This is a genomic window from Dickeya sp. NCPPB 3274, assembly GCF_000406205.1.
Classification (GTDB): Bacteria; Pseudomonadota; Gammaproteobacteria; order Enterobacterales; family Enterobacteriaceae; genus Dickeya; species Dickeya fangzhongdai.
Map to the genome: position 1 here is coordinate 3,792,492 of NZ_CM001979.1, position 57,671 is coordinate 3,850,162.

Below are 57,671 nucleotides of genomic sequence, written 5' to 3' on the forward strand. Positions count from 1 at the left end.
GCCTGCCGCCAGCGTTCAATCTGAGCCATGATCAAACTCTTCAATTTAAAGTTTGATGTGTTTTCCGAAGAAAACGGTGCTCAAAGAATTTACTGTTAGTTCGTATGAATTAACTGTTGTCACTCTTCAAGACTTTTCACAAATATTTTAGTGAAGCGTCCTGCGAGTGCCCACACAGATTGTCTGATTGATTGTTAAAGAGCAGTGCGACCGGCTTACAGCCTGCTGTCGCGAGGTGGCGTATACTACGCTTTCCTCATTCAGAGTCAACGACTTTTTTCCCGTTTTCTCCGCCTCACACCGCGCCGGCTCATCGCCGTTGCCGTGTCAGTGGAGGCGCATTATAGGGAGTTCTTCTGGCCTGACAAGGCTAATTTTCAAAAAAAAGCTCAACCGCTCACATTTTAAACCAAAACCCCAATTAATGACGATTTACTACCCCATTAGGCGATAAAGAAAGCAAAAGCCCGGCATTAGCCGGGCTTCATCGTAAGAATAACGATTATTGGCGAATCACAATCGCCTCGTCATCCGCATCCAGGGTAACCGGTTTGCCGGGCACTAAAGCCCCTGACAATATCTGTTGCGCCAGCGGATTCTCAATCATCTGCTGGATGGCGCGTTTCAATGGCCGGGCGCCGTACACCGGGTCAAAACCTGAATTGCCGAGCAATTCCAGCGCCGCATCGGATATTGTGACGGTATAGCCGCGCTCCTCCATCCGTTTATAGAGACGTTGCAACTGAATCTGCGCAATTGAAGTAATATGGTTTTTACCCAGCGGGTGAAATACCACAACTTCATCGATACGGTTGATGAACTCCGGACGGAAATGATGGCTGACGACACTCAACACCATGTCACGCATCTGGTTGTAATTCATCTCACCGAACCGTTCCTGAATCAGATCCGAGCCCAGGTTGGAAGTCATGATAACCACCGCATTGCGGAAATCCACCGTGCGGCCTTGTCCGTCAGTCAGACGCCCGTCATCTAACACCTGCAACAGAATGTTGAACACGTCGGGGTGTGCTTTTTCCACTTCATCCAGCAGAATGACGGAGTAAGGACGGCGGCGTACCGCTTCAGTCAGATACCCACCTTCTTCATAACCGACATATCCCGGAGGCGCGCCCACCAGACGGGAAACCGAATGCTTCTCCATGAATTCGGACATATCAATACGGACCATCGCGTCATCGCTATCGAACAGGAACGACGCCAGCGTCTTGCACAATTCGGTTTTACCCACGCCGGTCGGCCCGAGGAACAGAAACGAGCCGATAGGACGGTTGGGATCCGACAATCCGGCGCGGCTGCGGCGAATAGAATTGGCGACGGCTTCCACCGCTTCGTTCTGTCCAATCACCCGCTGGTGCAATTCCTGCTCCATGCGCAACAGTTTTTCCCGCTCGCTTTCCAGCATCCGTGAAACCGGAATACCGGTCCAGCGGGCAAGCACTTCGGCAATCTCGGCATCCGTTACCCGATTACGCAGCAAGCGCATGGTTTTGCCTTCAACCTTTGTGGCGGCAGCCAGCTGTTTTTCCAGTTCAGGAATTTTGCCGTACTGCAATTCCGACATCTGGCCTAAATCCCCCTGGCGTCTTGCCTGTTCCAGAGAAATTTTTGCCTGCTCCAGCGCCGCCTTAATATTTTGTGTGCCCGTCAGCGATGCTTTCTCGGCTTTCCACTCTTCTTCCAGTTTTGAGTATTCGCGCTCTTTCTGCTCCAGCTCGGCATTCAGAATCTCCAGACGTTTCAGGCTGGCTTCATCAGACTCTTTCTTCAGCGCCTGTTGTTCCAGTTTCAACTGGATAATTCGGCGATCAAGGCGATCCAGCGGCTCCGGTTTGGAATCGATCTGCATACGGATACTGGATGCGGCTTCATCAATAAGATCGATCGCTTTATCCGGCAATTTCCGATCAGAAATGTACCGATGCGATAACATCGCCGCCGCGACAATCGCCGGATCGGTGATTTGCACGTGATGATGCAGCTCATAGCGCTCTTTCAGGCCACGCAGAATGGCGATGGTGTCTTCAACGGTCGGTTCGGCGACAAACACTTTCTGGAAACGACGCTCAAGGGCGGCGTCTTTTTCAATGTATTGCCGGTATTCATCCAGCGTCGTCGCCCCGACACAATGCAACTCGCCGCGCGCCAGCGCAGGCTTGAGCATGTTGCCGGCGTCCATCGCGCCGTCAGCCTTGCCGGCACCGACCATGGTGTGCAGTTCGTCGATAAAGAGAATGACGTTCCCTTCCTGTTTGGACAGGTCGTTCAGCACGCCTTTCAAACGTTCCTCGAACTCACCGCGATATTTGGCTCCCGCCACCAGCGCCCCCATATCAAGCGCCAGCACGCGTTTATTCTTCAGCCCCTCAGGGACTTCGCCATTGACGATACGTTGCGCCAGCCCTTCGACAATGGCGGTTTTCCCGACGCCAGGCTCACCGATCAAAACCGGGTTGTTTTTGGTTCTGCGCTGCAACACCTGGATAGTGCGTCGAATTTCCTCATCACGGCCAATCACCGGGTCCAGCTTGCCTTGTTCGGCACGCTCCGTGAGATCAATCGTGAATTTTTTCAGTGCCTGACGCTGGTCTTCGGCGCTTTGCTCGTTGACCTGCTGCCCGCCGCGAACCTGCTCGATAGCCTGAGTGACATTCTGTTGAGTGGCGCCTGCATTTTTTAGCAGATCACCCAATGCGCTGCGCGATTCAAACACCGCCAGCACGAATAATTCTGAAGAAATGAATGTGTCGCCCTTTTTCTGCGCCAGCTTGTCGCAGATATTGAGCGTCCGTACCAGCTCGCTGGACGGTTGAACATCGCCACCGGTGCCTTCCACCTGTGGTAATCGGCTGATTGCCTGTTCAATTTCACTTTTAAGACGGCTCACATTTGCCCCAGCTGCTGTCAATAACGGGCCGACGGTGCCCCCTTCCTGATTCAGAAGGGCACTCATCAAATGCAGCGGCTCAATGAATTGATGATCTCGTCCGAGGGCGAGAGATTGGGCATCAGCGAGGGCAAGCTGGAACTTGTTGGTAAGACGATCCAGACGCATAACTCCTCCCATACATACTGGTCAAAATTGCTACTGGAGATTAAGTGAGGTCATCCCTCAAAAATTCAAGATGATTTTGCCAGTAATAATAGAAGGAAAAACGTTAATCCTCCGGATCGTCTTAATTCAATAGGTTATATCAGCCAAATCAAAGTTGCCATACGTCCGGTTGTTCCATCGCGTCGATAGGAGAAAAACCGGCCGGCGTCGCTGACCGTACAGTCGTCGCCGCCAAACACCTGGCTGACGCCAGCGGCCTGTAAACGTAAACGGGCCAGCAGGTAAATATCGGCGAGGAATTTACCATTGCGGGGGATAAAAGCGCAATCGGCGGCGGGGTCGCCCTGTACAAAAGCCTCGCGGACCTCGCCCCCGACTTCAAATTGCTGCGGACCGATCGCCGGCCCCATCCATGCCAGAATGTCGGCCGGGCGAGCACGAAAATGACGCAGCGTCTGCTCCAGCACGCCAGCCTGCAAGCCGCGCCAGCCGGCATGCGCCGCCGCCACTTCGCTGCCATCGGCGGAGCAGAACAGGACCGGCAGACAATCGGCGGTCATTACCGCGCATACCCGATCCTTGCGGGTGGTATAAGCGGCATCGCCCGTCAGTGAAGCAGGCGATGTCTGATCAAGGTTAATCACCTGTGTGCCATGCACCTGTTCCAACCAGTGCGGCATGACCGGCAATCCGGCCGCGACGACCAAACGTTGCCGGTTGTCCTGCACATGCAGCGGATCGTCTCCCACATGATTACCCAGATTGAGCGAGTCATACGGCGCGCCGCTGACACCGCCAAGACGAGTGGTGCTACAGGCCCGCACCGTCGCCGGAGCAGGCCAGTCGGGTGTTAACATCATGTTGCCAGACGCCATGCCATCACCAGTCAAGTTGATCTTTAAACGCATCGGTATCCGCTTTCAACGCGGCAATCAGATCCACCATATCCTGCGGCAAGGGAGCATGCCACTCCATCTCGATACCGCTGATAGGATGATAAAGGCGCAACATGGTGGCATGCAGCGCCTGACGATCAAACTTGCGCAGCGTCTCGATAAATGCCTCGGAAGCCCCTTTGGGCAGACGCGGACGACCGCCATACAACGGGTCGCCCACCAACGAATGGTTGATATGCGCCATGTGGACGCGAATCTGATGGGTTCGTCCCGTTTCCAGCCGCAAACGCAGCCGGGTGTGCGCACGGAAATGCTCCATGATGCGATAGTGCGTCACGGCCGGTTTTCCCATCGGATGTACCGCCATATGCGTGCGTTTGGTGGAGTGACGGGCAATCGGCTCCTCTACCGTGCCGCCCGCCGTCATCGTGCCGATCGCCACCGCTTCATATTCGCGGGTGATTTCACGCGCCTGTAGCGATTCCACCAGCCGGGTCTGGGCCGGCACAGTCTTGGCCACCACCATCAGACCGGTGGTGTCCTTATCCAGACGATGGACAATCCCCGCACGCGGCACATCGACAATCTCAGGATAGTGATGCAGCAATGCGTTCAGCACGGTGCCGTCAGGATTACCGGCGCCAGGGTGCACCACCAGATCGCGCGGTTTATTGATCACCAGAATGTCTTCGTCTTCATAGACGATATCCAGCGAGATCGGCTGCGCTTCCCAGCGGGCGTCTTCCTCGATCAAAGCATCAATAGCGACAGATTCCCCGCCAAGCACTTTCTCTTTTGGTTTATCCACCGTCTTGCCGTTAATCTGTACCCGCTGTTCCAGAATCCACGTTTTTATGCGGGAACGTGAATAATCAGGGAACAATTCGGCCAAAGCCTGATCTAAACGTTGTCCAAGTTGAGATTCGGCCACCGTCGCGGTGAGTTGTACTTGTTGGGACATAGTATGCTGCTTCTTATTAACGTTGGGTTTTAACGGCGATGCCGTTTAAAATAATGTACCATTGTAGCTGGTCTTAATCGGGAGCTTAACGGACAGTTTCCCGGAAAAACACTCTGAGGATAATCAAATCGTCATGACGCGTATGAAATACCTGGTGGCTGCTGCCACGTTGAGCCTGACGCTGGCTGGTTGCTCCAATTCCAAAGATGCGGTTCCCGACCGTCCACCTTCAGAACTGTATGCCACCGCCCAGGAGAAACTGCAGGACGGCAACTTTAAAGCCGCCATCACGCAGTTGGAAGCGCTGGATAACCGTTATCCATTCGGCCCTTACTCCCAGCAGGTCCAGCTGGACCTGATTTACGCCTATTACAAATCCGCCGAGTTGCCGTTGGCTCAGGCGTCGATTGATCGCTTCATCCGCCTGAACCCGACGCACCCGAACGTGGACTATGTCCTCTATATGCGCGGGCTGACCAACATGGCGCAGGATGACAGCATGTTGCAAGGCTTTTTCGGCGTCGACCGTTCAGACCGCGATCCTCAGTATGCTCGTTCAGCGTTTAAAGCTTTCAGCCAGTTGCTTCAGGGCTACCCGAACAGCCAATACGCCACAGACGCCAGCAAGCGCCTGGCATTCCTGAAAGAGCGTCTGGCCAAGTATGAACTTTCTGTCGCACAGTATTACACGAAACGCGGCGCTTATGTCGCAGTGGTTAACCGCGTAGAGCAAATGCTGAAGGACTATCCGGATACGCAGGCAACGCGCACCGCGCTGCCGCTGATGGAAAATGCCTATCGGGAACTGCAATTGACTGCGCAGGCCGACAAGGTGGCTAAAATCATCGCCGCCAACCCTTCTGCCTGAAGAGACGCCTGAAATCCTATTACCACGGCAACTTCGGTTGCCGTTTTTTTTGCTCTGTTTTCCTGATCTATAGCCGGTCATCCTGAATGTAACCGGATAATCCCGCCAATACATCCAATAGATAATGGCACAGCCCTGACAAGGCGACAAGCGCGCCGCGCCGGTTCCCCAAAGCCGCTCACAAATCAATTCATATGACGGAAAAGTGACCAGAAAAGGTGATCAAAATCACCCACTTTGCATCGACTAGGGGTATGCTGAAATCACCCAAGACGGAAAAGGCAGAGAGGTAAGTTTTTATGACTATCAACATTACCAGCAAGCAGATGGATATTACTCCCGCAATACGTCAGCATGTCGAAGACCGTCTCAGCAAACTGGATAAATGGCAGACTCACCTGATTAATCCGCACATTATCCTGTCTAAAGAGCCACAGGGTTTTGTGGTCGACGCCACCATCAGTACGCCCAATGGCCCGTTGGTGGCCAGCGCCAAACACGAAGATATGTATACCGCTGTCAATGAACTCATCACAAAACTGGAACGACAGCTGAACAAGGTCCAGCACAAAGGCGAAGCCCGCCGTGCGGACAGTTGCATCAAAGATGTCAATCAGCAGGCTTCGGCAGAATAGTAGGACCAGATGCCGCCATCAATGCGTCTCCATTTTTAATGACAGATTCTGTCCGTTGCCTGAAACGCGCCGCAAGGCGCGTTTTTTACGGTTCAAGTTTCCCCTCCCCTGATGGACCAACGCTACGCGAGCGCATCGCTCCCGGCGATTTTGTATTGACAGGATGAAAAGGCAACAGTTACCTTAATCGACATTCCCAACAAGGATTTGGTGACATGACGCCACAACCGTTCTTCTTCGTATTCTTCTTTACTCTCCCCAATGCGGGGGGGCGATTTGTCGTGTGAGTAAGAATACGAAGACGAACAAAAAAAGCCTCCTGAATCAGGAGGCTTTTTTATTGGACAGCAAACAGGTACACACCATGACCGATAATCCATTACTGGCGCTGCGCGAGCGCATTACCGCGCTGGATATGCAACTGCTCGAACTGTTGGCGCAACGAAGGGAACTGGCGCTGGATGTAGCGCGAGCCAAACAGCACTCCCATCGCCCCATTCGCGATAAAGAGCGTGAGCGGGATTTACTGTCCCGGCTGGCAGAAGAAGGTAAAAAGCGGCAGCTTGACGGTCACTATATTACCCGTCTGTTCCAGTTGATTATTGAAGATTCGGTACTGACCCAGCAGGCGCTGCTGCAACAGCACCTCAACTCTGGCGCGTCGCATTCCGCCCGCGTCGCTTTTCTCGGCCCCAAAGGCTCTTACTCTCATTTAGCCGCCCGTCAGTATGCCGCGCGCCATTTTGACCAGATTATTGAATGCGGCTGCCAGCGTTTTCAGGACATCATCAACCTGGTGGAAACCGGCCAGGCCGATTACGCCGTGCTGCCGATAGAAAACACCAGCTCCGGTTCAATCAACGATGTCTACGACCTACTGCAGCACACCGGGTTATCCATCGTCGGTGAGCTGACCACGCCTATCGACCATTGCGTGCTGGTCGCGGTGGAGACGCAACTGGACCAGATCCAGACCGTTTACAGCCACCCGCAGCCTTTCCAGCAGTGCAGCCATTTCATCAACCGTTTTCCGCACTGGAAAATCGAGTACTGCGAAAGCACCGCCGCTGCGATGGCGAAAGTCGCCGAGCTCAATTCCCCACATGCCGCCGCGCTGGGCAGCGAAGCCGGTGGAATGCTTTATCAGTTACAGGCGCTGGAGCAGAATCTGGCCAATCAGGTGCAGAACATCACCCGGTTCATCGTACTGGCCCGCAAGCCGATCGACGTCACCGAACAAGTGCCGGCTAAAACCACCTTAATCATGGCTACCGGACAGCAATCCGGCGCACTGGTGGAAGCACTGCTGGTGCTGCGCGAGCACGGTATCGTGATGACAAAACTGGAGTCGCGGCCGATAAACGGCAATCCGTGGGAAGAGATGTTTTACATCGATGTGCAGGCCAATCTGCGCAACGACAACACCCGTAAAGCGCTGCAGGGGCTGGCCGCGATTACCCGCTCGCTCAAGGTTCTGGGCTGCTACCCCAGCGAAAATGTGGTGCCGGTGGAACCGGCATAAGCCATGTCGCATCAGGCCCTGCCAGGAGGTATGGTCTGTACCCGGCAATAAAAAACCACCCTATCAAAGAGGGTGGTTTTTCAGGAAACCATCAAGGTCCACTCAGCGCTACTGGCGGATATCGTTCGCCTGACGCAGCAGGGTTCGGCTTTCCGCCATGAATCGCCGCGAATAATCACCGAACCAGTGTTCGACTTTCTTGAAGCTACTGACAAACGCCGCTTTATCTCCTGCTTCCAGCAATGAAATCGCCTCGCCAAAACGCTGGTAGTAACGTTTGATCAAGGCCAGATTGTTGCCGGAAGACATGATAATGTCGGCGTAGAGTTGCGGGTCCTGTGCGAACAACCGCCCCACCATCGCCAGTTCAAGCCGGTATATCGGCGAAGAAAGCGCCAGCAATTGCTCCAGTTGCACATTTTCTTCCGCCAGATGCACGCCATAGGCAAACGTCGCGAAATGGCGCAACGCCTGAATGAACGCCATGTTTTGGTCGTGTTCCACCGCACTGGTGCGATGAAGCCGGGCGCCCCACACCTGGATCTGCTCCAGCAACCACTGGTAGGCCTCCGGCTGGCGCCCGTCACAATACACGACGACCTGTTTGGCCAGGCTGCCGATATCCGGGCCGAACATCGGGTGCAACCCCAGCACCGGCCCCTGATGCGCCGCCAGCATCGCCTGCAGCGGACCATTCTTGACCGACGCCAAATCCACCAAAATACAGTCATCCGGCAGCCTGGGCAGACGGGCAATAACCTGTTCGGTGACATGGATTGGCACACTGACGATCACCATGCCGGCATCCGCCAGCAGCGTCTCCGCTTGAGGCCAATCCTCCTGCTCCAGGATACGTACCTGATAGCCGGACAGCGTCAGCATTCTGTCAAACAGGCGCCCCATCTGACCACGCCCTCCCACGATCACGATCGGGCGCAGCGACGGAGAGAGCGTTTTAAACCCTTTGTCATTCTCGCTGGCGTAGGACTCCCGCATCACCCGACGCAGAACATCCTCAATCAAATCCGGGGGAACGCCCAGCGTTTCCGCTTCCTTACGTCGTGAACTCAGCATCGCTGCTTCCCGATCAGGCGCATAAATTGGCAAACCATAACGGCTCTTTACCTCGCCGACTTCCGCCACCAGACGCAGCCGACGCGACAATAACGCCAATAATGCTTTATCTACCTCATCTATCTGATCACGCAATGCGGTCAGTTCAGCGACCATCTGTTCTTCTCCTTACTGATTGGCGCTTCGCGCACTCAGCTCTTTATGAACCGAGCGCAGCAATGTCTCTGTACTTTCCCAACTGATGCAGGCATCCGTCACCGATACCCCGTAACGCATGTCGGCGCGCGGTTGCTCGGAAGACTGATTACCTTCGTGGATATGGCTCTCCAGCATCAGCCCGATAATAGAACGGTTACCGGATTTGATCTGCTCGATCACCGACTCCACCACCAGCGGCTGCCGACGGTAGTCTTTGCTGGAGTTACCGTGGCTACAATCTATCATCAGCGCCGGATTCAGTCCTGCATCGCGCATCTGTTTTTCACACTCAGCCACGTCTTCCGCGCTGTAATTCGGCTTTTTGCCGCCACGCAGGATCACATGTCCATCCGGATTTCCCTGCGTCTGCAATAAGCAAACCTGACCGCTCTGATTGATACCGACAAAACGATGCGGCATAGATGCGGCTTTCATGGCATTAATGGCGGTGCCGAGACTACCGTCTGTGCCGTTCTTGAAACCCACCGGCATTGATAACCCGGAAGCCATCTCGCGGTGAGTCTGGGATTCGGTGGTTCTGGCGCCAATCGCCGACCAGCTGAACAAATCCCCCAGGTATTGCGGGCTATTCGGATCCAGCGCTTCGGTCGCCAGCGGCAACCCCATGTTTACCAGCTTAAGCAGCAAATCGCGGGCGATATGCAGCCCCGCTTCCATATCAAAGGAACCATCCATGTAGGGATCATTGATCAACCCTTTCCAGCCGACAGTGGTACGGGGTTTCTCAAAATAGACACGCATGACGATATACAGCCGATCGCTCAATTCGGCTGACAGGGATTGCAGACGACGCGCGTAATCCAGCGCGGCATCCGTATCATGAATGGAACAGGGACCACACACCACCAGCAGACGTTTGTCGTTGCCATGAATAATGTCAGCAATGGTTTTACGCGACAGAGCAATCGCCTGCTGCTCCGGCTCATTGAGCGGGAATTTGGCTTTCAGTTCGTCGGGAGTAATAAGAACCTGTTCGGCGCTGATATTAATATTATTGAGCGTGTCTTTTTGCATGGTGATGATCCTGTGTGTTCCTTTGGTATGAAGGGAGCGATTTCGTCATTGTCAGTAACAGGTTCACACCTTAACACACAGGCCGTAAATTTTTCAAGCCATAGGTGTAAAGTTAAAATTACTCCCGTAAAACCGGTTAGAAATCACAAAACCGGCGAGCGCCTATCGGGCGAACCCCACCACCGAATACAGTAACTCATTGAAAGTGCCGGGTGTTATCAACTTGCCACCATTTCCCAGGTATTCAGCAGCAGAGAATCCGCAGATCTAAAATGATTTCGAAGCTTGATGATGTTACTGGTGATATTTGACGAATGCTGATTACGGGACTTCGCAGAACAGACGCTGACTACTTGTTTAACCTGTGCTAAACCACGTGACTGACGAAAACGCCGACCACCGGCAACGCCAATCCGTAAACAAAAATATACACCCTATGATTCAGTATCATGACCACGCTTCCCAGCATCGGCTATCACCGTATGTTGTTGGGGGCGGGAAAGCGGAACAGATATCGACGCCGAATTGAGTAAAGAGCTCCAGGCAGGCACAACGCGCTGAAATCATTAAAGGAAAAACAGGAAATTGCGTAATATTAGGCCGTATATCTCCATTCAGATGCTGTCAAAACAGGTTCGATCATGAGAAACGGTATAGTGTTGATAGGGTTGTTGCTCCTCGCCGGGTGCCAGTCCATTCCGTCGGTATCGCCGACTAAAGGCGAGTCCAATTTCTGGTATGACGCGGGATATAAAGACGCCACCAGCGGTATGGTTGTCAGAGATAACGAAACACTGTCGGAATGGTTTGGCAATCCGGATGTTGATCGTCATGCCTATCTGAATGGGTATCGGGCCGGGCAGACGGAATGGTGCCATCCCGATAATGTCGCCGCCTGGGGTCGGGCAGGAAGCCCTTTCCCGGCTGGCTGCGACGGCGTCAATGATGCGGAAAAGTTGAAAAAAGTGTGGCAACACGCGGTGGATGAATCGACCAACCATAACAGGTCAGCCTACTGACTTTCGCCACTCTTTGCCCCGCCTCCGCCAAATAACCCCTATTAAGTTCCTGGGTAGATCTGTATGAACCGGCCAGCGTGTCGCTGGCAAGGGCATCCAGTCATACCCACGTTCACCCGCCATTTCAGGCGCGCTTATCAGCAGTCTGCCTGTATCCTGCCGATTTTGTTACCTGCTGAGAAGGCTTTCGGATAAATCATCTACCGCTGGTGATAAATTAAACTTATAATAACCAAACTAAATTATAACAACAAGTAACCAACCACTGACACCAAATGGAATTGAACGCACGCATTGGTTTTGTATTGCCATCATTGCCCTGGTCGGACATTCACCGCTTCTATTCACGCAATAAGCTGGCAAACAGGACTTCATTATGAAAAGTACGTCATCGCATTCCGGACAAGGACAGCTACTGTCCCATCACTTAAGTGCACCTGATGATCATTACGCTGCTCTCGATGCCGTCAGATCAAGGATTCGCCAAGCTGGCGACCTCCCCGGCGCAACGGTGGAAGAGCAAATCGCGATTGCCGAAGAACTGGCGACATTCGACCTTGGGCAATTTCTTCTGGTACATCGAGGGTTGAATGCCTACTGGACCCACCATCTGGTCACCTATCCTTCCGCTTTCGCGACACGGGCACCCTACAGTGATCTGGAAAAATTGATCTACGAGCGGTTACCTGCCGTACTTGCCACCCGTGAGCGGTTCGGTATTTTCCGCCAACAGTTACAGTCACGGCTGCATGACGGAATGGTATTTGCTTCTGTTCCCTGCGGGCTGATGGGAGATTTGCTGTTGCTGGATTACTCGCATCATCAGGATGTGCGATTAATCGGCGTAGACCTAGATCCGCAGGCGCTGGAGGCCGCGAATTCACTGGCTAAACAACAGTATTGCGACGATCGCATCACGTTGTTGCAGTGCGATGCCTGGTCATTACAATTGCCTGAACCCGTGGATGTTCTGACCAGTAATGGACTCAACGTTTATGAACCCGATGATGAAAAAGTGACGGACCTCTATCGGGCATTCAATCAGGCACTAAAACCCGGGGGCACGCTGATCACCAGTTTTCTGACGCCGCCCCCGGTGTTATCAGCAGAATCGACCTGGCAGGTCACCGAAGAAGAGCAGCGCTTACTCCCCTTACAGCACTTACTGTTTTCACGTATTCTGGAAGCCAGATGGACCGCATTCCGCACCTACGCCCAGACACAGCGCCAGTTGGAGCAAGCGGGATTGCAGTTGCCATACCGCAAGTTGTTTTGATGACTCGCATGGGGTTTTTCTCTCCGCGTGATCGCTCGGAAGCTTTACGGAACCCGCCGCCTAGCTGGGGGTTTTCTATAGACAAAGAAAAAGGGGTGGCAAATGCCACCCCTTATCGCTTTCGGATGTTGCGAAAGCGTATGCTTAGTTAAGACGCTCTTTGATACGAGCAGACTTACCAGCACGCTCACGCAGGTAGTACAGTTTGGCTTTACGCACAGCACCACGGCGCTTAACGGTAATGCTGTCCACTACCGGAGAGTGCGTCTGGAATACGCGCTCTACGCCTTCGCCGTTGGAAATCTTGCGAACAGTGAATGCAGAGTGCAGACCGCGGTTACGAATTGCGATAACCACGCCCTCGAATGCCTGCAGACGTTTTTTGGAACCTTCAACGACCCATACCTTAACTTCCACGGTGTCACCCGGACGGAACGCAGGTACGTCTTGCTTCATCTGCTCTTGTTCAAGCTGCTTGATAATATTGCTCATAGTATGTCTCTTACCCTAGGTAAACTGATATATGGGTTCGTCCGGCACTGCCGCAACGGCCCCCTAATACTCATGTTGTTCAGACTGATATTCCTGTTGGAATTCAGTCAACAACGTTGCTTGCTCGTCAGTCAGAGCTAGGCTTTTCAGAAGTTCAGGTCTTCTAAGCCAGGTTCGGCCCAGCGACTGCTTCAAACGCCAGCGGCGTATTTCCGCATGGTTGCCCGACAGCAATACCGCCGGCACATCCATACCTTCCAACACTTCAGGCCGGGTATAGTGAGGACAATCCAGCAACCCATCGGCAAAAGAATCTTCCTGTGCCGAAGCTTCATGACCCAGTACGCCGGGAATAAACCGGGCGACAGAATCAATCAGCGTCATTGCTGGTAGTTCGCCACCACTGAGAACGTAATCGCCGATTGACCATTCTTCGTCAATTTCGGTTTGGATCACTCGTTCATCAATGCCCTCGTACCTTCCGCAAACCAGAATCATCTTCTGATGTGCGGCGAGTTGACGTACGCCTTGCTGATCCAGTTTGCGACCCTGCGGTGACAGATAGATCACCCGAGCCCCTTCGCCTGCCGCTGCTTTTGCTGCATGGATAGCATCCCGCAAGGGTTGCACCATCATCAGCATACCGGGGCCGCCGCCGTAAGGGCGATCGTCCACCGTGCGATGCCGATCGTAAGTGAAGTCGCGAGGACTCCAGTACTGTACGCTCAGCAGGCCATTTTTAACTGCCCGGCCTGTGACTCCATAATCAGTAATGGCGCGGAACATCTCAGGAAACAGGCTAATCACCCCAATCCACATAGCGCCGTTCCACTCATTGACTGCAGACTCTACAGAGTTCAAAAACCAGGATCCCAGTCTACTTCAATACGATGAGTAGACAGGTCAACGTGCTTGATAACCTGTTCAGTCAGAAACGGAATCAACCGTTCCTTGACTCCGTAAGCATCTTTCAGGTTAGCTCTTACCACCATAACGTCATTAGAACCGGTTTCCATCATGTCGATGACTTTCCCCAGTTCATAGCCACCTACGGTGACGACATCGCAGCCAATAAGATCTTTCCAGTAATAATCACCCTCATCCAGCTCAGGCAGTTGGGCCGAATCCACGACAATTTCGCAATTGGTCAGTAAATTCGCCGCATCCCGATCGTCAATATCTTTGATCTTGATGACCAGGTCCTGATTATGGTGCCGCCAGCTCTCGATCTCGATCGGTTGCCACAGCCCTTTATTCCGGATGAACCAAGGTTGATAATCAAAAATGCTTTCGGCGTCTTCGGTGGATGAAAATACCCTGAGCCAACCTTTGATGCCGTACGTCGATCCCATTTTCCCCAATGTAATCGGGTTGACCGGGGCTTTCGGGCTGAGTTGCTTGCTCATTACCACCACCGCAACAGATTACGCTGCTTTTTTCGCGTCTTTGATCAGCGCGGAAACGCGATCAGAAACGGTAGCGCCCTGACCAACCCAGTGCTCGATACGGTCAAGATCCAGGCGCAGGCCTTCAGCTTTACCAGTAGCGATCGGGTTGAAGAAGCCTACGCGCTCAATGAAACGACCGTCGCGCGCATTGCGGCTATCGGTCACAACGACTTGATAGAACGGGCGTTTTTTAGCGCCGCCACGTGCCAAACGAATTGTTACCATAACATCCTCTTTAGTTAATAAAACAACCGGGCCCCATCGAGGAACGGGGCCCAGTGTCATATAAAAAGCCCGAAGATTTTACTCATTTTGGTGCAAAAAGCAATCTAAAACCATGCATTCACACCACCGACTTTTCTGTAGGGGTCACATTTCCCCGACTTAACGGCCCGGAAAACCCGGCGGCATCATCCCTTTCATGCCGCGCATCATCTTGGCCAGGCCACCATTTTTCATCTTTTTCATCATGCGCTGCATATCATCAAACTGTTTCAGCAGTCGGTTGACATCCTGCACCTGCATGCCGGACCCCATCGCGATGCGTCGCTTACGCGAACCTTTGATGATCTCCGGCTTGGCGCGCTCCTGCTGCGTCATGGAATTGATGATCGCTTCCATTCGCACCAATACCTTGTCATCCATCTGCGATTTCACGTTATCCGGAATCTGCCCCATGCCCGGCAGCTTGCTCATCATGCTGGCCATACCGCCCATGTTGCGCATCTGCTTTAGCTGATCCAGGAAATCGGTCAGATCAAACCCATCGCCTTTCTTCAGCTTTTTAGCCAGTTTCTCGGCCTGAGAACGGTCGACCTTGCTTTCCAGTTCCTCAATCAGCGAGAGCACATCGCCCATACCAAGAATGCGCGAAGCGATACGATCCGGGTAGAACGGCTCCAGCGCGTCGGTCTTTTCGCCGACGCCCAGGAATTTGATCGGTTTACCGGTAATATGGCGGATAGACAGCGCCGCACCGCCACGGGCATCACCATCAATCTTGGTCAGAATCACCCCGGTCAACGGCAGCGCCTCGTTAAAGGCTTTGGCCGTATTCGCCGCATCCTGACCGGTCATGGCGTCAACCACAAACAGCGTTTCCACCGGATTGATCGACGCGTGCACCTGCTTGATTTCGTCCATCATGGCGTCATCGACATGCAGACGACCGGCGGTATCCACCAGCAGAACATCGTAGAATTTCAGTTTAGCGTGCTGCAGCGCACGGTTAACGATGTCGATAGGTTTTTCATGCGCTTCCGAGGGGAAGAAATCGACGCCGACGGTCTGCGCCAGCGTTTCCAACTGTTTGATCGCCGCCGGGCGATATACGTCCGCCGACACCACCAGCACTTTCTTCTTCTGTTTTTCGCGCAGGAATTTGCCCAGCTTACCGACGCTGGTGGTTTTACCCGCCCCCTGCAGACCCGCCATCAGCACCACCGCCGGCGGCTGAGCAGCCAGATTGAGCGCCTGGTTGACCTCGCCCATAGCTGTCACCAGCTCGTTCTGAACAATCTTGACGAACTCTTGTCCCGGCGTCAGGCTCTTGTTGACTTCGTGACCAACCGCCTGCTCTTTTACACGGTTGATGAAGTCACGTACCACCGGCAGCGCCACGTCCGCTTCCAGCAGCGCCATACGGACTTCACGCAGCGTATCCTTGATATTGTCTTCCGTCAGCCGCCCACGGCCGCTGATATTGCGCAAAGTGCGCGATAGTCGATCGGTTAAATTTTCAAACATATCTCATGCTCAATGTGAAACTGGCCGCTACCGCGACGCGAACAGCGAGGAGTATAACACGAAAGCCAGACCAATCTGCGTGCGCCGGCACGGATAACTGGTTGGTGGCGGTGACGACTAAGGCTATACTGACCCTTCATTTTACTCAGTTGATATTGAATAACCTATCGCTATGTCTGTCTTCGCCATTGTAGCTTTAGCGGCCTATTTCCTCAGTCTGGGGCTGATTATTCCCAGTCTGGTGCGAAAAAACGGAACCTACCGCCGTCTGGCGGTGGTATCCGCTACGATCGCCCTGGTCTGCCATGCAGTGGCCTTGTATCAGCGTATTTTCGATGTCCAGGTCGGGCAAAACCTGAGTCTGTTGAACATCGGGTCCCTCATCAGCCTGATTATCTGCACGGTGATGACTGTTGTGGCGTCGCGCAATCGCGGCTGGTTCCTGCTGCCCATCGTCTATACCTTTGCGTTCATTAATCTGGCGTTCGCCAGTTTCATGCCGGGTGAGTTTATTACCCACCTCGAAGCGATGCCCGGTCTGATGGTGCACATTGGTCTGGCGCTGTTTGCCTACGCCACGCTGATGATTGCCGCATTGTATGCGCTGCAACTGGCATTGCTGGACTACATGCTGAAAACCAAGAAACTGGGATTTGCCGCCGACATGCCGCCGTTGCTGGGCATCGAGCGCAAGATGTTCCACATTACCCAGATTGGCGTCATTCTGCTGACGCTGACGTTATGCACCGGTCTTATCTACATGACCGATTTGCTCAGCAACAAAGAGAACCTGCATAAGGCGCTGTTCTCCCTGCTGGCATGGTTTGTCTACATTCTGCTGCTCTGGGGACACTATCACGAAGGCTGGCGCGGACGCCGAGTGGTGTGGTTCAACCTTATCGGCGCACTGTTGTTGACGCTCTCCTACTTCGGCAGCCGGGTAATCCAGAATTTCCTGGCGCATTGACTGCTTGTGCGACTGACACTTTTATCCGGCGCATAAAAAAGAGAGCCGCGGCTCTCTTTTTTACTGCATACGCTTAACGTCAATCAGATGTGCAATTCCGCCAGTTTGTCTTTCGGCAGCGCCAGATCGTCGTTTTTGTTGACGAGAACGTCGTGATCCAGAATGTGGCGTGCAATGTCCTGCGCTTCGGTCAGGGAATGCATTTCATAGGTGCCGCACTGATATTCGTTCAGTTCCGGAATCTTACGCTGATCGGTAACCTTAAGCACATCCGCCATGGCCGCTTTCCAGGCGTCAGCCACGCGTTGCTCTTCCGGCGTACCAATCAGGCTCATGTAGAAGCCGGTACGGCAACCCATAGGAGAGATATCGATGATTTCCACGCCGTCACCGTTAAGGTGGTCGCGCATGAAACCAGCGAACAAGTGCTCCAGAGTATGGATACCGCGCTCCGGCATGATCTCCTGGTTAGGACGACAGAAACGCAGATCAAACACGGTAATCGTATCACCATGAGGGGTTGTCATGGTTTTGGCCACCCGAACGGCCGGTGCAGCCATACGAGTATGATCGACGGTAAAACTATCCAGTAATGGCATGTTGCCACCTCCTCATGAAAAATTTATTTCTCGTTTCCAGGAAACTTTTCTTACCGGTACCGGTCATAACAAATGAAAGACGCGCATTTATTATCATCATCCCTATTATCAGAGATGTTTCTTTGGCCACCCGATGACAATCGAGTGGCCTTTTCTTTTACCGGCTACCGGCGTTACTGTCTGGACAGATATGCGTCAAAGCTCAGCGTATCTTCCGACTCCAGTTGACGCTGGTGCTGCCATGAACGCTCGCACTCCGAAGTAAACTGGTTTTCAGAAAGAATCTCCAGCGGCTCCTGCAACAGTTGCTCGCGGTATTGCCCGGCTAGTTGAAGACCAACGCCGCCGCTGCCATTTTCCAGCATCATCGCCAGAATCCGGGCGGAGAACGTTTTGTCCGGGTCGTCGAACCCTTCCACCAGTTGGTCGCAGACCTGTCGATAGTACGGCTTAGCTTGTCCTTGATCCAACAATTCCGCAACACGCCGCAGATCCGCAAACAACGAGCGCCCGACCTCAGCAATCGTCTGACGCGTCGTATCGCAGCCCATGCCTACCGTCTGCCCCGGCTTACGGCCTTCCAGAATCACCTGATTCCAGTTTTTACGTGTGCAGAGCAGTTCCGCTTCGCTCATTTCCGGCGCATCCGCCAGCGCGCACCAAATCAGGAACAGATCGAGGAATCGTGCCTGTTCGGCGCTGACGCCGGTTGCCGAGAACGGATTGATGTCCAGCGAACGCACTTCGATATACTCGATCCCGCCGCGCAGCAGCGCATCGGAAGGCGACTCGCCCGGACGGGTGACGCGTTTAGGCCGGATCGGCGCATACAATTCGTTTTCGATCTGCAACACATTGGTATTCAGTTGCAGATAACGGCCATCTTTTTTGAGACCAATCCCCGCATACTCTTCAGAAGGCGTGTGAATCGCCCTTTTCAGCGCCGAAACATAGGTTTCCAGGCTGTTGAAGGTAATGCCAAGGTTGCTCTGCGATTTGTTGGTATAGCCCAAATCACTTAAACGCAACGATGTAGCGTACGGCAGATAGAGCATTCCTTTTTCCGAACGCTCAAACGGCAGGTGGGTTTCTTTGCCCTGCAGGAAAGAGGAGCAAATCGCCGGCGATGCGCCAAACAGATACGGAATTACCCAGCCGAAACGGTAGTAATTGCGAATCAGTTGAAAATACCCGGCGGAAATCGCTTCCTTGCCGCTGATGGCGTCGGTAATACCATCACGAGCCTGCCAGAATGCCAACGGCAGCGAAAAATTATAATGCACGCCGGAAATGGTCTGCATCAACGCGCCATACCGGTTTTTCAGGCCCTCACGATATAGCGTTTTAAAACGACCAATATTCGAGGAACCATACTGCGCCAGTTCGATATCCTGCCCCGCTTCGATAAAGCAAGGCATACTTAACGGCCACATGCGCTCATCACCCAGATGACGCGCCACATAACGATGAATATCACGCAAAAAGGTGAGAAGGTGATCAATATCCTTGTCAACCGGCGTAATGAATTCCAGCAATGCTTCAGCAAAATCCGTGGTAATCCAGGGGTGGGTCAGCGCCGCCCCCAGCTTCTCCGGATGTCCTGTTTTCGCCAGATGTCCATTTGCCATCACGCGCAGTGTTTCACGCTCAATACCACGCTGGATCCCTTTTATCGACTGAGGATGTTTTTCCAGCCAGGACAGCGCTTTTGATACGTCCGGGATCAAATTGACCTCCCGCTATGAAGATTTAGTCATGTTAATAAGAATAATGGATGGTATATGGGGACAACAATCGTGATTGCAACTCACCCGGTTCCCATCGTCCATTTCAGCGCCACGCCAGCCACTACCAGATAGCGCAACGTTTTTCCGATAAAAATACATATTACGGAACTTGCCCAGGGCATCCTTAGCCAACCCGACAATAAGCACAATATATCGCCGACTACCGGCACCCAGCTAAATAATAATGCTGCGGTACCGTAACGCTGCAACCAGCGTCGGGCGGTATTCAATCCTTTTTGCGGCTTAAGTTCGGGTACCAGACGCCCGATAACAATATTGGTGATCCCGCCCAATGTATTACCAATGGAAGCGATAACAATCAGCAGCAATGGGCTGGTGCTGTGAGTTAACAACAACGAGACCAGTACGACCTCCGAACTGCCCGGCAACAGCGTCGCACTCAGGAAGCTGCTCCAGAACAGTGAAAAGACCGCCCAGAACTCACTCACAGCGTTCTTACGTCAACCACATCCATACCTGCACTGGCGGCTGCCTGAAGACCAAAATCGGCATCTTCAAACACGACGCAGTGCTCAGGGGCAACCTGGATTAATGTTGCGCAACGCAGGAAGGTATCCGGGAAAGGTTTATGCCGCTGCACATCATCGGCACCGACCAGCGCAGAAAAATAATCACGCAGGCCAAGATGGCGCAGCAGACGATCGGCCAAACCATGCGTACTCCCGGTGCCAACCGCCATCGGGCGGCGGCCATGATACGCTTTGACGACTTCAATCAGTGGCAATGGTTGTACGGTGTCCATCAGCATGGTTTCGGTCAGGGACGCTTTCTCCGCCGCCAGACGATGCGGATCGAGATCCGACTGATGCTGGTTGATAATCACCTCGGCAATACGCCAGGTCGGCGCGCCGTTCAGCGCCGTCATGGCATCGTTGTCATAGCTCATACCATACTTTGCCAATACCTGTTGCCATGCCCGGCAATGGGTTGGCTCCGTATCGAGGATGGTGCCATCCATGTCAAAGATGAGGCCCTGATAGCGATCGTACATCATGACTCCGTACCCACCGAAAAGAGACGATTACTTTAACGCAAAGTCAAAACATTGTCGCTTACTCAATAACCTTAGTAAAAACAGTGAAATAGATATATCAGACAGGAGAAATACCAGGATTTACGACAAAAGAAAGGTGATGACGTTGGGAATAAGCTTGGATGGTTTTGAAGAAGATGGTGCATCCGGGAGGATTCGAACCTCCGACCGCTCGGTTCGTAGCCGAGTACTCTATCCAGCTGAGCTACGGATGCATTTTAGAAATCTTTCAGACTATGATTTTACAACAAGAGGAAACAGCATCAGGAGAATGGTGCATCCGGGAGGATTCGAACCTCCGACCGCTCGGTTCGTAGCCGAGTACTCTATCCAGCTGAGCTACGGATGCATTTCAAGACTTACTGCAGACTTCTCTTAAATTGTATAACTGACAGTGCTCTTGTCAGATAACGCTATCCATTAAATGGTGCATCCGGGAGGATTCGAACCTCCGACCGCTCGGTTCGTAGCCGAGTACTCTATCCAGCTGAGCTACGGATGCATTTTAATGGCGGTGAGGGAGGGATTCGAACCCTCGATGCAGCTTTTGACCGCATACTCCCTTAGCAGGGGAGCGCCTTCAGCCTCTCGGCCACCTCACCGTACCGACCAGTAATCGCTGAATTTCGTTTTCATTCAGCGCTCACCTGTCTGCGTGGCGCACATATTACTTTCCCGGACTTATAAGTCAAACAATTTTTCCGATATCAGTTCCGTTTGAACACTTCGCACCCAACAAGAACAGATTAACGACAAAAAGCATGCTTTATCGCCAATAAAACAACCAGTTATTTGCACTCACAACAGCAAATGCCCGGGAGGCTATCATTGGCAAAAAAGGAAAATACAGGGAGCAAACAGAAACACTTGAACAACAGCGCCTCGCCAACACGAGACGCTATTCAATCAATAGGAGGTAGGCTGAGACTTCTCTGCCTGAATACGCTGGTAAATCTCTTCACGGTGTACAGAAACTTCTTTCGGCGCGTTAACACCGATACGAACCTGATTGCCCTTTACTCCTAGTACGGTAACCGTAACCTCATCGCCGATCATGAGGGTTTCGCCAACTCGACGAGTTAAAATAAGCATTCTTTGCTCCTTGAAAGATTATAAAGAGTCAGGTCTCTCCGTTCTCCCGTCATTATCCATCATGGTTGGGGAAAACGTAAACCTGGATGACGAAAATGTCTCATCATCTCACTCATTGTCTGTTACTAATGTTCAGTTTAGTCGATATAAGACAGCTTGCGCTTTTTGTTATCACAACCAGACTTCACCTCATAAGCCGTCTCTGGAGCCCCACAGACGACCCATGAACAGTCTTGTTTACGGCCATCCTTACCGCAAGCTAAAAACGCCAAAACCACTCATAGTCATGGCGTTTTTGCCGGGATAACACGTATTTAATATTTATAGCTTATCAACCACCCAGGCTTCAATGCTGGTCAACGCCGATGGCAACGCATCGACATCATTTCCGCCTGCTTGCGCCATATCCGGACGACCGCCACCCTTGCCGCCGACCTGGTTTGCCACAAAGCCAATCAACTCGCCCGCTTTGACGCGATCGGTCAATTCCTTGGTCACGCCGGCGATCAGGCTGACTTTGCCATCCGCCACCGTCGACAGCACAATCACCGCAGAACCCAGTTGGTTCTTCAGATCATCCACCATCGTCCGCAACAGTTTGGGCTCAACATTGCTTAACTGCGTCACCAGCAGCTTCACACCGTTGATATCTTTCGCCTTGCTGGACAGCGAAGAGCTCTCCTGCGCGGCTTGCTGCTCTTTCAACTGCTGCAACTCTTTTTCCAGCCCGCGGGTACGTTCCAGCAAAGAACGCACTTTGTCTGCCAAATTGTTGCTGTCGCCTTTCACCAGTTGCGTTACTTCATGCAGCAAATCATTCTGATGGTGCAGAACGACAATTGCATTCTCGCCAGTAACCGCTTCAATACGGCGAATACCCGCAGCCGTACCCGATTCAGATACGATCCGAAACAGGCCGATATCACCGGTGCGGCGAGCATGGGTACCACCACACAGTTCGATGGAAAAATCCCCCATCGACAGCACGCGGACATTCTCTTCGTACTTTTCACCAAAGAGCGCCATCGCGCCTTTCGCTCTGGCCGCATCCAGCGCCATCACGTCCGTTTCTACCGGCAGATTGCGACGAATCTGGGTATTGACGATATCTTCCACCTGACGAATCTGCTCTGGTTTCATCGCTTCCGGATGAGAGAAGTCAAAACGCAGGTAGCTGTCATTGACCAGCGAACCTTTCTGCGCCACATGTTCGCCCAAGACCTGACGCAAGGCCGCATGCAGCAAGTGAGTCGCTGAGTGGTTCAGACGAATACGGTCGCGGCGGACATGATCCACCACGGCATCCACCTTGTCGTTTACCCGCAGAGAGCCCTGAGTCAGTTTGCCGATATGGCCGATAGCCTGACCATATTTCTGGGCATCAGCGACAGAGAAACGGGCCGTCGTCGACGTCAATTCGCCCTGATCGCCGACCTGGCCGCCGGATTCGCCGTAGAACGGGGTTTCGCTCAGGACCACGACCGCCTCGTCGCCCGCCTGAATTTCCTGCACGGACTCGCCCTGACGATAAATCGCCACAACCGTCGACTGCTGCTCGGTACGTTCGTAACCGCAGAACGTTGTAGACTCATCCACACGGATCAGGCTGTTGTAATCGGCGCCGAAGCCGCTGGCGTCACGTGCGCGCTGACGTTGCGCTTCCATCGCTCGCTCAAAACCCGCTTCATCCACTTTCAGATTACGCTCACGGCAAACATCCGCGGTTAAATCGACCGGGAAGCCATAAGTGTCATAAAGACGGAACGCCGCTTCGCCGCTCAGGGTATCGCCCTTAAGCTGTTTGATTTCTTCATCCAGCAACAGCAACCCGCGCTCCAGCGTACGGGCAAACTGCTCTTCTTCATTCTTAAGCGCCTGCTCCACCAGGCTCTGCTGGCGTTTAAGCTCTTCAGCAGCCGGCCCCATCACCTTGATCAGGGTACCAACCAGCTTATAGAAGAAGGTCTCTTTCGCACCCAGCATATTACCGTGGCGGATAGCACGACGAATGATTCGACGCAGCACATAGCCGCGGTTTTCATTCGACGGCATTACGCCATCGGCAATCAGGAATGCACAGGAACGAATGTGGTCGGCAATAACGCGCAGCGACTTGTTGTTCAGATCATCAGTTCCCACCACGCTGGCGGCTTCCGCGATCAGTGTTTTGAACAGATCGATCTCGTAGTTGGAATTCACATGCTGCAGGACGGCGGAAACACGCTCCAGCCCCATACCGGTATCAACCGATGGTTTCGGCAGCGGCAGCATGGTGCCATCAGCCTGTCGGTTGAACTGCATGAATACCAGGTTCCAGATCTCGATATAGCGATCGCCATCTTCTTCCGGGCTTCCCGGCGGTCCACCCCAGATGTGATCGCCATGATCGTAGAAAATTTCAGAACAAGGGCCGCAAGGACCGGTATCGCCCATCTGCCAGAAGTTATCCGACGCGTACGGCGCGCCTTTGTTGTCGCCGATGCGGATAATGCGCTCGCGAGGTACGCCTACCTCATTCGCCCAAATGTCATAGGCTTCATCATCAGTGGCGTAAACCGTAACCCACAGTTTTTCCTTGGGCAGACCAAACCACTGCGGGCTGGTCAACAGTTCCCAGGCGTAAGTGATGGCGTCGCGTTTGAAATAATCACCGAAGCTGAAGTTACCCAGCATTTCGAAGAAGGTATGGTGGCGCGCAGTGTAACCCACGTTTTCCAGATCGTTATGCTTGCCGCCGGCGCGCACGCAACGCTGAGAGGTTGTGGCTCGCACATAATTACGTTTGTCCAGCCCCAGGAAAACATCCTTGAACTGGTTCATCCCGGCATTGGTAAACAGCAACGTAGGATCATTGTTTGGCACCAGAGAACTACTGGCGACAATCTGATGTCCTTTACTATGGAAAAAGTCGAGAAACGCTTGACGGATCTCAGCGGTGCTCTTGCTCATAATTGTCCTGAAATCAAGCTAAAAGAACAGTCGCGGGCAAGGTAGATGCAGCATGCTGATGTGACCAAGCCAAACGCGAACAAAAAAGTGGGAATAAGATAAATTTTCTTAGGGGGGAAGTAAAATCCCGTATGCGTTCAATCGGAAAAATTCATATATACCGACTGAATTTCGTCGTGGGAAAAACCGCGGTAAAGCAAGTAACGCTGAACTTTGGCGCGTTCCTGCCAGTTCATTGGCAACGGTGAGCCGAATTTACGGGTCGCCACTGCTTTCGCCTGTAGATACCAGTCAATTTCGCAAGACTGTAGCGCCATGCGCTGAGTAGACTTGTCGATACCCCGCTGGCTGAGCTCGGCACAAATACGCTGAGTACCGTACCCTTTACGGCAGCGACTACTAATATAACGCAGGGCATAGCGTGCATCATCCAGCCAGCCCTGCTGCCGACAACTGTCCACCGCCTGCTCGATTTGGGTATTGAGCTCGGACAACGCAGAGCAGTCGTCTGCGTTGTCGCATTCGCGGTTTGTCTGTAAATACGCCGCAATTTTGCGGCGCAATTCCATCTCGCTATGATCTCGCACAGCCAGCACATTCATCGCATAACGGAGTACTTTCGACATACCTGTCATCCCGAGAATGTGCTGCTCATGCTACGACGTTCCATTAAAAATCGTCGTTGAGTTCGCCAGCGGCTTCTTCATTGTACTCGGCGCTTTCACCACTAACATTTGGCACGACTTCATTATCCTTGTGCAGCAACATTTCGCGCAGTTTCTTGTCGAGTTCAGCGGAGATAGCCGGATTTTCCTTCAGGAAATTGCAAGCGTTAGCCTTGCCTTGACCGATTTTGTCGCCATTGTAACTGTACCAGGCGCCGGCTTTCTCAATCAGCTTGTATTTCACGCCCAGATCAACCAGTTCACCGTAGGTGTTGATCCCTTCGCCATACAGAATCTGGAATTCGGCCTGTTTGAACGGTGCGGCAACCTTGTTCTTCACAACTTTGACGCGGGTTTCGCTCCCAACAACTTCCTCGCCTTCCTTAATCGAGCCGATGCGGCGGATATCCAGACGGACGGAAGCATAGAATTTCAGCGCGTTACCACCGGTCGTGGTTTCCGGGTTACCGAACATAACGCCAATCTTCATACGGATCTGGTTGATAAAGATCAGCAGCGTATTGGATTGTTTCAGGTTACCGGCCAGTTTGCGCATGGCCTGGCTCATCATGCGCGCCGCCAGCCCCATATGCGAATCGCCGATTTCCCCTTCGATCTCCGCTTTCGGCGTCAACGCCGCCACGGAGTCAACGATAATCACATCTACCGCGCCGGAGCGAGCCAGCGCGTCACAGATTTCCAGCGCCTGCTCACCGGTATCCGGCTGGGAACACAGCAGATTATCGATATCAACACCCAGTTTCTTTGCGTAGATCGGGTCCAGCGCGTGCTCAGCATCGATGAACGCACAGGTTTTTCCTCCACGCTGCGCGGCCGCAATAACCTGCAGCGTCAGCGTAGTTTTACCAGAGGATTCAGGACCGTAGATTTCGACAATACGCCCCATCGGCAAACCACCAACACCCAGTGCGATATCGAGCGACAGGGAGCCCGTGGAGATCGTTTCAACATCCATTGAGCGATCTTCGCCCAAACGCATGATAGAACCTTTACCGAATTGCTTTTCGATCTGACCCAGCGCCGCCGCCAGTGCCTTTTGTTTGTTCTCATCAATAGCCATTTCTGCTCCTGTCGCGCAGCCTGCCGCTGCCTCTACGCTGTTGCTTATTCATGATTCACCGAACCGATGGCCGCATTATACTGTATACTCATACAGCATCAAGCCTATTTTATAAAAATCTCTCCAGCAGCGTCTGCAGGGCAAACGCCACCGCCTGCAAGCGAACATCATGGCGATCGCCGTCAAACTGCATTCTTTGGGCCACGCTGTCGCCGTTTTTATCGCTAAAACCAAACCATACGGTTCCCACCGGTTTATCTGGCGTTCCGCCGTCCGGCCCGGCAATACCGCTGATCGATACGGCGATATCCGCACCGGAGCGGTTCAGCGCCCCAGCCGCCATTTCGTTCACGACGTCGCGGCTGACCGCGCCAAACTGCGCCAGTGTATTCTCCTGCACGCCGATCAGCGCCTGCTTGGCCTGATTACTGTAAGTCACAAAACCGTAGTCAAACCATGCCGAACTACCGGGCACATCCGTAATCGCCTTGGCCAGCCATCCGCCGGTACAGGACTCAGCACAGGTCATTTTCGCCTGACGCGCCTTCAGACGTTCTCCCACCAGCGCGCTCAGTCGCAAGATTTCAGTTTCTGTCATCGCAGCACCCTGTTTTATCCATCGCGGCTCAATAGTAATGAACACATTCTCCCTCAGGGTAGCACTTTTCCTCGTGCCACCCCGTTGCTTAACAGGAATGCGAGACGGCACGCAACATGGCGCAGCGCTTTGTCTTATTATTGTCACCCTGTCTATATATGATTGACAGACACACAATAATAACGGCGATAGCGTTTTTACGACATGCATGCCCCGCCTCGGGGCTTTTTTTATTGGCATAACGAGACACGGCCGATGAATCCCGGCTGACGTGGTTTCTGGACCTGAAATAATGCTGGCCTGCCAGTTGACAGGCCAGTTGGGTAGGAAAACCCAGAAAGGAGTGACGCCGTGTTGCGAAATACCACTGGCTACATGGTGGATTAACACATCAGGCGAATCGACTTCACGATATACCTGGTATCTTTCAAGCTGCTGACGCATTGGCTGCTTTGTCTCCCAGTCACTGTTTGCTAAGCGACTGAGGGGGCAGTTTTTTGCCTGCGTCCTGCAAACTTAAAATCCCTTGGGTATAAAAGCCTTGTTATCGGTGTTTCATCCCTGGCGGGTAATTAGCGCGACACTCTCCCCTTTAGTTTTCGCATCTTGTTCTGCTTTAAGTTCGTTTTGCAACGATATCTTATTTTCTGGAGTGTTCTTCTTCTCTTTTATTTATCGGCGAGGGAATCGATAACCTTACCCCGGAAAGAAAATATTTTTATTTTCCGGTATGATTATCCCCTGCTGAACTATTGTCATATTAAAACACGGCGACGGCTGACAGACATAAAAAAAAGCCCACCGAAAGGTGGGCAAAGCTATTGGGTTTTTCAACAGCAAAGATTTGGTAGTACTGGCACGACAGTTATCCACTGTCTGAAAATAAATTTACCAGCCATTCCTTAAAATAACCTTAGTTTTATCTCATTCTCACACAAGTGTTGATAAAAAGCCGAAGTAGCCATCAAAATAAAAATAACCCACTGTACTGAAAGCAAAAAAAAGCCCACCAACCGGTGGGCGAAAATGACACTATTCTCTGGCATGAAGCATCCTGAAGACACAGGTTGGCAGCGTTCCGCCGCCTGATAAGAATTCTATGATATGAATATTAAGCCAACATTAGGAAAAACAAAAAAACAGTTTTTAACGCACCAGCTCACTAAAAAATGAAAGAAGACAAAAAAACAAAGCCCACCGAAAGGTGGGCGAATACTATCTAATAATTATAAAAAAACCTGGTGTTTTGGCGCGGTAAAATCATTACCTGCTGATAAAATTACACCAGAGAGATTAAACCAACCTTAAAAAAATAATTTATCTCATTTATTTTCGTGACCATTACTACAGAAAAAAAACAGAAAACCAACACACGAAAATAATCCACACCGTCATTATCATCAGAAAACAAAAAGCCCATCAAAAGATGGGCCAAATAAAAAATGAAAATCGAAAAACAATTCCTTACTCTATAACATGGCACGGCAGTCAATTAACACTAAGTAAAAGTGTAACAGAAATCCGCCAACCTGCTCTGGCAGCAGTCATTATTCTTCTATTTTTGTGAGAATGCGCATCCTCCCCAGCCCGATATCGGTAACGGCGACCTGGCACTCTGCCAGAACAGGTTTTTATTTCCTGCAAGTTTGCAGGTTTCCCCAGGCATCACGTACACTCGCCAGAAGACACGACTACGCCCGGGACAAGACAGGGTTCGCTCGCCTATTTCGAGCGGTGATGACAATAAGTGGTTATGACAATAAGTGGTTATGACAATCGCAGAACAGAGTCTGTCTCAGGCAAATCAGGAGGGGAAAACAACGTGCCACCCACATTCTTACGTCGATCTGGCATAACGGATAATCACGCCGATCGACTCAGTAGTTCATTGGTCATTTGCCGCCCGGCGGATGTGCTGTTCGATTTGTGGCGCGACCCCAAAACGCTACCGGTACTGATGAACCATGTCGCCCACATAGAGATCATCAACAGCACGGATTCTCTGTGGCGGATGAAAGCGCCGCTCGGCCAGTATATCGAATGGCAGGCGCGTATCGTGGATGAGCAACCCGGCCAGTTTATTCACTGGCGCTCGCTGCCGGGCGCCAGAATCCCGAATGAAGGGCGCCTCTCGTTTCGTCCCGCCCCGCACAATAACGGCACCGAAGTGACCCTCAGCATTCGTTTCGATCCTCCGGGCGGTTTCTTGGGGCGCACCCTCAGCCAGGTGTTTCAACTGCTGCCTAAAGAGATGTTGCACAAAACGCTGTTGCGCTTCAAACAGATGGCGGAACAGCCCGGCGCGCCATGCCGCCTGATGGGCATTGAGCCTCGCGTTTATTATCCAGACATTCATAAAAAAACAGACGGCGGGAAAACCCGCCGTCTGTCGTATTAACCACCATCAGGATTATTTCTTGTCTGGCATCATCCGCAGCAACGTATCGTCGCGCACCACATAGTGATGATACAGGGCAGCTACCGCATGGAGCCCCACCAGGAAATACCCGGCGTTGGCAATCAGTTCGTGAATGTTAAACAACGTCTGCTTGATATCTTCATCCGATTCGGCAGCGAACGGCATCGCAATCCCGAACACCGACCAGTCGGCGCCGCGATAGTACATACCCAGCACGCCCAGCACCGGCAACGCCAGAAACATCAGATAAATAAACCCATGCACCGCATGGGACGCAATCACCAGCAACCCGGCTGTGGGGTGATAGGCGGAGTTGGATAACGAAAGCGTTGCACAACCCGCAGGATCATCAGCACCCACACGGACACGCCGCAGCTGTAATGGATAGTCGACATCAGCGCTCGCGCACTGCTCCCGCGCGGAGCAAAACCACGCAGCTCCATAGCGGCATAAGTGACTATCACCAGCAGCAATACCAGCCAGTGCAACACAATCTGAGACGAATGATACTTGGTCTTCATGGAATTCCTTCTCTGTATGAGCATACAATCTGTGTGAATATAAAACGCATACAGCCTAGCTTCACTCTATTAAGCTAGCATTAGTTTTTAGCTGACAGCAGCGAAACGTTCTTTTGGGCAAAAAAAATCCCGCCTTAATGGGAAGGCGGGAAAATGACTACTCTCTGACAGGGATGAATAACACAACATCAACAAGGGTTGAGACAAACATTACCAGTTGCAGTGTATAGAACTGTCATCTGTCGGTAATGTTGGTTGGCAGGATGTAAGTCGAATTTGACAGGGATAACGAAACGATAAACAGCTCGCCTGGAACACTGAGCAGGCGGCCAGCGCTGGCCGCCCACGCACGTATCAACGCCGGCTATCCACCAGCATTCTTACCGCCAGCCCGGCCAACACCGTTCCCATCAGCCAGCGCTGCACGCGTTGCCACAACGGTCGCTCCGCCAGAAAGGCGGCAATGAACCCCGCCGCCATCACCAGAGACGCATTGACCGTCATGCTGATAGCTATCTGGGTGATGCCCAGCGTCAGCGACTGCCCCAGCACGCTCCCCTGCTCCGGGCGAATAAATTGCGGCAGCAGCGAAAGATAAAGTATTGCGGCTTTAGGATTCAGCAGGTTAGTGACAAGCCCCATGACAAACAGGCGACGATTGCTGTCCGGCTTCAGTTCGCGCAGTTGAAAAGGCGATGCGCCGCCGCGCACAGCCTGCCAGGCCAGCCACAGCAAATAACACGCGCCGGCGATTCGCAGCACATCGTAGGCCAGCGGCACGGCCATCATGATAGCGGTAATACCGAGCGCCGCAGCGCTCATATAAATCAAGAACCCCAACGCAACGCCAGACAACGACACCAGGCCGGCTCGCCGCCCCTGACAGACGGTACGCGAGAGCAGGTAAATCATATTCGGACCGGGCGTCAACACCAGCCCTAACGCAATGGCAGCAAACGGTAACAACTGGGACGAACTGACCATCATCAAACCTCGGCAAACAGCAGACAATCCTCAGATGTAACTGTTTTTGGCAACCGCCTCAATCTCATTTCGTGCCGCCCGTCATTACGCATCACCAGCGCCGCCGATTACTCTTCCGGCGGATAGCGGTAATCCCAGCGGAAAAAACCGTGGTCCTGAAATGAGCCAGACAGTAACGACTGCTTTCGTGTTTTGACATAGTTTGGCGGCGGACAGGTGACATTGCACATCCAGTAACCGGGAAACCAGCTTCCCATGCCGGGCAACCGCGCTATTTTCGCATCGAGCGGGTTAAGCTCCGGCAACGAGTAATAAACGAATTCGCCGATAGAGTGCTCAACCCACTCCTCGGCGACGCCCAGTTCCGATAACGGGTTGGGATGCAGCGGCGAGCGAGCCAGATCGACAAACTCCTTAACATGGTTCATCGACCAGCCGCAAAACTCCAGCGAGCGCTGCCGCTCCGCCATTTCGTACAACCGATCGACCGAGATTGCCGGCAGCGGGTCGGGCTGTTCGGGAAAAAATTCATTGTGTTTTTGCAGACACAGCAACAGATAAGATGCCACCAGCGCCCCCAACTGGTGGATGACCAGCGCCGGATGCTCGCCTGCGCCGCCACCGATAATCAGATTGTCTGGCGTACAGGAAAAATCATCCGCTCCCCAGGGCGAATCCGTCACCTCTTCAAGCGGATGATAGATTGGCAATCCATTAAGGAAACCAACCAGTTCGTGTTTGATGGTATCGATGTAGCTCATGGTTACCGGCTTTTAAACAGTCATCAAGACAGATATCGGCGGGACATGACCCGGATGATGTTCTTCGCAGGGTACACTGTGTGCCCCGCCTTCTCCAGACCAATCTTTTCCAGACCACGCTTTACCGCGCGAGACAAATCATTCCCTCAGCTTCCGGCTCATCGCTCAGAATAAAGCCGCATAAAGACCAACAGGTAATAGTGGTAATTAACAGGTTTATTTTCAAATAAAAAAAGTTAATCCATTAAAATGATAGTTTTCGATATTTACTATAAGTTTTCATTCCTGTTATCGCGCGCTAGCCTGCCTGCAGTGGCTATTCTTTCATTCACAACACAGGAAAAGACCATGAAACAGAAAGTCGCATTGGTCACTGGCGCAGGCCAGGGAATCGGTAAGGCCATCGCTCTTCGTCTGGCGAAAGACGGTTTTGCCGTAGCGGTCGTGGACTATAACAGCGATACCGCAGGTCAGGTGGCGCAGGAAATCAGACACCACGGCGGGAACGCCATCGCGCTTACCGCGGATGTCTCAAACCGCGATCAGGTGTTCGATGCGGTTCGCACCGCGCACAAACAGCTGGGCGGTTTCCACGTCATCGTCAATAACGCCGGTATCGCCCCCACCACACTGATTGAAGATATCACGCCGGAAATCGTCGATAAGGTTTACAACATCAACGTAAAAGGCGTCATCTGGGGAATCCAGGCCGCGGTGGAAGCCTTCAAGGCTCAGGGTCAGGGCGGTAAGATCATCAATGCCGCGTCTCAGGCCGGTCACGTCGGCAACCCGGAACTGGCGGTTTACAGCTCCAGCAAATTCGCCGTGCGTGGCCTGACCCAGACCGCCGCCCGCGATTTAGCGCCGCTGGGCATTACCGTCAACGCCTATTGCCCCGGCATCGTCAAAACCCCGATGTGGGCAGAGATTGACCGTCAGATTTCCGAAGCCGCCGGCAAACCGCTCGGCTACGGCACGGCGGAGTTCGCCAAACGCATCACGCTGGGCCGCCTGTCCGAACCGGAAGACGTCGCCGCCTGCGTTTCCTATCTCGCCGGCCCGGATTCCGACTACATGACCGGTCAGGCCCTGCTGATCGACGGCGGTATGGTATTCAACTGATATGGTATTTAACTGATATCGTATTTAACTGATATCGTATTCAGCTGAATCTGCACGATTACGCGACCTGTCTTCTGTTACATGTCGCGCCCTCTGACATCCTCACGCGTTTTACCGTGCGCTGAGGATGTTCCCTGTCTGAATCCTGTTCCGATACACAGAAGAAAAATTAACCAGAGTTGTGATATGGTGGCAGCCCGGTTGGCAGGCTATGACCAGAGCGTCGCCTCATGCTGGCAGCGCCATGCACGACGCCACATGTATCTATGCCCCTGAATATCCAGATCACCCCGAATAAGAACGCATGGCATCGTGCGCACAGGGACATTGATGTTGGCTGACGGTCGCCGTCATACAGTCTCCATCATGCAGCCGCCGTCATACAAAGGAGTCAGGATGATGCAAGACGATGAAATCAACACCGACGATTTGTGGGAACGCCCCGGTTTCCTTATTCGTCGCCTAAACCAGATTCACCATACGGTATTCTTTGAAGCGCTCAGGGGCGACATCACCCCGCTGCAATACGGCCTGCTGACGGTGGTCGGCGCCCGCGGCGGCCTGGACCAGACCACGCTCGGTGCCGAACTGGGGACCGACCGCACCACGCTGGCCGGCACGATTGAACAACTGGAACTCAAGGGTTATGTCCGGCGCGAAACCCACTATTCCGATCGCCGTCGCAAAACGGTGGAAATCACGCTCAGAGGTAAAAAAATTCTGAACAAAACCGCCGCCGATATGCATCAGGCGCAGATGAAATTGCTGGCGCCGTTACCGCCGGCGTCAAGAAAGACCTTTATTCAGATGATGAAAACGCTGGTTGAAGGCAACAACCATCGTGGCAGCGTGCCGATCAAGCGCTTCAGTTCGCAGACCGAATCCTTCGACTGAACCACCGTACCGGAAAGCCCGTTTCCAACAGCACCGCGGGCTTTCCGGTATGACGCTTTACTCACGACCTTCATCCCCGCGCGTTATTCCCTTTCCAGTCTTGTCCGTGGCTGTCTTCACCGTTTTTCCTATTCCCTATTCAGGGCATGCCTATTAATTCGATAGAAACAACTGCCGTTATCCGTTGTGTCAAAAACGGTAAAGTACCTGCTGTTGCTGTGGGCCTTTGCGACTCTCCAGTAACACCGGTGGTAACCACACCGCCGCCCATAAGCGAAAAACCGTTGCCGGTCATGACGACAGGTAAACCACATTCACCACCTTGTTATCCGCATTCCTGATGGTGAATTTCTCTGCTTATAGCTTCGAGCAGTGCAATGGACTCACAGCAATAACCAAACCCTATTGTTGATAATAATCATACGGAAGATGAGGAAAGTTATGAGCAATCACACCGCCACACACCGTGTCCCCGGCTGGAAAAAGCCGCTGGTGATCGTGTCTTCACTGTTAATGACCTATCCGGCGATAGCCGATACCCTGACCCGCGACAACGGCGCGCCGGTCGGCGACAACCAGAACTCACAGGTCGCCGGTCCCAACGGTCCGGTTCTGTTGCAGGATGTTCAACTGCTGCAAAAGCTACAACGTTTTGATCGTGAACGCATTCCGGAACGCGTGGTACACGCGCGCGGCACCGGCGCACACGGGGAGTTCACCGCTACCGAAGATATTTCGGACCTGACCATCGCCGACGTGTTCAAAAAAGGCAGCGAAACGCCGGTATTCGTGCGTTTCTCCAGCGTAGTACACGGCAACCATTCTCCGGAAACGCTGCGCGACCCGCGCGGTTTCGCCACCAAGTTCTATACCACGCAAGGCAACTGGGATCTGGTCGGCAACAACTTCCCTACCTTCTTCATCCGCGACGCCATCAAATTCCCGGATATGGTGCATGCGTTCAAACCCGACCCTCGCACCAATCAGGATAATGACGGGCGCCGGTTCGATTTCTTCTCTCACGTTCCGGAATCCATCCGTACCCTGACCCTGCTCTACTCCAACGAAGGCACGCCGGCAAGCTATCGCAACATGGACGGCAACGGCGTCCATGCCTACAAGCTGGTCAACGCCAAAGGCGAAGTGCATTACGTCAAATTCCACTGGAAGACCCTGCAGGGCGTGAAAAATCTCGACCCGAAACAGGTAGAGGACGTTCAGGGTAAAGATTACAGCCACATGACCAACGATCTGGTGGCAGCCATCAACCGCGGCGATTATCCGAAATGGGATCTCTATATTCAGGTGCTGACGCCGGACGATTTGGCTAAGTTCGATTTCAACCCGCTGGACGCCACCAAAATCTGGCCGGGCGTGCCCGAACGTAAAATCGGCCAGATGGTGCTTAACAAGAACCCGGACAACTTCTTCCAGGAAACCGAGCAGGTCGCCATGGCGCCCGCCAATCTGGTACCGGGAATCGAACCGTCTGAAGACCGGCTGCTGCAGGGCCGCCTGTTCTCCTATGCCGATACCCAGATGTACCGGCTGGGCGCTAACGGCCTGAGCCTGCCGATCAATGCTCCGCTGAAAAAAGCCAACAATATCAATCAGGATGGCAGCCTGAACAGCGGTCACACGCAAGACAAAGGGGTGAACTACCAGCCGAGCCGTCTGTATCCGCGTGAAGAACTGGCCTCCGCGCGCTATAGCCAGACGCCGCTCAGCGGCACCACCCAGCAGCGCAAGATCCAGAAGGAGCAGAACTTCAAACAGACCGGCGAACTGTATCGCTCCTACAGCAAGAAAGATCAGGACGATCTGGTACAAAGCCTGGGTTCCGCGCTGGCGATGGCCGATACCGAAAGCAAAACCATCATGCTTTCCTATTTCTACAAGGCTGACGCGACCTACGGCACCCGTCTGACCGGCGTCGCCAAAGGCGACCTGAGCAAAGTGCAGTCGCTGGCCAGCAAACTGGCTGACTAACTGAACGTCGCCGCCCGGACATCACATCCGGGCGGCGCCAACGACCAGGGGACCGTCATCATGAAACCATTTCGTCTCTTGCTCTGCCTGCTGGCGTTGACGCTGACAACGGCGCAGGCGCAGCAACCCGCAGTGCCTGTCACCCCACCGGCATCGGGCTCTAGCGTGCCCGCCGCGCCGGCGCTAAACGAACGTCAGGTGCAGAATCAGCTTAATCAGTATTTGTGGGATGCCGCCCGCACGGGCAACGACGCCGTGATCCGGGAATTCATCAGCGCCGGTTATAACCTCAATACGCGTGATGAAAAGGGCTACACCGCGGTGATTTTGGCTGCGTACCACGGCCATTACGACACGGTTTCGCTGCTGCTCGACCACGGCGCCGACCCTTGCCAGCAGGATAATCGCGGCAATACCGCACTGATGGGTGCCGCGTTCAAAGGCGAGCTGAAAATTGCCCGTCTGCTACTGGCGGCCAAATGCAATCCGGATACCCGCAACAACGCCGGGCAGACCGCCGCAATGTATGCATCGTTATTTCAGCGTGCGGAAATTCTCAAGGCGTTACAGGAACAGGGCGCGGATATGAATGCCACCGACGCGATGGGCAATAGCGTGCAGGCGTTGGGGAAAGGAGAAGTAAAAGGGCAATAAGCGAAGTGCGTCACCTAAAATAGCACGCCCCGCATGAATCAATAACCTTCAGGCGGGGCGTGTGTTATCAGGCTGGGTTAGCATTATTCAGTCATCCCATTTGGGGCTCAGAAAAGCGGCCAGAAATCCCGGAACAACGATAACGGCCAGTATCGCTAAATAAACAGTGACCTGTTCAATCATAACAACCTCCTACATCTGCATGTAAAACGACCTCATGGTTTAACTACGCTTTCACTCACTACACGATGATTTTATCGGCCGAAAGTTAAGCAAACATTAATATCCCGTTTATTGATAAAAAATCAGAGCAGGACGAAAAACGTCAAAAGACAGGTTTCCGCTCTCTGTTGCCAACGTCATATCAGGTTCACCACCGCCAACACACACAGCGGCCATCACCGTAACCACTTCTTTAAAAAGCAGTTATTAGTCCGCAACCAGGCATTGCTCACGGATAGAACTATACGCCTAAATATATATTTAATTGTAATGCAGCTTATTGATAATAATAAAAACCTATATTTATTGTCAGCAACACAATTTTATTGTCAGCAACATAAATAAAACACAAGAAAAAATGTAATGCTTTTTGAAAACGCTGACCGACAGCCTGTCATTACAAAAAATCGAATAAAAACACCAACCTTAAAAAAACCGTTATAAGCCAGGCTGACATACGACTACACCAGCCACGTGAAGTATGAAGGATATATAACCTGCCGCACCGTAATTACATGGAGAAGACCGGTGAAAATAATAATTGCCGGATACAACAGCTACGCTCTGTGACGATGCGCGGCGAAACCGCCCTTCCGCCATGAGAATGCGGACAATGAGAACGCGGGCTGCTCTGACAGCCCGCGTGCGACAACCGGCGTCTACGAAGACGATACGCCGTTACGGTTGCTGATAGGCCAGCTTGTAGTTACCCGCAGCGACGGTTTTGAACGTCACTTTGTCGGGATACCAGCGGATTTCCACTTCAGCCTCGGTCTGCTTCTTCCAGGCTGAAGCCTGATTGCCGCTCAGAACCAGCGAATCGACCGTCGCGCCATCACCGGCGATGTTCGGCACATCCAGCGCCAGCGCAAAGGCTAGATTGGCGGTTTCAGACTGACTCAGCCCCGCCCATGCGGTACTGGTAATCGCAGCCAGATTATCGGCAGACATTCCCTGAGCCAGCAGTTTGTCAGCGCCGGCCACATCCGCAGTCAGCGCACCGATGTTCACCCACTCAGCGCCATTCCATGCATGCCAGTCGATCAAATCCGTGCTTACCGCGACCCGAACCTTACCACTGCCTTGTTCTGTGGCTGTCAGGTTCACCGAATTGATTTGGCTGAAGCGCCTCAGGTCGGTCGGCGCATTCGGGATCGCAATCTGGGTATAAGGCTGATAGGAAACCGCTACCGTCGCGTCCACAGCGCCGACCACCGTGATCGGCAATTTGTTTGCCAATTCGGAAGCCGCAATCGTGCCGGAATTGACAAAGCCGTTCAGGTTGATGGCATCCGTATTGAGTTCGGCCTGTTCGATCTTCGCCAGCTTGCCGCCCTCGACGGTATACACGTCATCACCGCTTTTCAATACCACGCCGGGAGCGTGAATCAGGGTGAAGAACGACAGCACGGCATGCTCGACCGGCGAGCTGTCCACTTTGGTAATAAAGATACGGTATTTGGCATAAACACGCTTTTTGGTCAGCAGGAAGGTTTTGATTTCCTGTTGATCGTTCCAGACAATCCCTGATTGCGAGTCCAGCGTTGCCCAGTCGTTGCCGTCGTTCGATCCCTGCAACTCGAAATCTACTGGCCGGTTGTAGTGCGGCGGCATCACATCATTACGACCCGCCAACTGATATCCCGACACCGCGGTCTCCTGCGGTAAATCAACCCGCAGCCAGCACGGCAAAGAGGAGTTGGATGACCAGCTTTGCCCGGCGCCGGTCACTTTTTTCCGGAATGCATAATAGGGCTGGGTGCCGGTATAACTTGACGACGCAGAGACGATATAACCATCCGGCGCGTTATTAGCCGTCATCAACGGCAGCAGATCGCTGTAATGAGATGCGGTTTTAACGGTCAGCGATTTTCCATCCGCCGGAATGGATACGGAGTAGAGATCGCCGTCTTTGACTAATTGACCGTCTTTGACTAATTGATAATCGCCGCCGGTAAAAGGTTTTAGCGTGCCATTCCAGACCAGCGCTGAAGTCTGGCTGTATTTGTCACGGTTTTCCGCGTCGAAAGACTCCAGAGTCAGAGACAGATTGCCCTGGCCGACCTCTTCTTTCAGAGCAAAGGCGTCGAAGCTGTAATCCATATCGCCATTAGACGATAGCGGAAAGGTGAACACCTGACCGGCTGCGGCGCCAATCTGCGTCACCACGGTATACCCCAGACCACCGCCGTTACCACCTGACCCGGTAGCGCTGATGGTCAGTTGATGGCGGGTATTGTCGTAATCCAGCATGATCCCCCGACCGGCCGCCAGCGTACTCACCAGCACTTTGCGCACCGCATCGGTAAAATCGGTGATCTGGGCGGCGGTATGGGTGTGATTGGTCAGGTCTGACTGACGCACCACATCGCTCAGCCCCAGATTAGCCACAAACTGCGCCTTATCCGGAATATCCGCGCCGTTCAGCGTTTTGTCCATCATCCGGCCAATCGCATCGCTCAGATCCGGCAGGGTTTTCACCACTACGCTCTGGCCATTGCTGTCCGTCAGGGTCACCTGACCACGCTCGGTCAACACCGTTTTCCATTGCGCCAGTTGCGCCTGATAACCGGCCAGCATCGCCGCAATCTGGGCCACATAAGCGGCGTGATCAAAGGTATCGTTGCTGCCCAATACCGGAATGGCGTAACGCACGTGGCTTTCGGTACAGCCGATATATTCGCTGGCCAGCACCAGCTCGGTATCCGAAACCACCGACTCGATTTCATAAATCCGGATTTTGCAGTCGGCAAAGATCAGCAGCATGCCGCCCGCAGCCACGCCGTTATTTTTATCCGCCCAGGCGGTGTTATTTCCCAGCAGCACTTTACTGCCGGAAAAAAGAGACAAGCTCCCCGCTTTATACCACATAAACATTTCCTTTATTTTCAGAAAAAACCCAATAATTTTCGCTATGAAATTTATTTCACAGAATATTTAGCGATAAAAAATCAGGTAACAGAGGGGAAATAAAATCAACGAGAAACATTGACCTCCAGCGTCATACGGAACTGCTCGTACTCTACATCAAAGTCGTTATATTCAATGGTGTTATGCGGTTTCAATACGGCCAGCGCCGTGCGTACCTGCTCACGCAAAGCGCGGGCCGCCGCCACGGTATGGGCATAGCAATCAACACTGACGGTAATTTGCTGATTCGACAGTTGCTGCGCGCTGTCATAATTATTTTCCTGACTCAGGGAAAAAAGAATAAATGCGCATTGCTGATATGGCGAATGGTATGAACAACAAGGTACAGCATAGGAATAAACACGACCATCAGCCAGCTTACCCAGCAGCGGATAAATATCTTCTTCAGTCATTTCTGTCAGCCTTATTTTAAAATACGCCTATCGCAAACCTTTTTTATCAGCAAGCAGCCGTTAAAAAGGTTAAGCCATGAATGAAACATCGCGCCGTTTCGATGGTTATAATAAAGAGAAATCACCTGATGTTCGCATGGTTCATGTTGTGCCATGCGCCGGCAATAAGCCAAAAGTGAAAATGCCCCAAATATCCATATGCCGGCCCCAACGTTTTGCGTTTTGAACAACTCGAGGCCGTTGGGCCTTCAGGTCAAGGCTTCATTTGCGCCTTGTCACGCGGCAAGTGAGTGAATCCCGCTGATCTTACTCAGGTAAGTGATTCGGGTAGCAGGATACGGCGCTCATCACGCCTGCATACTTGAAGTATGACGGGTATAAAACAATATTTGCGTGGAGTCACAGATTCCCCGCTGATGGCTATTTTATCCATAAGATCAGCGAATACGCCCTGACCCTCTCCCTGTGGCAAAAACTACTGTTTTGTCATGACGGTTTGACGGAGGAAAAATAACGCCGCCTGACGCATCCCGAATACGGGCGACAATTCTGAATACCGAATAATACCGCTGTCCCCAAGAACGAAGACCGATAGCCAATGATTACCAGAGAGGACACTTTTATGTGGAAACGCGTCATTTTAGCTTCAGCTGTGTGTGCGTCCCTGTCATCCGTCGCGCTGGCAGCGCCATTAACGGTGGGGTTTTCTCAAGTCGGCTCGGAATCAGGCTGGCGCGCGGCTGAAACCACCGTCGCAAAAGAGCAGGCGAAAACACGCGGCATTACCCTGAAAATCGCCGATGCCCAGCAAAAACAGGAAAACCAGATCAAGGCGGTACGCTCCTTCATCGCGCAAGGGGTGGACGCCATTTTCATCGCGCCAGTGGTGGCGACCGGCTGGGAACCGGTGCTGAAAGAAGCCAAAGAAGCCAAGATTCCGGTGATCCTGCTGGACCGCGGCATTGACGTCAAAGACGAGTCGCTCTATCTCACCACCGTACGCGCCGACAATATCAAAGAAGGGGCATTGATTGGCGACTGGCTGATTAAAAACGAAAACGGCAAAACCTGTAATGTGGTTCAACTGGAAGGCACCGTCGGCGCCAGCGTCGCCATTGACCGTAAAAAAGGATTTGAAGAAGCCATCGCCAAAACGCCGACGATTAAAATCATCCGTTCTCAGTCCGGCGATTTCACTCGTAGCGGCGGCAAGCAGGTAATGGAAAGTTTTATCAAGTCGGAAAACAACGGCAAAAATATCTGCATGGTTTTCGCCCATAACGACGATATGGTCATTGGCGCCATTCAGGCTATTAAGGAAGCCGGGTTGAAGCCGGGCAAAGATATTCTGACCGGCTCGATTGACGGCGTACCGGATATTTTCCGCGCCATGCTGGCGGGCGAAGCCAATGTCTCGGTCGAACTGACGCCGAATATGGCCGGTCCGGCGTTTGACGCGCTGGAAAAATATAAAAAGGATGGCACGTTGCCGCCCAAACTGATTCTGACGCCGTCCACGCTGTTCAAACCTGACAGCGCACAGGCCGAGCTCGATAAGAAAAAGAACATGGGATATTGATCGTTTATCGTCATCCCCGTCCTGCCACCGCCGTGGCAGGACATCGCCGGTTTTGTGAGGGAGAATCGCATGAACGGTTTCGACAATCAGGACATCCTGCGTACGGAAGGGCTGAGCAAACACTTTCCCGGGGTAAAAGCGCTGGATAAGGTGGATTTCAGCCTGCGGCGCGGGGAAATCATGGCGTTGCTGGGGGAAAACGGCGCCGGAAAATCCACGCTGATTAAAACCCTCACCGGGGTGTATCAGCGCGATGCGGGCGCCATCTACCTCGAAGGTCAGCCCATCTCGCCAAAAAACACCGCTCATGCCCAGCAGTTGGGAATCGGCACGGTGTATCAGGAGGTGAACCTGCTGCCCAATCTGTCGGTGGCGGATAACCTGTTTATCGGCCGCGAACCCAGGCGCTTTGGATTGCTGCAGCGCAAAGAGATGGAAACACGCGCCGCCGCGCTGATGTCCTCCTACGGTTTCGAACTGGATGTCCGCGAACCGCTGAACCGCTTTTCAGTGGCGATGCAGCAAATCGTCGCCATCTGCCGCGCGATCGACCTCTCCGCCAAGGTATTGATCCTCGACGAACCCACCGCCAGCCTCGACACTCAGGAAGTGGAGATGCTGTTCACCCTGATGCGTCAGCTACGCGATCAGGGCGTCAGCCTGATCTTCGTCACGCATTTTCTCGACCAGGTGTATCAGGTAACCGACCGCATCACGGTGCTGCGCAACGGCGCGTTCGTCGGCACCCGCGACACCGCCTCGCTGCCGCAGATAGAACTGGTGAAAATGATGCTGGGACGCGAGCTGGAGCAGAACGCGCTGCAACGCGCCGGCCGCACGCTGCTGAGCGACAAGCCGGTGGTGGAATTCAAGGGCTACGGCAAAAAAGGCGTTATTGAACCGTTCGAACTGGCGGTGCGTCCCGGCGAAATCGTCGGCCTTGCCGGGCTGCTGGGATCCGGCCGCACGGAAACCGCCGAAGTGATCTTCGGCATCAAACCGGCCGATCGCGGCGACGCGGTGATCAAAGGCAAGCCGCAGACGCTGCGCTCGCCGCATCAGGCCTCCTGCCTTGGCATCGGTTTTTGCCCGGAAGATCGCAAAACCGACGGCATCATCGCCGCCGCCTCGGTGCAGGAAAATATCATTCTGGCGCTGCAAGCCCAGCGCGGCTGGCTACGCCCGATCCCCCGCAAGGAACAGCAGGCCATCGCCGAGCGCTTCATCCGCCAACTTGGCATTCGCACGCCGAGCGCCGAACAGCCCATCGAATTGCTGTCCGGTGGCAATCAACAGAAAGTGTTGCTGTCCCGCTGGCTGCTGACCAAGCCGCAATTCCTGATCCTCGATGAACCGACGCGCGGTATCGACGTCGGCGCCCACGCCGAGATCATCCGCCTGATCGAAAGTCTGTGCGCCAACGGGCTGGCGCTGCTGGTGATCTCATCCGAGCTGGAGGAGCTGGTGGGATACGCCGATCGGGTACTGATTATGCGTGACCGGCGGCAGGTGGCGGAAATCCCGCTCGACCAGCTGTCCGTTTCCGCCATCATGAATGCCATCGCGGCATAAGGAGGGCATGGTGATGCCTCGATCACTGCTCACACCGGGCTCCGACAAACGCCCGTTTCGCTGGCCGCCGTTACGGTTGCCGCAAGGTATGCCGCAGATCGTCGCGCTGGCGCTGGTGCTGCTGGTGGACAGCCTGGTCGCCAGCCACTTTTTCCAGATCGTAGTACAGGATGGCCGCCTGTTCGGCAGCCCGATCGATATTCTCAACCGGGCGGCGCCGGTGGCGCTGCTGGCTATCGGCATGACGCTGGTGATCGCCACCGGCGGCATCGACCTGTCGGTCGGCGCCATCATGGCGATCGCCGGCGCGGTGGCCGCGTCGCTTACCGTGCAGGGCTACAGCCTGCCGGTGGTGCTGCTGGCGGCGCTCGGCGTCGGCATGCTGGCCGGGCTGTGGAACGGGATTCTGGTCGCGGTGCTGAAGATCCAGCCGTTCGTCGCCACGCTGATCCTGATGGTGGCCGGGCGCGGCATCGCCCAGTTGATCACCGCCGGGCAGATCGTCACCTTCAACTCGCCGCCGCTGGCGTGGCTCGGCAGCGGCGCGCTGTTCTGGTTCCCGACGCCGGTGATCATCGCGCTGGTCACATTGATGCTGTTCTGGCTGCTGGTGCGGCGAACCGCTCTGGGGCTGTTCATTGAATCGGTGGGGATCAACATCCGGGCGGCGAAAAACGCCGGGGTCAGCACCCGCGCGATGGTCACGATGACGTACATGCTGAGCGGGCTGTGCGCCGCCATCGCCGGGGTGATCGTCACTGCCGATATCCGCGGCGCCGACGCCAACAACGCCGGGCTGTGGCTGGAGCTGGACGCCATTCTCGCGGTCGTCATCGGCGGTGGTTCGCTGATGGGCGGGCGCTTCAATCTGGCGCTCTCGGTGGTGGGCGCGCTGATCATTCAGGGCATGAACACCGGCATTCTGCTGTCCGGCTTTCCGCCGGAGCTGAATCAGGTGGTGAAAGCCATCGTGGTGCTGTGCGTGTTGATCGTCCAGTCACCCCGTTTCATGACCTTGCTGAAAGGAGCTGGCCATCATGATAAAGCGTAATCTGCCGTTGATGATCACCCTGGCGGTATTCGTACTGGGTTACCTGTACTGTCTGACCCAGTTTCCCGGCTTCGCCTCCACCCGGGTGATCTGCAACATCCTCACCGACAACGCCTTTCTCGGCATCATCGCCGTCGGCATGACCTTTGTGATCCTCTCCGGCGGCATCGACCTGTCCGTCGGGTCGGTGATCGCCTTCACCGGCGTGTTTCTCGCCAAAGCCATCGGCGTCTGGGGGCTGTCGCCGCTGGCGGCGTTCCCGTTGATCTTGCTGATGGGCTGCGCCTTCGGCGCGTTCATGGGCTGGCTTATCGACGCGCTGAAAATCCCGGCGTTCATTATCACGCTGGCGGGGATGTTCTTCCTGCGCGGCGCCAGCTATCTGGTGTCGAAAGAATCCCTGCCGATCAACCACCCGATCTATGAGACGCTTTCCAGTCTGGCATGGGTCATCCCCGGCGGCGGTCGGCTCAGCGCTATAGGGTTGCTGATGCTGCTGGTGGTCGCCGTCGGCATCGTGCTGGCGCGCCATACCCGTTTCGGTAATCAGGTCTACGCCATCGGCGGCAACAGCACCTCCGCCAACCTGATGGGCATCTCCACCCGCAGCACCACCATCCGCATTTACATGCTGTCCACCGGACTGGCGACCCTCGCCGGCATCGTGTTTTCCATTTACACCTCGGCGGGTTATGCGCTGGCCGGGGTCGGGGTCGAACTGGACGCCATCGCCTCGGTGGTGATCGGCGGCACCCTGCTGAGCGGCGGCGTCGGCACCGTGCTCGGCACACTGTTCGGCGTGGCGATTCAGGGGCTGATTCAGACCTACATCAATTTCGACGGCACCCTGAGCTCCTGGTGGACCAAGATCGCCATCGGCGTGCTGCTGTTTGTGTTCATCGCCCTGCAACGCGGGCTGACCGCACTGTGGGAAAACCGCCAAAACGCACCGGTGCGCCGTATCGCCCCGCACTGATGACGGCAGAACCGGTCATCCCGCCCCAAACGTAGGTGTGAGATTCAGCTCCCCAGGTCTCACCCTACGTTTGCACTCGCCGCATTCAGCCCATGTCGCACGCCGGCGGCAAACTTGCCATCGACCGGAGTCCGCCTATGCTTGAATACAGAGATGGCGCATGTGGTCACCGGGCAACGACCCGGCATATATACATAGCGCTTTTCGCCCTTGCCACCCTTCGCTTTCCTTTCTTCACACCACCAGGTCGTACGCTGTTAAACATAACGATAGGCTGCCGTCAGCCCGGCGGTTGGCCTGCGTAACGATGTTTTCGGGTGGCTGTACGTTCATTTTTCGACGCACATTTATTTTTCGACGCACGTTCATTTTCGACACTGACACGTTCTATCGAGAGGAAATGCCATGACTCGCGCCAAAAGCCACACAGCCAGTACATCTGAAACAGAACAGCAACCGCATTACGAAAGCAGCGGACACAACCTGCTGACCCTTGATAACGCCGGGCCGATCCAGATGGGATTTTGGGTACCCAATCGGGTATGGGCCACAGCCAGATTTTTGACGCCGCTGCGCGAACATATCGCCAAAAGAAAACGGGACAATACCCTGACGCCGATGCAGCCGGTGCTCCAGAACTTTAAAAACTGGGTGACGAACCACAGCGTCTACCGCATGTGGCTCAATAGCATGATCGAACAGTCCAACGCCTACGTCGCCTCCCTGCCCGAGTCCACCCGTAAGGAAATCAGCGACGACGGCGACGCCACCTGGATCGACAGCTACGACAGCTTCTTCGAGATCCTCAACGAAATCATCACCACCTCGCCGTCATTCAATACCACCGCGCAGGTCGGGACGCCGATGAATGCGTTTCTGGCGGTGGCGATGGGGACGGAAGCGGGCGTGGCGCTGTTCCACGACGCCACGTTCAATCAGCAGTTCCGCCAGGTACTGGACGCCTGGAACAGCTTCCTGAAAAGCAGCGCCTCGCTCGACAAACTCGATATCGCACAGCCGGAAAAAGCGGGTTCCTGGATCTCTAAAGCCGCGCACCAGGCCGGCGTCTGGCACCAGATGCAGCACGATCCCAAACTGCCGGGCTACGGTTTCGCCAGCTGGAACGATTTCTTTATCCGTCAGTTCGTGCCCGGCGCCCGCCCATTCCAGGGCAATCCGAAAACGCAGATCGACATCGGCTGCGAAACCACGCCGTGGCGCTATGCCGACAAGCTGCAGTTGGAGAGCCGATTCTGGGTCAAAGACATCCCCTATTCGCTGCTCGATCTGTTCGGCGGGCAGCGGCAATGGGCCAAACTGTTCGAGGGAGGGCAGCTCTATCAGGGGTTCCTCTCCGCCACCCACTACCATCGCTGGAACGCGCCGCTGGACGGTTTTCTGGTGCGCTCCTGGGTAGAGCCGGGCACTTACTTCGCCCAGCGTCCGGGGCAGGGCGAAGATCAGGGCACCTGGGAAGGCACCGAGTCACAACCTTACCTCGGCCATGTGGCCGCGCGCGCGGTGTTTATCTTCCGGCACAAGACCTGCGGTTACGTGGCGCTGATCTGCATCGGCATGGTGGAGGTATCCAGCTGCGTGATCGAACCCAGCACCTTTATCGTTGAAGAGAGCGCCGAGCCGGTCAGCATCACCCGCGGCGTCGAAATCGGTCACTTCGAGTTCGGCGGTTCAACCCACATGATGATCTTCCAGAAAGATCGGGTGGCGCTGGAAAAATGGGCCATCGACGCCGCCCGTCACCGCAACGATAAAAATCCCACCCCGCTGGGCAGCGTGATCGCCACCGCGTTGGATCACCAAGGCCAATAAGCGCCCGCATCGGGCTCCGGCTGCGGCCGGGCCCGTTTATCAACCCGGGTCGGAGCAGCGGTGTTCCCGTCACCTGCTGCCTGGGTCGGGCCGCCCCACATCATCACCACCGACGGTTTCTTTTCTGTTAATCAGACGTTTCTTTTTTCGTGATCCCTTTCACCTTTTGCCGCCGGATGCCGATTTTTGTTATTCGCTTTGGCGCGCCGTTGCCACAATGACCACAAGTCAACACAGGAGACATCAGACCGGCCCGTCAGAGGGGCCAGGCCTGAATAATGGAAGGGTTCTCTCAGGGATGAGATTCCCCCCGAGCGCGGCGAAATGACGCAGGCCGCCCATCGGCACCCGTTTTCCATGCCGGTAAAGCGTGGCCTGCCGCTGCCGTACCGGACGCTGTCCGACCTGAATCAGACACCGAATTCGCATCCGTACTTTTGCCGCATCAGTACTTTTTCCTCATCCGTACTTTTGACCGACGTGGTTTAAACAGGTGACATAACAAGAGGATAGACCCTATGGAATACCCCGTGATTGAACCGATGGTACCGATGCCCACCCCGGTGATGTTTGACGCGCCGAGCGGTATTTTCGACTCGCTTGACGATGCGGTTCAGGCCGCGGCGCAGGCCCAGCAACAGTTGACCAGCGTTGAACTGCGCCAGCAAGTGATAAAGGCGATTCGCGTCGCTGGCGAGCGCTACGCGCAGGTGCTGGCGGAAATGGCGGTGGCCGAAACCGGCATGGGCCGCGTGGTCGATAAATACATCAAAAACGTGTCTCAGGCGCGCCATACACCGGGAATCGAATGCCTGTCGGCGGAAGTGCTGACCGGCGATAACGGCCTGACGCTGATCGAAAACGCGCCCTGGGGCGTCGTCGCCTCGGTTACCCCGTCCACCAACCCGGCGGCTACGGTGATCAATAACGCCATCAGTATGATCGCGGCGGGCAACAGCGTGGTGTTCGCGCCCCATCCGTCGGCGAAAAAGGTGTCGCTGCGCACCATCAGCCTGCTCAATAAAGCGATTGTCGCGACGGGCGGCCCGGAGAACCTGCTGGTCAGCGTCGCCGACCCGAACATCGAAACCGCGCAACGCCTGTTCCGCTATCCCGGCATCGGCCTGCTGGTGGTTACCGGCGGCGAAGCGGTGGTAGAAGCGGCGCGCAAGCACACCGACAAACGGCTGATCGCCGCCGGGGCGGGCAACCCGCCGGTGGTGGTGGATGAAACCGCCGATATCCCGAAAGCCGCCCGCGCTATCGTCAAAGGCGCCTCGTTCGACAACAACATCATCTGTGCCGACGAGAAGGTGCTGATCGTGGTGGACAGCGTGGCCGATGCGCTGCTGGCGGAAATGCAGCACAACCATGCGGTGTTGCTCACGCCCGAACAGACTGAACGCTTGCTGCCGGTGCTGCTAAGCGATATCGACGCGCAGGGTAAAGGCCGCGTCAACCGCGACTATGTTGGCCGCGACGCCACTAAACTCGCCGCCGCCATCGGGCTGGAGGTCAACGAGTATACCCGTCTGTTGCTGGCGGAAACCGATGCCAGCCACCCATTCGCTGTCACCGAACTGATGATGCCGGTGCTGCCGGTGGTGCGGGTGAAGAACGTGGACGACGCGATCGCGCTGGCGGTTACGCTGGAAAACGGCTGTCGCCACACCGCGGCGATGCACTCCACCAACATCAGGAACCTGAACCGAATGGCTAACGCCATCAACACCAGTATCTTTGTGAAAAACGGCCCCTGTATCGCCGGGCTGGGACTGGGCGGCGAAGGCTGGACTTCGATGACCATCTCGACCCCGACCGGCGAAGGCGTCACCTCGGCGCGCACCTTTGTCCGTCTGCGCCGTTGCGTACTGGTGGACATGTTCCGTATCGCCTGACCGCACGTTCGCCGCCGACAACAACCGGCGGCGACACGACACAGCAACAGGGAGCAAGGGGGAAACAGGGGATGGAATAAAGTGTGCCGCAGCGCCTGTTCCTCCCCAACCGAATGCCGTATAACGGGTAATGCGCAGGTCTGCATAAGCCCTGTCGCCGGCAAAGCCCGGCCATCATGCCTTGCGGACCTCGCCCGATATTGTCACGGAGGGGAGCTGACGATGAAACACAATCCGGTCAACCTGCATCATCTGGATGCGTTGCGCCGTCTTCCGGCAACAGCAGCGGTGTCGCCGGGCGATAACGTGCATCAACGCCAGACGCAGGACGTCTACGCCCAGTCCCGCACCATTACCGCCTGGCAGCAGATTTATGATCAGGTTTCGCCGGGGCATTTCAACGGCGAACTACAAGAAATCCTGCTCGACGGCATCCAGCTTTGTCACGAATACACCAGTCTGGCGCTGCGCCAGTCCTGCATGGTGTGGCCGGATTCCTTCTGGTTCGGCATTCCGGCCCGTCATGTCGGGACCGGGTTCATCGGCTCCCATCCCATCAGCAACAACGCGATTGCCGTCAGCCCCGGCGGTAAAGAGTTCGAACTGAACACGCCGGATGACTACGCCATTCTGGGGGTGGTGGTTTCCCGCGACGAACTGCTGCAATACACCGACGTGCTGGAAGAACCGGAACACCTGACCCGCCTGCTGGCGCAAAGCGCCACGCTGCTGGTGGAACCGCACCGGCGCGAGATCTTCTGGTCGTTTGTGCGCGAAGCGCTCTGGTATGGCGGCCATGAACCGCAACGCCTGCGACATAGCAATGCGGTCAAGGTATTGAAGCACAACCTGCTGACCACGGTGATCTCGTTTCTGGAAAGCGCCCAGCCTGCCGTCGCCAGCAGCGCGCACATCGATAAACGCATCGGCTACCGCAGCCTGATCGGCCGCGCCAGAGAATACGTGCTCAGCCAGCAGTCGGAACCGGTCACCGTGCTCGATCTGTGCCGCCGCCTGCACGTCAGCCGCCGCACGTTGCAAAACGCGTTCTGCGATGTGATGGGGTGCGGCCCCAACGCCTGGCTGAAGATGATCCGTCTCAACGCGGTACGCCGCGAGCTGGTCAGCCCCTACTCCCGCCACCGCACCGTGCAGGATGCCGCCATGCAGTGGGGATTTTGGCACCTGAGCCAGTTCGCCTGCGATTACCAGCGGCTGTTTGATGAAAAACCATCGGTAACGCTAAAAGCACGATTAGCCGGATAGGATAAAAGAAGGGAAAGCGGCGGTCTGGGGGTCATAGGCGTCGGACGGTGTATGACGAGCCGACCGAAATCGGCTCGTTATCTCAGGCGATTATCAGGCGATCAATCCTGCCATTTTTCAATAATGACTTTCACCGTGCCCGAATTGTCCACGCGCTGCCAGTCCTGAAGGAACAAGTCGAAGCCCCCGGTTTGCGGGAACGCATGGATGATGGCGGCGGCATGCATCCCGTCGTCATTCAGGCCGTAATAGCTGACCGCGGCGGTCTTATCAGAGGTGCTGGTGCGGTCATATACCATCAGCGCCGCTGATTTGGAGCTCGTGTTACCAGCCTGTCCAGTTGCGTAGTCAACACCCGCTGAAGTCGGATCAATACGAAAACGATAGACCCCCGATGCAATCGTGGTTTCATTGTAAGCCTTTCCCCCCGGAACAGTATTGTTATACCCATCCAGCGTCACGGTTTTATACGGCTGCCAGCCGGCCACCGCCGAGTAAGACGCCAGTAGCGAAGCCGTAGCCACTAAAATGTTAGTCACCTTGTTCATGATTCAATATCCTTCTGAATAAATTGATTAGCCGTCAGATAATTACCCAAATGTCTTTAAAAATCAATTCAGTGAATATATGAGTGGTTTTAAATATGAGTGACTTTAAATAGAAGTGATGGACCAACAGCCCGGCGGTTTGGTTATCGGCGATTGGTGCCAGAACGGTGATAGGTTCGTGCCTGATGGGGTCGGTTATCCGTTTGCGGCATCACCGTACGCACGGCAAGGAGAAGATCAGACAGCAGCGGTGCGCTGAAACAGGGAAGAGGAGGAGAAACATTGCCGGATACGTTTTCATCCGGCAAGCGTAAGGTCATGCATTCAGCGCATCAAACGCCTGGCGTATATCGTCTTCCGGTAGCCGGATGCCGATAAACACCATCACGCTTTCGCGCGGTTCATCGACGCGCCATTCCCGGTCCCAGTCGGCGCTGTAGAGCCGCTGCACCCCCTGAAACAGCAGACGACGGTCATCGCCGTCGATCGCCAGCACGCCTTTATAACGCAGCAGGTTGTCGGCGCAGTTCAGCAATAACTGCTCCATCACCGCCGATACCGCCGCCATGTCTAGCGGGCGCGTCAGCCGCACCACCAGCGAGGTGATGGCGTTATCCTGTTCGATCAACGGCCGAAAACGCGGCAGAGACACCGACAGGCGATCGTTGAGCATGAAACCGTCGACGCCGAAGATCTGACGGTGGTCGATCTGACCGTTGACCACCCGATGCAGACCGGCGCGCGCATTGATGCGCGTCAGTCTCGCTTCCAGCTCCGAGGTATCGCCCGCCAGGTCGGTCTTGGTCAGTAATAACCGGTCGGCATAGCCCACCTGCGCCTGCGCCACGGTATGTCGACTCAACTGGTCGTCGGCGTGCACCGCATCCACCAGCGCAATCACGCCGTCCAGCAGGAAACGCTGGCTCAGGCGTTCATCGGAAAAAAAGGTCTGGATCACCGGCCCCGGATCGGCCATACCGGTGCATTCGATCACCAGCCGGTCGAAGACCAGTTCGCCGCGGTCAATACCGTCCAGCAGGTCATGCAGCGCGTCGGACAGCTCGTTGGCGCTGCTGCAACAGATACAGCCGTTGCTCAGCGTGGTAATGCGGGTCGCCCGGTCGCCCAGCAAGGCGTCGTCAATGGCGACCGCGCCGAATTCATTTTCAATCACGGCGATTTTCTCACCGTGGTCGGCATACAGCAGATGCCGCAACAGCGTGGTTTTACCGGCGCCGAGAAAACCGGTGAGAATAGTCGCGGGTAATACGTTGGTCATAATAGGAAAAAGCTCCTTGTCGCGCCTGTGCGCTTAACAGCACCGGAAACCGCCTTTGCCGCTGCCGCCGTAGCGTGCCTGCTGGCGTTCGCGGAAAAACTCCTCATAGCTCATGATGTCCTTGCCTGGGTGGTTGGTTTGCATGTGCTGCACATAGTTATCGTAATCCGGGATGCCCACCAGCATTCTGGCGGCCTGCCCCAGATATTTTCCCGCTTGCCCAAGGTTTCCGAACATATCGCCCTCTCTTTGTATCCGCTTGTCTGCGCGCCGACAGGACATGAACGCCGGCAGGCCCGTACAGGCGCCTGCCGGCGACGTCATCCCCGCAATCCGTCAGTGATGGGATGAGATCTTCACGCCGCCTTCCGGCACCGGCACATACGGTGTTTCCCGATCGGAGCGTTCCGACGAGTTTCGCACATTCATCGCGGTGCGGATGCCATAGAAAATTATGCTATACACCACCACCAGGAACAAAACGCTCAACGCAGCATTAGTATAGTTGTTGACGACAATGTGATGCATGTTGCTGATCTGCTGCGCGCTCAGATCGGTGCCTTCGGCAATACGCTGTTTGTAAGCGCGGGCCAGATACAGGAAGCCTTCCAGTTGCGGATCATTGCTGAACAGCTTCAGACCCAGCGCCCAGGTGGTGCAAATCAGCAGCCAGACCGCCGGCAACAGCGTTACCCAGATATAACGGGTGCGTTTCATCTTGATCAGCACCACGGTGCCCAGCACCAGCGCCACGGCAGCCAGCATCTGGTTGGAGATGCCGAACAGCGGCCACAGGCTCTTGACGCCGCCCAGCGGATCCACCACGCCCTGATACAGCAGGTAACCCCACAGGCCGACGCAACCGGCGGTGCCGACGATACCCGCCACCAGCGAATCGGTCTTTTTCAGGAACGGCGCGAAATTGCCCAGCAGGTCCTGCAGCATAAAGCGGCCAGAGCGGGTGCCCGCATCCAGCGCGGTCAGGATGAACAGCGCTTCGAACAGGATACCGAAGTGATACCAGAAGCCCATGTTGGCGCTCGGGATAATCTGATGGAACACATGCGCGATACCTACCGCCAGCGTCGGTGCGCCGCCGGCGCGGTTGAGCACGGACGGTTCGCCGATGTCCTTCGCGGTCTGCAGAATCTGCTCCGGCGAAATCACAAAGCCCCAGGAGCTGACGGTGGCCGCCGCATGCGCGGTGACGTCTTGCAGTTGCGCCATAATGGCCGGTGCGTTGGCGCCGCCCAGCTCATGCAGGTTAGGCATGGTGATGCCCAGCCCCACCGGCGGAGTGTTCATGGCGAAGTACAGACCCGGTTCGATGATCGACGCGGCGACCAGCGCCATGATGGCGACAAAGGACTCCATCAGCATCGCGCCGTAGCCGATAAAGCGGGCGTCGGTTTCGTTAGCCAGCAGCTTCGGCGTGGTGCCGGAAGCGATCAACGCATGGAAACCCGATACCGCGCCGCAGGCGATGGTAATAAACAGGAATGGGAACAGCGCGCCTTTCCACACCGGCCCGGTGCCATCGACAAACTGCGTCATGGACGGCATTTTCAGCTCAGGGTTGATGATCACGATGCCGATAGCCAGACCGACAATCACCCCGATTTTCAGGAAAGTCGCCAGATAGTCGCGCGGCGCCAGAATCAGCCACACCGGCAACAGCGCGGAGATAAAGGCATAGCCGATCAGCGCGAAGGTGATGGTGGTGTCTTTGAAGGTCAGCGCCGGGCCCCAGTACGGGTCGTGGGCGATAACGCCGCCGAACCAGATCGCCAGCAGCAGCAACACGATGCCGATCACCGACACTTCCCCTACCCGACCGGGGCGCAGGAAGCGCATATAAATACCCATAAACAGCGCGATCGGCACGGTGGAGCAGACGGTGAACACGCCCCACGGGCTTTCCGCCAGCGCTTTCACCACGATCAGCGCCAATACCGCCAGAATGATGATCATAATCAGGAAGCAGCCGAACAGCGCGATGGTGCCGGGCACCGGCCCCATTTCCTCTTTGATCATTTCACCCAACGATACGCCATTGCGGCGGGTCGACATGAACAGCACCATGAAGTCCTGCACCGCGCCCGCCAGCACCACCCCGGCCAGCAGCCACAGCGTGCCCGGCAGGTAGCCCATCTGGGCCGCCAGTACCGGACCTACCAGCGGACCGGCGCCGGCGATGGCCGCGAAGTGGTGGCCGAACAACACATTGCGGTTGGTCGGCACATAGTTGAGCCCGTCGTTGTTGACCACCGCCGGTGTGGCGCGGTTGGCGTCAAGCTCCATCACCTTGCGGGCGATGTACAGGCTGTAGTAACGGTAAGCGACCAGGTAGACCGCTACCGAGGCCACCACGATCCACATGGCGCTGACGTGCTCGCCGCGACGTAGCGCGACCACGCCGAGACAACAGGCCCCGATGAACCCCAGCAATACCCAGGGAAGATGCTTGAGAAGTTTATCTTTCATCTCTTTACTCTTCTTATGTAGTAGTAACGTTTCGTGACTTTATTCAGCCAGCAAGTCGGGTAAAAGCGGAATTTAGGTTAGCGGTCGGATAAGCTGCCGACCGGTCGCATACCGGAATAAGCGGTGACGGATTTTTACCTAAATTGACGAAAATTCACGCTTCAAAGGGCAGGAAAAACAGAACAAGAGATGCGCCGACGCCAACCAACGCGTCGGTCGAAAATACGGCGACAGAAAAACAGCAGGTCAGCCGGCCCGTACCAACACGGACCCGGCTTTCAGCCTTTAAGGCCGAGCAGTTGCTTGAGGGTTTTCAGGTAGCGGCGACTGACCGGCAGCGGCTGGCCGCTTTTCAGCACAATTTCCGCCTGACCGCTCTCCTCCAGCCGGATTTCGCGCAGATGGTCCATATTGACCAGATACTGCCGATGACAGCGTACCAGCGGGGTGCGGCTTTCCAGCGTTTTCAGGGTCAGTTCGGTAAAACACTCCTCTCCCTGCGGGCCGGTGACATATACCCCGCTCTGCCGCGAACTGGCAAACTGCACTTCGCTGCTTTTCATCAGGTAGATACGGCTGTGACCGGTACAAGGGATGTAGTCGAGGCCGGCCTGATGGTCGGGCAGTTTATCGACATTTTGCACGGGGCGCTCCCGGTGCAGATTACGCAGGGTTTTCGCCAGCCGCGGCGGGTCAATCGGCTTGAGCAGATAGTCGAACGCCTGTTCCTCAAACGCTTTGATGGCATATTCATCGTAAGCGGTAATGAACACGATGTAGGGCATGTTGTCCGGATCGATCATGCCGATCATCTCCAGCCCGCTGATACGCGGCATCTGAATATCCAGAAACACCACGTCGGGATGAAACCGGTGGATGGCGCTGATCGCTTCCACCGCATTCGCGCACTCGCCCACCAATTCAAGGCCGTCATCCTGTTCCAGCAGGCAGCGCAGGTTGTCCCGCGCCAGCGGTTCATCGTCAACAATCAGCACGCTCAACATGAGTGGCTTTCCTCACAAGGCAGGGTTAGATGGATATGGGTGTAGCGATCGGGCTCGCATTCCACGCTCAGGCCATAGTCGTTGCCGTAACGGCTGCGGATGCGCTTATCAACCAGATTCATCCCCAGCCCGGTGCAGTTGGTGCGCGGCTGGTACAGACCGGCATTATCCTCAATGCTCAATAACAGACGATCGCCCTGCTGGCTGGCGCTGATGGTGATCACGCCGGTACCCAGCAGATGCGCGGTACCGTGCTTAATGGCGTTTTCCACCAGCGGCTGTAACGAGAACGCCGGCAATCGCATCGACATCAGCGCCTGCGGCAGATTGAAGCGGACCTGCAATCGCTCCTGAAAACGCGCTTTCTCGATTTGCAGATAGGCGTTCACATGCTCGATCTCATCGGCCAGCGTGACGATCTCTTCAGAGCGTTTGAGGTTTTTGCGAAAGAAGGTCGACAATGATTGCACCAGTTGACCGGCCTGTTCGCTGTCGCGGCGGATCACCGCCAGCAGGGTATTGAGCGCGTTAAACAGGAAATGCGGGTTGACCTGGGCATGCAGCAGCTTGATTTCCGATTGGGTCAGCAACTGCTTGCTGCGCTCATACTGGCCTGCCAGGATCTGCGCGGCCAGCAGGCTGGCGATGCCTTCGCCGAAGGTGCGGTTGATCGAACTGAACAACCGGTTTTTAGCTTCGTACAATTTGATGGTGCCGATCACCTGCTGATTCTCGCCGCACAGCGGGATCACCAGCGTCGACCCCAGCCGGCAGGTGGACTGCAGCGAACACTGGTAAGGCGTTTCGTTGCCGTCGGCGTACACCACTTCGTTGTGCTCAATGGCGCGCCGGGTATGACCCGAGGCGATCGGCGTTCCCGGCAGATGGTGATCGTCGCCGATGCCAATAAAGGCCAGCAGCTTTTCGCGATCGGTGATCGCCACCGCGCCGATATCCATCTCCTGATAGATCACCTGCGCCACCCGCATACTGTTTTCTTCGTTAAATCCTTTGTGCAGGATACCTTCGGTACAGGCGGCGATTTTCAACGCCCGGGCCGAAAACGCCGAGGTGTACCTTTCGAACATCGCGCGCCGGTCCAGCAGGATACGCATAAACATCGCCGCGCCAATGCTGTTGGTGACAATCATCGGCGCGGCAATGTCCTTGACCAGTTTCAGCGCGTCATCAAACGGCCGCGCCAGCGACAGAATAATCGCCATTTGCAGCAATTCGGCGATAAACGTCACCCCCGCCACGGTAAAAGGATTGAACAGCCGGTCGACCCGCCCGCGCCGCATCAGCAAACGGTGCGCCATGCCGCCCAGCAACCCTTCGACGATAGTCGACACCATACAGCTGAACGCGGTCATGCCGCCGAGCGAATAACGGTGCAGCCCGCCGGTCATCCCCACCAGCATGCCCACGCCCGGCCCGCCGAGCAGACCGCCCAGCACCGCGCCGATCGCGCGCGTATTGGCGATGGAGTCCTGCACATGCAGTCCGAAATAGGTGCCCATGATGCAGAACATGGAAAACATGGCGTAGCACAACAGCTTATGCGGCAACCGAACCGTCACCTGCATCAACGGGATAAACAGCGGCGTTTTACTGAGCAGATAGGCGATCACCAGGTAGACGCACATCTGCTGGAGCAACAGTAAAACCAGTTTGAATTCATACATGATAAAAACTCGGACGGGGCAAAAAAAACCGGAAATCTGGCGATGCTCAGGGAAGCATACCCTAACACAAAAGCGCGGTGTTACTTTGACGAGATTCACTTATTTGTATACCCGTCATATTCCTTGCTACAGACGTGTTGGCTGTGTTACCCGGCCCGTTCCAACGTCGCCAAGTTGGCGGCAGATATCGCCGCTGCCGACAACCAGCCCTTGTCGCAACGTATTTATGCTCTGCAAAGGTTTATGAATACGGTCGCTCCCTTACTACTTACCACTTACCACTTACTGTTTACTACTATGCGCGGAACACCTGATCCGATACGAAAACCCGGCGGCTAACATCAAGCAGGTAGCTCAGAAGTGCGGTTATCGTGAAGACACCGCATTCAGACGCGCTTTTTCGCAACTAACTACTCATCAACCAGACCACAACTAAAAAATTACGATTTCAATCGTTCAGACAATTCGTTCTGGAATTCCGTGATGTTTGCGCCGCTTGCGCCCGCTACGCTATGGAAAGAGAGGGGTTCAAGATATTTCATTCCCACATACAGTGCGGTCGCTTTCATTGG

The 57,671-nt window shown here is 54.7% G+C and carries 48 protein-coding genes, 4 tRNA genes, 2 pseudogenes and 1 other annotated feature (1 of these 55 only partly in view); of the genes and pseudogenes, 18 read left to right on the forward strand and 36 right to left on the reverse strand.

Features of this window, described 5'->3' with window-relative positions; all coding sequences use genetic code 11:
- Positions 1-502: 502 nt before the first annotated feature.
- From clpB to rluD, 3 genes are all read right to left on the reverse strand, one after another.
- On the reverse strand, positions 503-3,076 hold the full coding sequence (gene clpB, locus DXX3274_RS16945) for an ATP-dependent chaperone ClpB (protein WP_042860776.1): 2,574 nt from the start codon (positions 3,074-3,076) through the stop codon (positions 503-505).
- Positions 3,077-3,210: 134 nt separating this feature from the next.
- Positions 3,211-3,936 carry a purine nucleoside phosphorylase YfiH gene (gene yfiH, locus DXX3274_RS16950; protein ID WP_042862186.1) on the reverse strand — a complete coding sequence of 242 codons (726 nt, stop codon included), beginning with the start codon at positions 3,934-3,936 and terminating at the stop codon, positions 3,211-3,213.
- A 19-nt stretch (positions 3,937-3,955) separates the two neighbouring features.
- Positions 3,956-4,933: a 23S rRNA pseudouridine(1911/1915/1917) synthase RluD gene (gene rluD / locus DXX3274_RS16955; RefSeq protein WP_042860777.1), complete on the reverse strand. Its 978-nt coding sequence runs from the start codon at positions 4,931-4,933 to the stop codon at positions 3,956-3,958.
- Positions 4,934-5,066: 133 nt separating this feature from the next.
- Between rluD and bamD the strand changes: the two genes are divergently transcribed.
- From bamD to pheA, 3 genes are all read left to right on the forward strand, one after another.
- Positions 5,067-5,801 (forward strand): outer membrane protein assembly factor BamD, encoded by a 735-nt coding sequence (bamD, locus tag DXX3274_RS16960; protein WP_042860778.1) that lies wholly within the window; start codon positions 5,067-5,069, stop codon positions 5,799-5,801.
- A gap of 299 nt (positions 5,802-6,100) precedes the next feature.
- The gene (gene raiA / locus DXX3274_RS16965; RefSeq protein ID WP_042860780.1) at positions 6,101-6,436 is read left to right on the forward strand and encodes a ribosome-associated translation inhibitor RaiA; all 336 of its coding nucleotides are present in this window, start codon (positions 6,101-6,103) and stop codon (positions 6,434-6,436) included.
- Between the two features lie 214 nt (positions 6,437-6,650).
- Positions 6,651-6,778, forward strand: a sequence feature (Phe leader region).
- A gap of 22 nt (positions 6,779-6,800) precedes the next feature.
- Positions 6,801-7,958 (forward strand): bifunctional chorismate mutase/prephenate dehydratase, encoded by a 1,158-nt coding sequence (gene pheA / locus DXX3274_RS16970; protein WP_042862187.1) that lies wholly within the window; start codon positions 6,801-6,803, stop codon positions 7,956-7,958.
- Positions 7,959-8,066: 108 nt separating this feature from the next.
- Here the strand turns inward: pheA and tyrA are convergent, their stop codons facing one another.
- Positions 8,067-9,188, reverse strand: coding sequence for a bifunctional chorismate mutase/prephenate dehydrogenase (gene tyrA, locus DXX3274_RS16975; RefSeq protein WP_038666540.1), 1,122 nt, complete (start codon positions 9,186-9,188; stop codon positions 8,067-8,069).
- A gap of 12 nt (positions 9,189-9,200) precedes the next feature.
- Positions 9,201-10,265 carry a 3-deoxy-7-phosphoheptulonate synthase gene (locus tag DXX3274_RS16980; protein ID WP_038919944.1) on the reverse strand — a complete coding sequence of 355 codons (1,065 nt, stop codon included), beginning with the start codon at positions 10,263-10,265 and terminating at the stop codon, positions 9,201-9,203.
- A 641-nt stretch (positions 10,266-10,906) separates the two neighbouring features.
- Between DXX3274_RS16980 and DXX3274_RS16985 the strand changes: the two genes are divergently transcribed.
- Both DXX3274_RS16985 and DXX3274_RS16990 read left to right on the forward strand, forming a co-directional pair.
- A complete protein-coding gene (locus tag DXX3274_RS16985; RefSeq protein WP_042860781.1) occupies positions 10,907-11,284 on the forward strand; it encodes a DUF2799 domain-containing protein in 378 nt (125 codons plus the stop codon).
- A gap of 376 nt (positions 11,285-11,660) precedes the next feature.
- Positions 11,661-12,560, forward strand: coding sequence for a cyclopropane-fatty-acyl-phospholipid synthase family protein (locus DXX3274_RS16990; protein ID WP_042860782.1), 900 nt, complete (start codon positions 11,661-11,663; stop codon positions 12,558-12,560).
- Between the two features lie 144 nt (positions 12,561-12,704).
- Here the strand turns inward: DXX3274_RS16990 and rplS are convergent, their stop codons facing one another.
- The 5 genes from rplS to ffh all read right to left on the reverse strand — a co-directional run bounded on the left by rplS (position 12,705) and on the right by ffh (position 16,246).
- The gene (rplS, locus tag DXX3274_RS16995) at positions 12,705-13,052 is read right to left on the reverse strand and encodes a 50S ribosomal protein L19 (RefSeq protein ID WP_012768745.1); all 348 of its coding nucleotides are present in this window, start codon (positions 13,050-13,052) and stop codon (positions 12,705-12,707) included.
- A 63-nt stretch (positions 13,053-13,115) separates the two neighbouring features.
- Positions 13,116-13,871 (reverse strand): tRNA (guanosine(37)-N1)-methyltransferase TrmD, encoded by a 756-nt coding sequence (gene trmD, locus DXX3274_RS17000; protein ID WP_042860783.1) that lies wholly within the window; start codon positions 13,869-13,871, stop codon positions 13,116-13,118.
- A gap of 38 nt (positions 13,872-13,909) precedes the next feature.
- Entirely contained in the window at positions 13,910-14,458 is a 549-nt protein-coding gene (gene rimM / locus DXX3274_RS17005) for a ribosome maturation factor RimM (protein ID WP_042860784.1), read from the reverse strand.
- 18 nt (positions 14,459-14,476) lie between these two features.
- Positions 14,477-14,725 carry a 30S ribosomal protein S16 gene (rpsP, locus tag DXX3274_RS17010; RefSeq protein ID WP_012768742.1) on the reverse strand — a complete coding sequence of 83 codons (249 nt, stop codon included), beginning with the start codon at positions 14,723-14,725 and terminating at the stop codon, positions 14,477-14,479.
- Positions 14,726-14,884: 159 nt separating this feature from the next.
- Positions 14,885-16,246, reverse strand: coding sequence for a signal recognition particle protein (ffh, locus tag DXX3274_RS17015; protein WP_038919949.1), 1,362 nt, complete (start codon positions 16,244-16,246; stop codon positions 14,885-14,887).
- Between the two features lie 172 nt (positions 16,247-16,418).
- Here ffh and DXX3274_RS17020 point away from each other — a divergent pair, with 172 nt between their 5' ends.
- On the forward strand, positions 16,419-17,213 hold the full coding sequence (locus DXX3274_RS17020) for an inner membrane protein YpjD (protein WP_042860785.1): 795 nt from the start codon (positions 16,419-16,421) through the stop codon (positions 17,211-17,213).
- Between the two features lie 83 nt (positions 17,214-17,296).
- Here the strand turns inward: DXX3274_RS17020 and luxS are convergent, their stop codons facing one another.
- From luxS to pncC, 13 genes are all read right to left on the reverse strand, one after another.
- Complete coding sequence (gene luxS / locus DXX3274_RS17025) at positions 17,297-17,812, reverse strand: S-ribosylhomocysteine lyase (protein WP_042860786.1); 516 nt, start codon at positions 17,810-17,812, stop codon at positions 17,297-17,299.
- 173 nt (positions 17,813-17,985) lie between these two features.
- Complete coding sequence (gene gshA, locus DXX3274_RS17030) at positions 17,986-19,539, reverse strand: glutamate--cysteine ligase (RefSeq protein ID WP_042860787.1); 1,554 nt, start codon at positions 19,537-19,539, stop codon at positions 17,986-17,988.
- An 80-nt stretch (positions 19,540-19,619) separates the two neighbouring features.
- A complete protein-coding gene (locus tag DXX3274_RS17035; RefSeq protein ID WP_042860788.1) occupies positions 19,620-20,048 on the reverse strand; it encodes a YqaA family protein in 429 nt (142 codons plus the stop codon).
- Positions 20,045-20,611: a fructose-1-phosphate/6-phosphogluconate phosphatase gene (gene yqaB, locus DXX3274_RS17040; RefSeq protein WP_042860789.1), complete on the reverse strand. Its 567-nt coding sequence runs from the start codon at positions 20,609-20,611 to the stop codon at positions 20,045-20,047. The genes DXX3274_RS17035 and yqaB overlap by 4 nt, the downstream gene beginning before the upstream one ends.
- 180 nt (positions 20,612-20,791) lie before the next feature.
- Positions 20,792-20,868, reverse strand: a tRNA-Arg gene (locus DXX3274_RS17045).
- A 57-nt stretch (positions 20,869-20,925) separates the two neighbouring features.
- Positions 20,926-21,002, reverse strand: a tRNA-Arg gene (locus DXX3274_RS17050).
- A gap of 76 nt (positions 21,003-21,078) precedes the next feature.
- A tRNA-Arg gene (locus DXX3274_RS17055) sits at positions 21,079-21,155 on the reverse strand.
- A gap of 7 nt (positions 21,156-21,162) precedes the next feature.
- Positions 21,163-21,255: transfer RNA gene (locus DXX3274_RS17060), tRNA-Ser, on the reverse strand.
- A 304-nt stretch (positions 21,256-21,559) separates the two neighbouring features.
- Complete coding sequence (gene csrA / locus DXX3274_RS17065; RefSeq protein WP_005972168.1) at positions 21,560-21,745, reverse strand: carbon storage regulator CsrA; 186 nt, start codon at positions 21,743-21,745, stop codon at positions 21,560-21,562.
- Between the two features lie 321 nt (positions 21,746-22,066).
- Positions 22,067-24,694: an alanine--tRNA ligase gene (gene alaS / locus DXX3274_RS17070; RefSeq protein WP_042860790.1), complete on the reverse strand. Its 2,628-nt coding sequence runs from the start codon at positions 24,692-24,694 to the stop codon at positions 22,067-22,069.
- A 137-nt stretch (positions 24,695-24,831) separates the two neighbouring features.
- The gene (gene recX, locus DXX3274_RS17075) at positions 24,832-25,320 is read right to left on the reverse strand and encodes a recombination regulator RecX (protein ID WP_038666494.1); all 489 of its coding nucleotides are present in this window, start codon (positions 25,318-25,320) and stop codon (positions 24,832-24,834) included.
- A 43-nt stretch (positions 25,321-25,363) separates the two neighbouring features.
- Positions 25,364-26,440 (reverse strand): recombinase RecA, encoded by a 1,077-nt coding sequence (recA, locus tag DXX3274_RS17080; protein WP_042860792.1) that lies wholly within the window; start codon positions 26,438-26,440, stop codon positions 25,364-25,366.
- A 109-nt stretch (positions 26,441-26,549) separates the two neighbouring features.
- On the reverse strand, positions 26,550-27,038 hold the full coding sequence (gene pncC, locus DXX3274_RS17085; protein WP_042860793.1) for a nicotinamide-nucleotide amidase: 489 nt from the start codon (positions 27,036-27,038) through the stop codon (positions 26,550-26,552).
- Positions 27,039-28,860: 1,822 nt separating this feature from the next.
- Between pncC and DXX3274_RS17090 the strand changes: the two are divergent.
- A pseudogene (locus tag DXX3274_RS17090) lies at positions 28,861-29,337 on the forward strand (SRPBCC family protein); the annotation flags it as partial.
- Between the two features lie 111 nt (positions 29,338-29,448).
- Here DXX3274_RS17090 and cybB read toward each other — a convergent pair.
- The 3 genes and pseudogenes from cybB to DXX3274_RS17105 all read right to left on the reverse strand — a co-directional run bounded on the left by cybB (position 29,449) and on the right by DXX3274_RS17105 (position 31,723).
- Positions 29,449-29,978: pseudogene (gene cybB, locus DXX3274_RS17095) on the reverse strand (cytochrome b561).
- 354 nt (positions 29,979-30,332) lie between these two features.
- Positions 30,333-30,962, reverse strand: coding sequence for a LysE family translocator (locus DXX3274_RS17100; protein ID WP_042862191.1), 630 nt, complete (start codon positions 30,960-30,962; stop codon positions 30,333-30,335).
- A 107-nt stretch (positions 30,963-31,069) separates the two neighbouring features.
- Complete coding sequence (locus DXX3274_RS17105) at positions 31,070-31,723, reverse strand: hypothetical protein (RefSeq protein WP_038666480.1); 654 nt, start codon at positions 31,721-31,723, stop codon at positions 31,070-31,072.
- Positions 31,724-32,071: 348 nt separating this feature from the next.
- Here DXX3274_RS17105 and DXX3274_RS17110 point away from each other — a divergent pair, with 348 nt between their 5' ends.
- The 4 genes from DXX3274_RS17110 to DXX3274_RS17125 all read left to right on the forward strand — a co-directional run bounded on the left by DXX3274_RS17110 (position 32,072) and on the right by DXX3274_RS17125 (position 36,382).
- On the forward strand, positions 32,072-32,845 hold the full coding sequence (locus DXX3274_RS17110; protein ID WP_013319106.1) for a (S)-acetoin forming diacetyl reductase: 774 nt from the start codon (positions 32,072-32,074) through the stop codon (positions 32,843-32,845).
- A 396-nt stretch (positions 32,846-33,241) separates the two neighbouring features.
- Entirely contained in the window at positions 33,242-33,739 is a 498-nt protein-coding gene (locus tag DXX3274_RS17115; RefSeq protein WP_202960823.1) for a MarR family winged helix-turn-helix transcriptional regulator, read from the forward strand.
- A 513-nt stretch (positions 33,740-34,252) separates the two neighbouring features.
- On the forward strand, positions 34,253-35,728 hold the full coding sequence (gene katB, locus DXX3274_RS17120) for a catalase KatB (protein WP_193747088.1): 1,476 nt from the start codon (positions 34,253-34,255) through the stop codon (positions 35,726-35,728).
- A 60-nt stretch (positions 35,729-35,788) separates the two neighbouring features.
- Complete coding sequence (locus tag DXX3274_RS17125) at positions 35,789-36,382, forward strand: ankyrin repeat domain-containing protein (protein ID WP_042860795.1); 594 nt, start codon at positions 35,789-35,791, stop codon at positions 36,380-36,382.
- A gap of 87 nt (positions 36,383-36,469) precedes the next feature.
- Here DXX3274_RS17125 and mgtS read toward each other — a convergent pair whose 3' ends face one another.
- The 3 genes from mgtS to DXX3274_RS17135 all read right to left on the reverse strand — a co-directional run bounded on the left by mgtS (position 36,470) and on the right by DXX3274_RS17135 (position 39,927).
- Positions 36,470-36,565, reverse strand: a complete 96-nt coding sequence (gene mgtS, locus DXX3274_RS23820) for a protein MgtS (RefSeq protein WP_022634566.1) — start codon at positions 36,563-36,565, stop codon at positions 36,470-36,472.
- A 717-nt stretch (positions 36,566-37,282) separates the two neighbouring features.
- On the reverse strand, positions 37,283-39,475 hold the full coding sequence (locus tag DXX3274_RS17130) for a discoidin domain-containing protein (RefSeq protein ID WP_042860796.1): 2,193 nt from the start codon (positions 39,473-39,475) through the stop codon (positions 37,283-37,285).
- A gap of 104 nt (positions 39,476-39,579) precedes the next feature.
- A complete protein-coding gene (locus DXX3274_RS17135) occupies positions 39,580-39,927 on the reverse strand; it encodes a DUF3168 domain-containing protein (RefSeq protein ID WP_042860797.1) in 348 nt (115 codons plus the stop codon).
- 622 nt (positions 39,928-40,549) lie between these two features.
- Here DXX3274_RS17135 and ytfQ point away from each other — a divergent pair.
- The 7 genes from ytfQ (at position 40,550) to eutR (ending at position 50,099) form a co-directional block, all read left to right on the forward strand.
- On the forward strand, positions 40,550-41,506 hold the full coding sequence (gene ytfQ / locus DXX3274_RS17140) for a galactofuranose ABC transporter, galactofuranose-binding protein YtfQ (protein WP_042860798.1): 957 nt from the start codon (positions 40,550-40,552) through the stop codon (positions 41,504-41,506).
- A gap of 69 nt (positions 41,507-41,575) precedes the next feature.
- Positions 41,576-43,078: a galactofuranose ABC transporter, ATP-binding protein YtfR gene (gene ytfR / locus DXX3274_RS17145; RefSeq protein ID WP_042860799.1), complete on the forward strand. Its 1,503-nt coding sequence runs from the start codon at positions 41,576-41,578 to the stop codon at positions 43,076-43,078.
- Between the two features lie 13 nt (positions 43,079-43,091).
- Complete coding sequence (ytfT, locus tag DXX3274_RS17150; RefSeq protein WP_038921093.1) at positions 43,092-44,129, forward strand: galactofuranose ABC transporter, ATP-binding protein YtfT; 1,038 nt, start codon at positions 43,092-43,094, stop codon at positions 44,127-44,129.
- A complete protein-coding gene (gene yjfF, locus DXX3274_RS17155) occupies positions 44,116-45,105 on the forward strand; it encodes a galactofuranose ABC transporter, permease protein YjfF (RefSeq protein WP_042860800.1) in 990 nt (329 codons plus the stop codon). Before ytfT ends, yjfF begins: the two co-directional genes overlap by 14 nt.
- 405 nt (positions 45,106-45,510) lie before the next feature.
- Complete coding sequence (locus tag DXX3274_RS17160) at positions 45,511-46,935, forward strand: phosphatidylserine decarboxylase family protein (protein WP_042860801.1); 1,425 nt, start codon at positions 45,511-45,513, stop codon at positions 46,933-46,935.
- A 542-nt stretch (positions 46,936-47,477) separates the two neighbouring features.
- On the forward strand, positions 47,478-48,833 hold the full coding sequence (locus tag DXX3274_RS17165) for an aldehyde dehydrogenase family protein (RefSeq protein WP_050569965.1): 1,356 nt from the start codon (positions 47,478-47,480) through the stop codon (positions 48,831-48,833).
- A gap of 222 nt (positions 48,834-49,055) precedes the next feature.
- A complete protein-coding gene (eutR, locus tag DXX3274_RS17170; protein WP_042860804.1) occupies positions 49,056-50,099 on the forward strand; it encodes an HTH-type transcriptional regulator EutR in 1,044 nt (347 codons plus the stop codon).
- Between the two features lie 101 nt (positions 50,100-50,200).
- Here the strand turns inward: eutR and DXX3274_RS17175 are convergent, their stop codons facing one another.
- From DXX3274_RS17175 to DXX3274_RS17210, 7 genes are all read right to left on the reverse strand, one after another.
- Positions 50,201-50,647: a hypothetical protein gene (locus tag DXX3274_RS17175; protein WP_042860805.1), complete on the reverse strand. Its 447-nt coding sequence runs from the start codon at positions 50,645-50,647 to the stop codon at positions 50,201-50,203.
- 316 nt (positions 50,648-50,963) lie between these two features.
- Positions 50,964-51,926, reverse strand: coding sequence for a GTPase (gene yjiA, locus DXX3274_RS17180; protein ID WP_042860806.1), 963 nt, complete (start codon positions 51,924-51,926; stop codon positions 50,964-50,966).
- A 33-nt stretch (positions 51,927-51,959) separates the two neighbouring features.
- Complete coding sequence (locus DXX3274_RS17185; RefSeq protein ID WP_024106984.1) at positions 51,960-52,163, reverse strand: YbdD/YjiX family protein; 204 nt, start codon at positions 52,161-52,163, stop codon at positions 51,960-51,962.
- A gap of 99 nt (positions 52,164-52,262) precedes the next feature.
- Positions 52,263-54,410: a carbon starvation CstA family protein gene (locus DXX3274_RS17190; RefSeq protein WP_039693518.1), complete on the reverse strand. Its 2,148-nt coding sequence runs from the start codon at positions 54,408-54,410 to the stop codon at positions 52,263-52,265.
- A gap of 278 nt (positions 54,411-54,688) precedes the next feature.
- Positions 54,689-55,414: a two-component system response regulator BtsR gene (gene btsR / locus DXX3274_RS17195; RefSeq protein ID WP_042860807.1), complete on the reverse strand. Its 726-nt coding sequence runs from the start codon at positions 55,412-55,414 to the stop codon at positions 54,689-54,691.
- Positions 55,408-57,099, reverse strand: a complete 1,692-nt coding sequence (locus DXX3274_RS17200; RefSeq protein ID WP_042860809.1) for a sensor histidine kinase — start codon at positions 57,097-57,099, stop codon at positions 55,408-55,410. The genes btsR and DXX3274_RS17200 overlap by 7 nt, the downstream gene beginning before the upstream one ends.
- Positions 57,100-57,539: 440 nt before the next feature.
- On the reverse strand, positions 57,540-57,671 hold the end of the coding sequence (locus DXX3274_RS17210) for an NAD(P)H-dependent oxidoreductase (RefSeq protein WP_042860811.1). Its footprint extends 393 nt past the window's final position; only the last 132 of its 525 coding nucleotides appear in the window; the start codon falls outside the window, past its right edge; it ends in the stop codon at positions 57,540-57,542.

Bases quoted from the DNA above. Each gene is read 5' to 3' on its own strand.
- ffh (WP_038919949.1), bottom strand. From the start codon at position 16,246: ATGTTTGAAAATTTAACCGATCGACTATCGCGCACTTTGCGCAATATC.
- DXX3274_RS17020 (WP_042860785.1), top strand. From the start codon at position 16,419: ATGTCTGTCTTCGCCATTGTAGCTTTAGCGGCCTATTTCCTCAGTCTG.
- DXX3274_RS17185 (WP_024106984.1), bottom strand. From the start codon at position 52,163: ATGTTCGGAAACCTTGGGCAAGCGGGAAAATATCTGGGGCAGGCCGCC.
- trmD (WP_042860783.1), bottom strand. From the start codon at position 13,871: ATGTGGATTGGGGTGATTAGCCTGTTTCCTGAGATGTTCCGCGCCATT.
- rpsP (WP_012768742.1), bottom strand. From the start codon at position 14,725: ATGGTAACAATTCGTTTGGCACGTGGCGGCGCTAAAAAACGCCCGTTC.
- katB (WP_193747088.1), top strand. From the start codon at position 34,253: ATGACCTATCCGGCGATAGCCGATACCCTGACCCGCGACAACGGCGCG.
- DXX3274_RS17115 (WP_202960823.1), top strand. From the start codon at position 33,242: ATGATGCAAGACGATGAAATCAACACCGACGATTTGTGGGAACGCCCC.
- rplS (WP_012768745.1), bottom strand. From the start codon at position 13,052: ATGAGCAATATTATCAAGCAGCTTGAACAAGAGCAGATGAAGCAAGAC.
- DXX3274_RS17200 (WP_042860809.1), bottom strand. From the start codon at position 57,099: ATGTATGAATTCAAACTGGTTTTACTGTTGCTCCAGCAGATGTGCGTC.
- btsR (WP_042860807.1), bottom strand. From the start codon at position 55,414: ATGTTGAGCGTGCTGATTGTTGACGATGAACCGCTGGCGCGGGACAAC.
- DXX3274_RS16985 (WP_042860781.1), top strand. From the start codon at position 10,907: ATGAGAAACGGTATAGTGTTGATAGGGTTGTTGCTCCTCGCCGGGTGC.
- DXX3274_RS17125 (WP_042860795.1), top strand. From the start codon at position 35,789: ATGAAACCATTTCGTCTCTTGCTCTGCCTGCTGGCGTTGACGCTGACA.
- DXX3274_RS16990 (WP_042860782.1), top strand. From the start codon at position 11,661: ATGAAAAGTACGTCATCGCATTCCGGACAAGGACAGCTACTGTCCCAT.
- ytfT (WP_038921093.1), top strand. From the start codon at position 43,092: ATGCCTCGATCACTGCTCACACCGGGCTCCGACAAACGCCCGTTTCGC.
- yjiA (WP_042860806.1), bottom strand. From the start codon at position 51,926: ATGACCAACGTATTACCCGCGACTATTCTCACCGGTTTTCTCGGCGCC.
- yjfF (WP_042860800.1), top strand. From the start codon at position 44,116: ATGATAAAGCGTAATCTGCCGTTGATGATCACCCTGGCGGTATTCGTA.
- rimM (WP_042860784.1), bottom strand. From the start codon at position 14,458: ATGAGCAAGCAACTCAGCCCGAAAGCCCCGGTCAACCCGATTACATTG.
- alaS (WP_042860790.1), bottom strand. From the start codon at position 24,694: ATGAGCAAGAGCACCGCTGAGATCCGTCAAGCGTTTCTCGACTTTTTC.
- DXX3274_RS17110 (WP_013319106.1), top strand. From the start codon at position 32,072: ATGAAACAGAAAGTCGCATTGGTCACTGGCGCAGGCCAGGGAATCGGT.
- tyrA (WP_038666540.1), bottom strand. From the start codon at position 9,188: ATGGTCGCTGAACTGACCGCATTGCGTGATCAGATAGATGAGGTAGAT.
- DXX3274_RS17100 (WP_042862191.1), bottom strand. From the start codon at position 30,962: ATGGTCAGTTCGTCCCAGTTGTTACCGTTTGCTGCCATTGCGTTAGGG.
- raiA (WP_042860780.1), top strand. From the start codon at position 6,101: ATGACTATCAACATTACCAGCAAGCAGATGGATATTACTCCCGCAATA.
- rluD (WP_042860777.1), bottom strand. From the start codon at position 4,933: ATGTCCCAACAAGTACAACTCACCGCGACGGTGGCCGAATCTCAACTT.
- csrA (WP_005972168.1), bottom strand. From the start codon at position 21,745: ATGCTTATTTTAACTCGTCGAGTTGGCGAAACCCTCATGATCGGCGAT.
- pncC (WP_042860793.1), bottom strand. From the start codon at position 27,038: ATGACAGAAACTGAAATCTTGCGACTGAGCGCGCTGGTGGGAGAACGT.
- DXX3274_RS17160 (WP_042860801.1), top strand. From the start codon at position 45,511: ATGACTCGCGCCAAAAGCCACACAGCCAGTACATCTGAAACAGAACAG.
- pheA (WP_042862187.1), top strand. From the start codon at position 6,801: ATGACCGATAATCCATTACTGGCGCTGCGCGAGCGCATTACCGCGCTG.
- DXX3274_RS17105 (WP_038666480.1), bottom strand. From the start codon at position 31,723: ATGAGCTACATCGATACCATCAAACACGAACTGGTTGGTTTCCTTAAT.
- DXX3274_RS17130 (WP_042860796.1), bottom strand. From the start codon at position 39,475: ATGTGGTATAAAGCGGGGAGCTTGTCTCTTTTTTCCGGCAGTAAAGTG.
- luxS (WP_042860786.1), bottom strand. From the start codon at position 17,812: ATGCCATTACTGGATAGTTTTACCGTCGATCATACTCGTATGGCTGCA.
- bamD (WP_042860778.1), top strand. From the start codon at position 5,067: ATGACGCGTATGAAATACCTGGTGGCTGCTGCCACGTTGAGCCTGACG.
- mgtS (WP_022634566.1), bottom strand. From the start codon at position 36,565: ATGATTGAACAGGTCACTGTTTATTTAGCGATACTGGCCGTTATCGTT.
- recA (WP_042860792.1), bottom strand. From the start codon at position 26,440: ATGGCTATTGATGAGAACAAACAAAAGGCACTGGCGGCGGCGCTGGGT.
- DXX3274_RS17165 (WP_050569965.1), top strand. From the start codon at position 47,478: ATGGTACCGATGCCCACCCCGGTGATGTTTGACGCGCCGAGCGGTATT.
- yqaB (WP_042860789.1), bottom strand. From the start codon at position 20,611: ATGTACGATCGCTATCAGGGCCTCATCTTTGACATGGATGGCACCATC.
- recX (WP_038666494.1), bottom strand. From the start codon at position 25,320: ATGTCGAAAGTACTCCGTTATGCGATGAATGTGCTGGCTGTGCGAGAT.
- DXX3274_RS17135 (WP_042860797.1), bottom strand. From the start codon at position 39,927: ATGACTGAAGAAGATATTTATCCGCTGCTGGGTAAGCTGGCTGATGGT.
- DXX3274_RS17190 (WP_039693518.1), bottom strand. From the start codon at position 54,410: ATGAAAGATAAACTTCTCAAGCATCTTCCCTGGGTATTGCTGGGGTTC.
- ytfR (WP_042860799.1), top strand. From the start codon at position 41,576: ATGAACGGTTTCGACAATCAGGACATCCTGCGTACGGAAGGGCTGAGC.
- DXX3274_RS17175 (WP_042860805.1), bottom strand. From the start codon at position 50,647: ATGAACAAGGTGACTAACATTTTAGTGGCTACGGCTTCGCTACTGGCG.
- DXX3274_RS16980 (WP_038919944.1), bottom strand. From the start codon at position 10,265: ATGCAAAAAGACACGCTCAATAATATTAATATCAGCGCCGAACAGGTT.
- eutR (WP_042860804.1), top strand. From the start codon at position 49,056: ATGAAACACAATCCGGTCAACCTGCATCATCTGGATGCGTTGCGCCGT.
- clpB (WP_042860776.1), bottom strand. From the start codon at position 3,076: ATGCGTCTGGATCGTCTTACCAACAAGTTCCAGCTTGCCCTCGCTGAT.
- ytfQ (WP_042860798.1), top strand. From the start codon at position 40,550: ATGTGGAAACGCGTCATTTTAGCTTCAGCTGTGTGTGCGTCCCTGTCA.
- yfiH (WP_042862186.1), bottom strand. From the start codon at position 3,936: ATGATGTTAACACCCGACTGGCCTGCTCCGGCGACGGTGCGGGCCTGT.